We start from the raw sequence: 49,361 nt of genomic DNA, 5'->3' as shown, positions 1-49,361 counted from the left end.
TCCCTGTTCCCTGTTCCCTGTTCCCTGTTCCCTGTTCCCTGTTCCCTGTTCCCTGTTCCCTGTTCCCTGTTCCCTTTTTCGTAACCCTTGTTTTATATGGAATTCAAGACTGTAATTAAGCAAAGAGATTGGCTATTGCTAATTGAGGATCTGGTTGTTTTACCAAGGATTCACCAATCAGTACAGCGGATGCACCTGCTTTTTTAACTATACTTAAATCCTCTGGGTGATGCAATCCTGATTCGCTGACGACAAGAATGTTTTTTGCTTGTAACTGTTCACCTCTAGCTGTGAGTAATTGACAAGTTGTTTGTAAATCAACAGAAAAATCTTCTAAATTGCGATTATTAATGCCAATTAAAGAAACACCATCTAAAGCTAAAACTCGATCTAGTTCTTCTAAATTATGCACTTCTATTAAAGTTGCCATTTTTAGGTTATGAGCAATTTTGATAAAGTATTGCAAATCTTGATCATTAAGGATGGCTGCTATTAATAAAACTGCATCTGCTCCATGAATTCGCGCCCAATACATTTGGTAAGGATAGATAATAAAATCCTTGCACAGCAAAGGTAAATCTACTGCTGAACGGACTAAGGATAGATTTTCAAAACTACCTTGGAAAAATTTAACATCTGTGAGAACAGAAAGACAACTAGCTCCACCTTTTTGATAAGATTGAGCGATCGCTACTGGGTTAAAATCCTCCCTAAATACCCCTTTACTGGGAGAAGCTTTTTTAACTTCAGCAATTAAAGCCGGATGAGTTTTACCTTGACGTAAAGCAGCCACAAAATCACGAGTTGGTGGTGCTGATAGGGCTTGTGTTTGCAATTCTCGCAAAGGTAGCCTTTCTCGCATTTGCTCAACTTCTGTTTCTTTCTGCCAGACAATTTCTTCTAAAATATTATTTGGTGCAGCCCCTTCTATAGCAGATCGATATTGAAGTATAGAAATATTAATAACTGTGCTAGGTGAACGACGACGGATTTGCATATTTTTTAAGGAGTTCAGAAGGTAGGGGCGCAGGGCCTGCGCCCTTTGTCAGGAGTCAGGAGTCAGGAGTCACCGAGTCAGGAGTCAGGAGTTCAGAAAGAAGAATCAAGAAGAAAGAAAATTTTTCTCTTCCCCATTACCTATCACCTGTAACTCCTTAATTCTTCTATTAACTAACCAATGCCCGTTTATAAGCTTCATCTAAAACTTCTGAAAGCGTTGGATGAGCGTGAACTAGGTAAGCAAGAGTTTGGATAGATTGACGACTGGCAATAGCGGCGGCGGCTTCATGAATTAAATCTGAGGCGTGGGGACCAAAGATATGTACACCTAAAACCTCGCCAGTATCTTTACGATAAATTACCTTCGTCATTCCATCAGTATCATTTTCCGCCAAAGCCTTGGAATTACCTTTAAAGTAACTCTTACTGGTGGCGACTTCAAAACCTTCAGTTAAACCCAAAGCATGGGCGGCTGTTTCAGTCAATCCCACATAGCTAACTTCTGGATGGGTAAAAGCGGCGGCAGGAATGCTGCGGTAGTCAACAGTTTTGTGACGACCCATCATATTTTCTACAGCAATAACACCTTGAGCCGATGCCGCATGAGCCAACATCATTTTGCCAGTAGCATCACCAATAGCCCAGAGATGGGGGATAACCTCCCCGTCTGATAATACCGCCATATTATCATTTACAGGAATAAAATTACGGCGATCAAGAGCGACTCCCACAGAATCTAACCCAAGATTTTGCGTAGCTGGAACGCGACCGGTAGCGACCAAACAAGCATCAACTTCAAGAACTTCTAAATCTTCCTTAGTTTCAAAGTCAGCCAACTCAATGATTACTGGTGAACCAGGAATAATTTTTTTAGCGTAGATACCGACTTTGGTTTCAATATCACGGGGGTTAATTAAGACCCGTTCTGCCAGTTTAGCAATGTCTCGATCAAATCCTGGCATTAACTCACTCAGGGCTTCAATTAAGGTGATTTCACAACCTAAAGCCGAGTAAACATCAGAAAATTCTAAGCCAATGTAACCGCTACCAATAATCGCCACCCACTTGGGTAGAGTTTCTAATTTAACGCCTTGGTCACTGGTAAATACGGTTTTGCCGTCTACTTCAATTCCGGGAGGAACGAAGGGAACAGAACCAGGCGAAAGGATAATATCTTGGGCTGTGATGGTTTTCTCACCTTTGTCTGTGGTGATGGTAACTTTTTGTGTACCAGACACCTTACCCCAACCCCGAATAATCTCCACTCCCAAGCGCTTGAGACTGTTGGTTAAGTCCCCTTGAATTTTGGCAACGAGATTGTTAGCATGATCAGCGATCGCTTGTCGTTCAAACTCCACATTACCAATTTGAATTCCCAAAGACTTGAGATGATGGGCATTACGTAATTCCCTCACCTTTCCTGAAGCCGCCAGTAATGCCTTAGAAGGAATACAACCCCTGTTTACACAAGTTCCTCCCATATCTCCAGCTTCAATAATCGCCGTTTTCAGACCGCAACTGATAGCGTGTAAAGCAGCACCATGTCCGCCCACACCAGCGCCGATAATCACTAAATCGTAATCAAATCCAGGACTCACTTTTATTTCCCCGTTATCTTCGCCTATTTATTATCAACTTAACTTTTTTGTGTAACTTTCTCAAATTAACAAAAAATAACGGAGAAGCTCTTGTGTCTCCCCGTTATTTTTTGTGAGTGTTTAATTAGAGTAAGCCACAAAATAAACAATACTATTGCCAATTTTCCAAAATATGTCTGAAACCCAATAAAATCGTGACGATATCAATAGGGTTTCAGGGCTTTGGCAATAGTATTGATAAATGATCCTGTTTTGTCATGCTGAGTGTAGCGTTCGCGGAGCGTGGCGTTAGCCATAGCGAAACATCTCAAGAGATTCTTCACTACACTTCGTTTCGTAATGCCTCTGGCACGCTGCGCGAACAGAATGACATTGGGCATTTCTTTTTGTGGAGTTCTCTTAATTATGTTTGAGACTAGTAGTTCGTCAAATTTATTTTGACGGGTAATGATCGGAAAAAAACTTCTGTTCTTCCCTCCCCTACCCCCGGTGCCTCTCTTCTCCCCCTGCTTGCCTTCACCCGTCATTTTCGGGTTGACAGACTACTAGTTGACCGCTGCTCTCAATTCTTTTAGCACCTTACCAATTTCCACAAAATCTTGGTTTTCTGAAAGCTGTTGCAAAGTCACCGGACTGCTTTCTTGGATAATTTGGTTGTAGGTATTAATAGCATTATGCAAATCGTTGATATCCACCTCTACACTTGCTAAAGTAGCATCACCCGCCTGGGCAATAATTGGGCTAAATTTTAAAGCTTTAGTGCTGGCCACTAAATATTTTTTTGGTAACTGAACTGAACTGGAACTTTGTGTAGTAGGACGGGGAGCAGGGATGATTTTAATCAAGGTGAATACAAATCGTCCTGCCAATGCTGGACTAACACCAGCCTGCTTTAATATCTCCGTAAATCTATTCGATTCACCCCGTCTGATTGCTTCCGGCTGCCTGAAAGCTACAAAAACTTTACTATCTTCCTTGGTGAATATATTGATGGCAACACGATTGAGTTTATCTTGACGCTCTGCTGTAATCCTAAGTGAATTTCCTCGTGGTGTGCGGACAATGGTAACAGGACTGCCACTTTGACCTCCGGCATTCCCCACACTAGGACTTGTATTACCATTGGAGCCAGTAGTGCCACCACCACTCATGCTCCCGCCAGTCCCCACACTAGGACTCGTATTATCATCGGGATTGGAATCAGTATTACCATTGGAGCCGGTAGTGCCACCACCACTCATGCCCCCGCCAGTCCCCACACTAGGACTCGTATTATCATCGGGATTGGAATCAGTATTACCATTGGAGCCAGTAGTGCCACCACCACTTATGCTCCCACCAGTCCCCACACTAGGACTCGTATTAATTGGTCCAATGTTTCCACCACCACTCATACCACCTGCTGTACCCAGACTAGGCGAAGTTTGGGATTGGCTTGGTTGCTGCCAATTGATTGCCAGTAGGGGAGTGAGAGTGAGAGCCAGAATAAAAGTTCTGATTTTTAACATGGTGATTTTATCAGGATTGAAGTGTTTATTTAGGGTTGGCTGAATAAAGGTAGAAACAATAACAGATAAGGTGTTCAGACTTTTTCAACCAGATCTATTTGGGTAAGAAATTGAAACCATAGCCTATGCTGAGAACAAATACCGTACCGCCAAAGCTAGTATCTGTGAGATCCGCACCTACGACATTAATTGTCAAGGGGATAGTAGATATAGGGACAAAAGAAGCTCCAACGTTGAAACCAACTCCACTCCAGCCCATACCCACACCGATTTGGGGATGAACTTGTACCCCAACTCCAGCAAATACACCCGTATTTGCATCACCTGTGCGAAAATCGCCACCACCGGCTCCTATGGAAAAGGAAATGGGCATTTTATTAACAGTATCGTTAGGCTTTAATAGGGAGTAACTTGTAACTACACCATAGGCACTGGAAGGTCTAACTGATTCCCCTTTAACGTGCTGTGCAAAAGACTTCCAGCCAGCAGCCGCAGCTATTTGAGTGTTGCCTTTAGCATAGACAATGCGGTTAGCTTTGAGGTCAAAAGTTCCGTTGTAGCCAAAATTTTTGATACTACCAATGTTGTAGCCAAGTTCTAGACCAACTAGTTTCCGGGCATCTCCTAACCCAAAACCCATACTGATACTCCCGTCTGGTTGAGTTCTAGCTTTACCAGTGGTTGCTGCGGATGCCCCTACGAAAACGTCACCCCAGGTAGCTCCAAAGGCGCTTGGTGTAGCAAAGGTAAGTGAAGGAGAGTAAGTACGTTTGAGTGGAATTACTTTGACCAGAGGGTCAACTAGTAAATATTGGCGTAATTTATCAGTATTAAGTTGACGTTTATCATTTGGTGCTGAAGTGTCTGTTTGAGCAGTGATCCGTGATTGTTTTTGATAAAGTAGAGGTTCAATCTTCCGCCCTGACTCTACGTTTTTCGCTAAGACATCTTGGAGATCCGGCAAGTTAGTCTTTAATTGAGCTTGATTAGTTGTTAATTCTTTACTGCTATGGGGTTGAGAAATTATTTCATCTGTTGCAGAAGCAGGGGTAACTGAAAGAGCGGTAGTAGCCCATATATAGCTTAATAAAATTGTACCTATGGACTTTAGCCTATTTGGGCGTAATAACATACATAAAAATTTTGTTTTTCTCAAAATTCTACTCCTCACGACGGTTATATGCGCCCGAATGTATATTAGAGTAATTCCCGAAAAGCAGTAATGTACAGGATAAATTATGCTATTTTTATGAATTTTCCGTGAATTTATCAGGATAATTATGAACTTATCATGAGAATGTCAAAAACCTTTTCAGGTTAAGTAGGTTGGCGTTGAAAATTGTCGTTGGGGTAAGGGAACAGGGAACTCTTAACTGGGAACAGGAAAAGAGTTTTGAGTGATTTTACTTTTCTTCACATACCTTTAAATTTTTCTGTTCACCTACTTACGCCACGCTATCAGCAAACCCTATTTAATTTTTAATTGGGATATTCAAAAAACACCATTTGAGGGACTAATAAATCATGTGCTAATTTCCCGATTCCTAAAAAATTGGTTTCTGTTTCATAAACTCGTACAAAGTCGTCAATAACCAGATTGAGGGGAATTTTTTGACCTTGACACCATTTTTTAGCTGATTCTGGGGCTAGATTTACGGCTTTGAGATGTTGTAATGGTGTGTCTGCGGATATAGGTTGAAATGTGCTGTTTTCGATTTCGGTGGCTAAGTCTGTAAAGCTGAGACTGGTTGGAAGCTGGAAACTGCTGCTTTGTGTGCGAATTAGGGCAGATAGAGTGCCACCTGTGTTGAGTATTGTACCTAAATCACGAGCGATCGCCCGAATATATGTTCCCGCCCCACAAGATATGGCTATATCTAATTCAGGAAAATCTCCGTCTCGCCAGTCTAACACCTGAATTTGGGAAATTTCGACTGTTCGCACCGGAACTTCGACTATTTCCCCTTTTCGGGCTAAATCATAGAGGCGTTTGCCGTCAACTTGAATGGCGCTGTAACTGGGGGGGATTTGCTCAATTTTACCGATAAACTGGGAAAGGGACGTTTTGATATTTTCTAAATCTAATCCTGGACAGGGCGCAGAGGTAATAATTTCCCCTTCTAAATCATCTGTAGTAGTTTGTATTCCTAGCCGGACAGTGGCTTGATAAGCCTTTTCTCCCGGTAAATATTGTAATAATCTGGTGGCTTTACCCAAGGCTATCGGTAATACTCCGGTAGCTTTGGGATCTAAAGTTCCTGCGTGTCCGACTCGTTTCATCTTCAGTAGTTTTCGGACTTTGGCTACGCAGTCATGAGAAGTCCAGTCAAGTGGTTTGTTTAAATTGAGAAAGCCTTGCACAAGTTTAGATTTTAGGGTTGAGATTTTTTATTTTCACACAAATAGGAGTTCAGAAATATCGCTAACGCCACGCTACGCTACCAAAAGGTAGGGGCGCAGGGCCTGCGCCCATTCGGGAGTATGGCTAACGCCACGCTGCGCTATCAGGAGTTCTTGAAGAAGTCGGGGATCTAAATTAAATGTAATAGAGAAACACCAATACCTAGCAGCCAAAATCCAAAATGGACGATAGTATGAGCAAGTTTCTTTTTAACAGGTTTGCTGTCTTGAAGATTACCTAAAATTGGTGCTAATTTGAGATGATCAAGGGACTGGACAAGGTTTAAACCCAGGGACTGACTAGAAATACTTTGAGCGTAGGCAGCGTTCAGATAAGGCAGATATTCTGGTTTTCCAGCTATGTAAGTTTGAAAAAAGGGTAAACTTAACGCATTCATGTAATCATGGGCTTGGGAAGCATCACCTACCATATCTGTTGGTAATGCCATTTGTGTACTGTCAGGATTGCTATTACCAATGGTAGAAAAATGAGTACCACCAAGTAGCATAACTAAGTATTTTTCGGGATGAATAATCCAGGAAAAAGGGACAATTTGCTCATATAAAGTTGGGGCAACTGTGTCTTCACTACTACCGACAATCATGACTGGGGTATGAATTTGGCTTAACCCGGCTTGTCCGAAAATAGAACTGGTAATCGGATTAACAGCGATCGCCGCCTTGATTCTGGTATCTTGTAAATTGTAATCTTGTCCTGACTGGTTGGGCAATTCTAAAGCCCGACATTGCAACAATAAAGACATATTCCAAGTATTTCGCAATTTGTCAGGATGACAGTCTGCTTGTAGTTGGGAAAAGTTAATTTTTGCCCCCGCTAAAGCTAAGGCAGTATAACCTCCTAAAGACTGACCAAATACTCCCACTTGTTGTAAGTTCAGCCGTTGCTGAAATTGTGAATCTGACTCTAATTGATCTAAAATATATTTGATATCTAAAGGTCTATCTTTAAATTCATTAGGGTGTGTAACTTGATTACTATTACCATTTATTAAAGATTTTAATTGTTTAGCATCACTACCGGGATGATTGGGAATTACTACAGCAAACCCATGTTTAACTAAATGATCTGCTAAATAACGAAAGTTACTACTATCCAAACCTAAACCATGAGAAATCACAATCACAGGCACAGGATTTTGGCTATTAGGAATATATATATCTGTGGTTAAATGCCGATTACGGACTACATCAAAGAACTTAATTATTTGTTTCTTGGTCGATAAAATTACTGGATTTGAAAATCTTGGTAATTGAGAAAAATTAGGATAAGAAATTTGATCAGCTTCTAATTTTGATGCTTGGATTAATGCGGAAATAGTTGTTTCCGTATCGTTGATCATTTTCTCTAACTCACCAGCAACTTTTAGGCTGGAAGCCACATCAATCTTAATATTATCTTGAGGATATTTGCGTAATAAATTTAATAAATTTAATCCTTCCGGTTCAGCAGCAGCAGCAATTAAAGCTGTACGTAATGACCAAGAAGTAAATTTTGAATAATCAGATTTAGGTTTAATTAACCCTGCTAATCTTTGTAAGATAAATTTCCCTTGTTGGGTGTCAAGAAATTGGGAAGTTACAGCCGGACTAATTTTCAGTGGTTGAACTAAAATTTTCCTTAATTCTTGCAGTTTGTTTGTAGGAATATATTGATAATAGCCTGCTAAATCTGCATTAATTATCCCATATTTTGCATAGCTTTCTAAGGCACTAATAGGGATAGAAATTTCTAGTGCTGAATAGGAAGCATGAATTTGTTCTGCTGCCATAACCGGGTTACTTATCCCAAATGTTGGCAGCAATATGGACAAAATCAGTGTTAGAGAATTTTTTCTGAGGGTGCTGCCCCAATTACCAAACATATTCATCGCTTAACTTTTGTGGTGATGTTGTTGAGCGAGGCTCAAATTTTGGTAGTGATTCAAACACCCTGTTAAACTATTCTCAATAGTGCCTATCGCAGACTACACAAACAAAATTTCAGACCGTTTGCGATTAGTTTGCTTTGAATTGCTAAGACTTCTTTTAAGATTATAATAAGTACATGAATTATCTACATCAGTATTTATTATGTATTTTTCCTGATTAATAAAATCTAAATAATGCTAATAAATCCTATTAATTAGGTTCGCATAATGCAATAGATATAGAACCAATGACTACAAAAAATGCCCCAGTAACACCTACTAAAGAAATATTTTCTGGAGAGATAATATTAGGAGTAATTACGGACATCAGCCAACCGGAAATTAAAGTAATAATCGGAGCTAAAGCTAATACAGCACCCACTCTTGAGGCTTGCCAATGTACTAAAGATTCAGCAAAAGCACCATAGGCGACGAGGGTATTTAAAGCGCAAAATATCAAAGTTGAAAAATAGAAAATATCCAGGGTGAAAATTGTGTGAGTTTTTGCCAATGGCGTGAATAATAAAGCACAGCCACCGTAAATAATCAACATAATTTTTGCTGAAGATAACGATTGCAATAACTGTTTTTGTGATAAAGCATAGATAGCCCATGCTATTGCCCCGAAAACAATCAAGCCACTACCTAGTAAATATTCACCTTGGGCTGTGATCAGATTAACTAATTGGGCATGAAAAAATAGTGCAAAACCCAAAGTTAGTACAGCTACACCTAGCCATTGATACAATGTATAACGTTCGTTAAAAATGACTAATCCACCGAAACTTAATAACACACTAGATAATTGAATGATCACCTCAGCATTAGCTGGAGCGGTCAATGCTAAACCTTGCATAAATAGAAAATAGTTAGCAGCTAAAAATATAGTAGCAACTACTAATAATTGCCAAGAGGTAGCACGTAATTGTTCTAAGGTTGGTAATTGTTGCTGAAACAACAAATAAATTGCCAGTAAGAGGAAGGAAGTTAAAAAGCGAAACCAAATAACGGTGTAGACATCTAGCTCTTGTAGTGTTACCGTCAAAGCCAGAGGTAAAACTCCCCATAAAAAGACAGTTACCAGTGATAAACTTAGACCCAAACGCCAACGACCAGAACTTTGATGCATGATTAATAATCACTAAGGGAGACACATCATTTTTGCATAATAATCAAGTACCAGGAATATTTAATTACTTCTGTCCATTGGCTATGAGTCCGGGTAATATTAATTTTAGTACACTTCGTTTCGTAATGCCTCTGGCACGCTGCGCGAACAAAATGACATTGGGCATTTCTTTTTGTGGAGTTCTCTAAAGGTACACTGACTTTTTGTGCAAAAATCAACTATGAAGTATACTAGATCGGAAAATGCCACTTAGTCCCCAAAGGTAAACTGAGTATCAAGGTGCATAAATTTACAATCTGGGTCGAAGGTGAAAAGTAGCTATGTCAGAAACTAGTGACAAACTCATACCCATATCACAAAGGCAACCTGTACAGCGTCGCCGGCGTAAACGTCCAGTCCCCAAGACAGGACAGAAAAAAGTTATCAATCAACAGCCAGTTTCTAGTCCAAGAGAAACTGCAACATTAGCTCGTCCAAACAATCATAGCAGTCCTGTTCCTATCTCGTCTGGGGGGCGAAAACCAGCATCACGGAAGATGATGCCTCCAGGTGTTAAACCAGTACCTACAGTCAAGAAAAATACTCAAATTTCTCCATCAGCAAATGTGAGGTTAAAGACCGTACGCATGGAGAAGCCGAGAATTGAAAGCAGAGGGTCACGCAAGACTAGGTTAAAACCTATGGCTAGAACTGTGTTATATGCCTTGCGGTTGTTGATTGTGGGTGTGGGGATAGGTGCGATTGTGGGTACGTTGTTGTCAATTCTAGACCCTGCTAATCGCCTTGGTTCAGTTGCGTTAGTATCTCAAACTACTACTTCTCAAAAAACATCTCAAACTCCTAATACAAGCTTATATCTGTCCCAAGAAATTACTTCTTTAAAAAATTCTTTACAAACTCTCACCACAGCTAATGCTGATCTGATGCCAGGGGTGTTTTTATTAGACTTAGATAATGGTGGTTATGTAGATATTAATAGTAATGCCAGTTTTGCTGCGGCAAGCACGATTAAAATTCCGATTTTGATTGCTTTTTTCCAGGATGTAGATGCTGGTAAAATCCGCCTGGATGAAATCTTAACTCTCCAAAAAGAGATGATTGTCGGGGGTTCGGGAAATATGCAATATCAAACCCCAGACAGCAAATACACGGCTCTTGATGTGGCTACGAAGATGATTACAATTAGCGACAATACGGCTACGAATATGCTGGTTGCTAAATTAGGCGGACAGGAGGCGTTAAATGGACGTTTTCGCAGTTGGGGATTAACAACGACGATGATTCGTAATCCTCTCCCAGATTTAGAGGGGACTAATACTACTAGTCCGAGGGAATTGGGGAATTTAATCTCGATGGTGAATCAAGGTAATGTCGTGGGTATGCGATCGCGTGATTTAATGCTTAATATTATGAGTCGCACTGAACGAGATAATCTTTTACCTGCTGGCTTAGGAAAAGGCGCAAATGCTTACCACAAAACAGGTGATATTGGCACAATGTTAGCAGATGCGGGTTTAATAGATGTCCCTACGGGTAAACGTTATATCGCCGCTATTATGGTGAAACGTCCCAATAATGATCCTCGTGCGGCAAAATTAATTAGTTCTATTTCTAGTGCTGCTTATGAACACTTTAGCCAAACTACAGTAACACCTAGCAATCCGATAAATAACCAACCGGTTACTCAACCAATCACTCAACCAGCAACTCAACCAGCAACTCAACCAATAACTTCACCAATTTCTAATTATCAACCACCCGTTCAACCCTTTGTTCAGCAACCAGTTCAACAACCGATAATGAATCCTGCTATGCCTAATGGGATGGTTAATAATATGCCTATGGGCAGTTATCCACCTCCTGTAATGACTCCGCAATATTATCCACCACAATAGATAATTCAGAATTCAAACTGGTTGCAGAAAATGTGGCTTTGTTGCTAGACTACAAGCAAAAATTGGCGTTGCATAATTAAAGTATGAATTAGCCTCACGCAAAGGCGCAAAGACGCAAAGGAAGAGGGAACAAAAATCAGAGTTTTAACATTTTTGATATCGCATTCCCGGAAGTTGGGTGACTAAACCCATGAGTTCTAATTGTAATAAGGAACTGGAAACTAAAGCCGCATTCATCCCTGTTTTTTGAATTATAAAATCAAAGGATAAAGTATCAATAGTCAAAGTGTCTATTACCTGTTGTAATTCAGGTGCTAAGTCAGGTAAAGGAGGAGATTTAACTATGGGAATTTCTATATCTATTTGGGGAATTGCCCCCAACATGGTTAATAATTGACTGAGTTCTTGATTAATTAAACCTGCACCTTGACTAATTAATTTTAAACAACCTTGTGATGGTTGATCATCAATTCTTCCGGGTAATGCGTAAACATCTCGACAAAATTCATTAGCATAAGTGGCTGTGATTAAAGCGCCAGATTTTATTGGTGCTTCTATGACTAATACTGCGCGACTTAAACCAGCAATGATGCGATTTCGCCGGGGAAAATGGGTGCGGTTGGGTGTGGTTTTGGCAGGATATTCACTAATTACTATGCCAGAGGTCAATATCTGTTTATATAAACCTTGATTTTTATGGGGATAAATAACATCTACTCCTGTTCCTACAACTGCTATTGTTCTTCCTCCTGCTTTCATTGCTGCTGCGTGACTTTCGGTGTCTATTCCTTCTGCCATACCGGAAACAATGGTAAAACCATTTTTGGCTAATGCGGTACTAATTTGACGAGTCCATTTAATTCCATATTCTGTGGGTTGACGAGTTCCGACAATTCCCACTAAAGGTTTTTGTCCTGAATTCTCCTGTAAATCAACTTCACCCCGATAATACAATAAGGGGGGTGGACTGGGAATTTCTCGCAGTAGTTGGGGATATTCTGGGTCTGCTGGTGTCCAAAAAAGGGGGTTTGCTTGTTGGTGTTGAGTGAGTAGTTGTTCTGGGTTTAAACGGGATTTTTGTTGAACAACTTTTTCTAATGTCTGAAATCCCAAACCTTCAACTTTTCGTAATTCACTAGGAGTAGCTTTCCAAGCATTTTCCAAGTTACCAAAATGCTGTTGTAATCTTTGCAGTAATATGGGTCCAATCCCAGAAATTTGCGACCAAGCTAACCAATATTTACGTTCTTCTGTGTTTGACATAGTATAAATATAATTACATTGGCGGTTAGAGGGTGTTTGAAAAGTCTCAATCCATACTAACCCTGGCGGTTAGAAACCGCGTCTACACAGGCAAAACCTAGATGGTACGTGGGTTCAATATCTTGATTTTTTGGCGTTGCTGAATCGAGGTATGAAATTTCCAAATTGAACCTTTAAAAATCTTACCTTTGCGTCTTTGCGCCTTTGCGTGAGACTAAAATTCATACCCTTAATCAGCAACGCCGATTTTTCAAATAATCAAATACAGATTTATCGCCAATGTCGGGAGGAATAGCTTGAATTACTTTTCTTATAGCAAAGATGAGGAATAAAATTGCCCAAGTTGCTAGTAAAACTTGTTCTGCTGGCGTTGATAAAATTCCGGTTAAATGTCCTAATAATAGTAGGGGAACAAGGGGAGTTAAGATTTTAGTTTCTAAACGATGAAAACAAAAACCTTCTTTGAAAAAGATCCCTGTCAAGGCTGCAAAGGTAAAACCAATTCCTAATATGGTGAGGGGTTGATTATAAATAGTAATTGCAAAAGCTTGACTATCACCATGTCCAAAAATAAAGGCACAAATGCTACCAATTATCCAAAAAAGTTGGAGAATGCGGTGCAAAAATGCCATATAGATATGAATAGTTAATAAACTAACTCCCAGTGCAATACTAAAACAGGTGTAGAGAGGTGTCAGGGAGGCGATAGCGAAGCTCGCCGCAGGCATCGCAGCGGGTTGGGGATAAAATAAGACTAAACCGCTACCAATGGCAAAACACAGGGCGGCGATCATTAATCCTGTGCGATAAATTATCACACTTTGGCGATCGCTCTGAGTAATCGTAAACTCCCCAAATTGACCTTGATATACTGCCGGCGATGATATTGTTTGTGTAGTCATATTCCCAATAATAGTATAGGTTTAGGTTTTAGATCCCCGACTTCTTTAAGAAGTCGGGGATCTGATTTGATTGATTAATGTCCCTTTCCAGCACCTAAATACAATTCTCCGACTTTTGGGTTATTTAATAATTCTCTACCAGGTCCTGAGATAGCATCTCTTCCTGATTCTAACACATAACCACGATCTGCCATTTCTAAGGCTTTTCTGGCATTTTGTTCAACTAAAACTATCGCAGTCCCCGATTTTTTAATTTGTTTAATTTGCTCAAATACTTGAGTTACCAAAATGGGAGATAATGCGGCTGAGGGTTCATCTAATAGGAGTAAACTGGGTTCTAACATTAATGCTTTCCCCATTGCTAACATTTGTCTTTCTCCACCGGAAAGAGTTCCTGCGCGTTGACGACGGCGATCGCTCAATCGAGGAAACATGGTGTATATTTTATCTTTAAGAGGTTTCAAGGGAACATCTCTCACAAAAGCCCCCATTTCTAAGTTTTCATCTATGGTTAAAGAGGGGAAAACGTTGGCAATTTGGGGAACATAGGACATTCCTTTGGCGACAATTTGATTTGATTTTAAACCAATCAAATTCTGATCTTTAAAGGTAATAGTTCCGGTGTGGGGTGTCAAAAGTCCAAAAATGGTTTTTACTAAGGTGGATTTACCTGCACCATTGGGACCAATTACTGTGACTAATTCTCCTGGTGCAATGTGAAAGTTGACACCTTGCAAAATATCTACATCTTTAATATATCCAGCGTGGACATTTTCTACGTTTAATAAATAGTTATTAGTCATTTGTTACATGAGGGAACAGGGAACAGGGAACGGGGAACAGGTAACAGGTAATTTGGTGATTTGGTGATTTTCTTTTCCACTGTCACCTGTCCCCGTGGCGTAGCACCTGTCACCTGTCACCTAATTTACTATTTTCTGCAATTCTGGTCTTTCTTCTGCCAAAATTGCGTTTTCTACGGGGCAAACTTGCAAACAGATACCACAATCAATACAGGTAGCAAAGTCAATCCAGTACCAATCTGTGCCTTTAACGTTTTTTCCTGGACCTGGATGAATACAAGCTACAGGACAAGCACTTACGCAGTCAGCAACACCTTCACAAACGTCTGTAACAATGGTATGTGGCATTTTTCCGATTCCCTCTTTTTTGTCAGTTATTAATTCTTTTGGGCGTAAGTCCGTGACTCATGTTTTGGGCGCAAGTGGGGTATTAATGTTTTGGGCGCAGGCCCTGCGCCCCTACGGGATGATTCCGGGTTCAATGGTGTGTGAACCGTCGGCTTTAATCCAGGCTATTTGGGTAATGGAGCGATCGCTTGCATATTGACGAATCCCTGCTGTGTCCCTACCTCCCAGGTCTATTTCTACTCTCACTAAATTAGTGGAATTACGTAATTTATCGGCATAGGCAAAAGCCGCAGCTTCAGCGCCGGGGGTTTCTGGAACTACTAACCAATTACTAGCGGGAATATCCTGGGGTAATTGCTGATTTGATAGGAGAATTTGGTATAAATCATCAATATTCAATTCAAAGCCGATACCGGGAATATTTTCCTTCTGGGGATGGTATAAACCTAATAATTGGTCATAACGCCCACCACTTCCTAAAATCTGTGCTTGGGAATTTGTCTCGCTCACTACTTCAAAAACCAAACCTGTGTAGTAATCAATGGTTTGAATTAGGCTCAAGTCAAGGATTAAAGGGAATTTACCATCTAGTAATTCCACTAGGGATCTGAGGTTATTTATTGCCTCGTGCTGATCTGGTTCTAGATGTAAACTACTGACCTTTTGTAAAACATCTTTACTATCACCCCGCAAATCCAACATAATTTTAGCGCGTTGGCGGAGTTCTTCCTCTAGAGGCAAAGTATCAATAGTCACGCGATCTAAATTAGCGATCGCCCTGCGGACTTGATTTCTGATTTCCGGGGGAAAAGCATTCAGCAAAGAACGAGTAATTCCCGCTTCCCCCAAAATTAACCGCCAATCTTTTAAATCCAATGCTGTTAAACAGTCTGCTACCAGCAGCAACACTTCCCCATTGGCTAATAATCCCTCAGCACCCAGTAACTCCACCCCAGCTTGATAATACTCCTGCTGACGATTATGGCGGCCTTCCCAATTGCGGCGGAAAACATTAGCATTGTAATATAGTCGCTGGGGATAAGTGGCATCTGCCATGCGAGTTACCACTGTGCGAGCGATAGAGGCAGTCAATTCTGGACGCAACCCCAATTCTTCATTTTGACTATTTTGGAGTTGAATCACCATCTGACGCTGAATAGCTTCACCAGCCATCAGAGTATCCATTCGTTCCAAAGTTGAGGTGATAATCCTGTGATATCCCCACCGTTGAAACACCTGTTCTAATCTATCTTCAATCCAGCGTTTTTGCGCCACATCTAAAGGTAATAGATCCCTTGCTCCCGCTGCTGGTTGATACACCATTATTTTTTCTTCCCACCAAACAAACCGCCAAACAAACCACCTTTTCCAGACTTATCTGGTTGCTTCTCTTCAGTTTTAGAAGCGGAACTCACTTGAGAACCACTGTTTGTAATTCCTAAAGCTTGATCTACTTTGGGTTTCCATTCCAAAGCGATTTTCTCATTGGGATCTAACTTCAGGGCGTTATCAAAGTGAATTTTTGCCATTTTCAGTTGATTTTCCCGTAAATATACCATTGCCATCAAGCTATGGCAATGACTATTTCGCGGTTCTAACTTTAAGGCATCTTGTAATTCTACTTTGGCTGGGGACAATTGGTTTTTTTCTAATAAAACTTGAGCGCGACGCAGGTATTGTTCTACGATTGACTCTTCTTCGGGTGGGGAGGTTGGCGTTGGTGGTAAATTTGGGGCAGAACCTTGAGGTTGACTAGGTGCGGACTTATTCATTGACTGTCCAGCCACCCGCATCAGATAAACTAGATTTAGCTCACTAACCTCAGCAATGATTTTGTGTACTTGTTGCAAATCACTAAATTGAGTTGGGGCAATTTTAGCGATCGCCTGCTTATATGCCATACTCACATTAGGCGCAGCTAACAATTGCCGCCCCGATTCCGTCTTCAGTCTAATTGCTCCTGGTTCTTGGGCAAATCTCTTCCCCATTTGTGTCAGAATAAACAAATACTCAGCCCGATTGCGTTCCACAGAAAACTTCTCATAAGCCGGATTAACCAACTTTGCTAAAAATTGATTAGCCATCTCTTTTTCCGACTCATTCCTCATCAAAGAACTATCTGGGTGCAATATCCGAGCAATTTGTAAATAACGGTTACGGATTTCCTTAAATTCCGCATCAATCGGCACACATAAAACTGCGTGATGATCTATGAAATCATCCGTAAATAATCCAGAATCTATTTTTAATGACATATTTATTATAGGTATCGCACCCCGGCATATTCTTTCCAGTTTACAGGGAAGTATGGGAAGTTTCAAAGCCATCCAGTAGCAACCAGGAAATTTAATACTTATTAGACGTTGTTTGAAAACTCATGATTGCTGTATCAAATGTTTTACCCCACCCTAACCCTCCCCTTGTGAAGGCTACGGTGTACACACAAGTTGTATCTGCAAGGGTTTCAGGCGTTATAGACCCCTGAAATTGTCATTACGAGCGCAAGTAATCACATAATCCCGTGGTTTTTGCGATTCCTAGGTCGCGCTAGTTCCCTCCGGGACGCAATGCGTTCGCTATCGCTTCGTTATTCCTCCTCTGTGGGAAACGCTATGGGAAGGCAATGAAAGACTTCTAGAGCGATTCCTAGGTCGCGCTAGTTCCCTCCGGGACGCAATGCGTTCGCTATCACCTGAGTTCGATATAAATAATCATCCTGAAAACTAATTATATCGGGCTTTTCTCAATTAGCAATGATTATTGACAATAAATAAACAAGAGAAAACAATCCAAAATTGAATATTTTGGACTCACAATTTAATTGCATGAAAATAATTAAATTAATAAAGCTGGTAGAGAAGTTACTTCATGTTTATCTAATTTTAAAGAAGGTTTTTTATCTTGCCAAGTATAAGCAATTAAACCAGCAATAATATTAACCATAAAATTATAAATACTGCGATGACGAGAATGAACAACTTGGGAAATATTTTGATAGCCTGCGTGGCGTAGCCATAGTTGGTCATTGACAGTTTCAATTAAAGCTCTTTTTCTTAACATAAGTTTTTCCCACAATTCAACTAATTTATTCTTCATATTCTCCTTAAAAGGAGTAATTAATTTCACATCATTTTCCAATAGTTCCTGAAATAAACTTTTAGAAATATATCCTTTATCTCCAAAAAGTCTTCCCCATAAATTTTGTGCCAAAGTAGGAACTGGTTTCCGGTCATCAACATTTCCGGGAGTAACTTGAAAAGCTAATAATTCGCCTTGTTCATTAATAATTAAATGAAGTTTAAATCCAAAGTACCAATCCACAGAACTCCTGCCCCAGCCCGATAAGCCACGGAAAACTTTATTTCTTTTTGCTCTTTTATTATGACAAATAGGAATACCCATGCTGTCAATAAAAGAGATGCCACTACTACCAAAGATACTTTACCACCAATAAATACAAAGTTGATTTTTTCGCTTTCTTCCCCCACAGGAAACCCGGCAATAAATACCTCATCTCCTACTGTGGGAACAGTACCCAAATTTGCGACAGAATAGATTTTTTTAATAGTTGAAAATTGCAATATTGCTAAATCATAATTCTGAAAGTTCACATTTTTTGGAACATCTGCTTTGTATATTTCTCCATCTGGTGTTTGAATGCGATAAGGTGGATTATCTGCTCGTAAAACATGGGCATTTGTTAATACTGTATAAACTGAATTTTGTTTATTTAGTAATATTCCCGAACCCAAAAAATCTGTTGATAATATCTTCACAGTAATAGCCGCCACTTTTTTCTGTAACTGTGCTGCTGATAATGGAATTGGCGGTTTTGTCGTGCCAGTTTCTTCAGCAGAAATACTAATATTTCCTGCCGAACTTGAAAGTAACATTGACAAACCGCCAATACAGGCGACAAATTTTAATATCCGCCAAGTCATGTTAATTTAATCCGGTTCAACAGTGGCATTATCGAGGTAAAGCTGGAAATCAATATTAATTGTGTCACCTGCACTTTCATTGAGTGTATTACCAGCAGCCAAACCCCGAGGGTCTAAGAGTCTGCGGAGAGTAGCACTGGGATTAACTCCACGTTTGAGGGTAAATAATAAATTATTACTCCCCTACTCCCCTACCTCCCCTACCTCCCCTACCTCCCCTACCTCCCCTACCTCCCCTACCTCCCCTGCCCCTGCTTGCCTTCACCCGTCATTTTCGGGTTGACAGACTAGTAGGTTACATCTCTTGTGGGGTCGGCTGCCCGCCCATTAAAAAATCCCCCACCTCACGGCAGGGGATTTTTAATTACCTAAAAGCAGTAGTCAGGATCAACCAAACTTACCAGCCGTAGAGGCAATGAGGAACGCTGCATAGGTGACGATGTAGCCAACAGTGAAGTGAGCTAAACCAACCACACGAGCTTGAACAATGGAGAGAGCAACGGGCTTGTCCTTCCAGCGAACCAAGTTAGCTAAAGGAGTACGTTCGTGCGCCCAAACCAAGGTTTCAATTAACTCTTGCCAGTAACCTCTCCAAGAGATGAGGAACATGAAACCAGTAGCCCAGATGAGGTGTCCGAAGAGGAACATCCAAGCCCAAACAGACAAGTTATTCATGCCGTAGGGGTTGTAACCGTTAATCAACTGAGCAGAGTTAGCCCAGAGGTAGTCACGGAACCAGCCCATGAGGTAGGTAGAGTTTTCGTTGAACTGAGCAACGTTACCTTGCCAAATACCGAGGTGTTTCCAGTGCCAGTAGAATGTTACCCAACCGATGGTGTTTAACATCCAGAACATAGACAGGTAGAAAGAGTCCCATGCGGAGATATCGCAAGTACCGCCACGGCCTGGACCGTCGCAGGGGAACGCATAACCGAAGTCCTTTTTATCGGGCATCAGTTTAGAACCACGAGCATCCAAAGCACCCTTAACGAGTACCAAGGTGGTGGTGTGGATAGCCAAAGCGAAAGCGTGGTGAACCAAGAAATCGCCAGGTCCAATGGTCAAGAACAAGGAATTTGTTCCAGAGTTGATGGCATCTAACCAGCCAGACAACCAAACGTTACCAGCATTGGGGTAAGCGGTGTAAGCAATACTGTCGGGGTTAGACAACAGTACATTCAAGCCATACAAAGCTTTACCTTGAGCAGCTTGGATGAATTGAGCAAATACTGGCTCAATCAAGATTTGTTTTTCAGGAGTACCGAACGCAACAACTACGTCGTTGTGAACATATAAACCCAGGGTGTGGAAACCCAAGAAGAGAGATACCCAGCTAAGGTGGGAGATGATCGCTTCTTTGTGTTGTAACATCCGGTCAAGGACGTTACCTTTGTTTTGTTCGGGGTCGTAATCACGTACCCAGAAAATTGCTGCGTGAGCAAAAGCACCAACCATCAAGAAACCAGCGATGTACTGGTGGTGGGTGTACAGTGCTGCCTGTGTGGTGTAATCCTTAGCGATGAAAGCATAAGGAGGCAGAGCGTACATATGCTGCGCTACCAAGGAACAGATAGTTCCCAAAGATGCCAAAGCTAATGACAACTGGAAGTGCAGGGAGTTGTTGATGGTGTCGTAAAGACCTTGGTGGGGCAGGTTGAACTGACCTTCGCTCTTGCTACCAGGTACTAAACCGGATTTGGAGTTCAGCATTTCTTTGATGCTGTGACCAATTCCGAAGTTAGTCCGGTACATATGACCAGCGATGATGAACAAAACTGCGATCGCCAAGTGGTGGTGAGCCATGTCAGTCAACCACAAGGATTCTGTTTGGGGGTGGAAACCGCCCAAGAAGGTAAGAATCGCAGTCCCTGCACCTGTGGAAGTACCAAATAACTGACCAGCGGTGTCAGGGTTTTGAGCGTAAACGCCCCAGTTACCTGTAAAGAAAGGAGTTAAACCTTCTGGATGGGGAGCTACAGTCAAGAAGTTATCCCAACCCACGTGAATACCACGGGATTCAGGAATAGCAACGTGAACTAAGTGACCAGCCCAAGCCAGAGAACTAACACCAAACAAACCAGCCAAGTGGTGGTTTAGGCGGGGTTCAGCACTCTTGAACCAAGAAAGGCTAGGACGGAACTTGGGTTGTAAATGTAACCAACCAGCAAATAGGAACAATGCGGACAACAAGAGCAAACCAACGGAACCAGTATATAGTTCGCTGTTTGTCCGCATCCCGATGGTGTACCACCAGTGATAAACACCAGAGTAAGCAATGTTTACAGGGTTGCTTGCACCAGCTTGGGTGAAAGCGTCAATTGCAGCTTCACCGAAGTGAGGGTCCCAAATTGCATGGGCAATTGGACGGACGTGAAGGGGATCTTTAATCCACTGTTCAAAGTTACCTTGCCAGGCCACGTGGAACAGGAGGCTGGATGCCCACAGGAAGATGATTGCCAAGTGACCGAAGTGCGTAGCGAAAATCTTTTGGTAAAGATTCTCTTCCGTCATGCCATCGTGGCTTTCAAAGTCGTTGCCTGTAGCGATCGCATACCAAATCCGACGAGTAGTCGGGTCCTGTGCGAGATCCTGGCTAAATTTTGGAAATTTTGTTGCCATAGGTGTGATCTGTCCTCTGACCTTTAGCCATTATTTGTCAGCAAAATTTTAGATTTTAGATTCTGGATTTTGGATTAAATCTCAAATCCAAAATCCCTACGGGTTCGGCAGTCGCTCATGGGGGAAACCCCCAAGACCGCGCTGCCTCACCAAAATTCCACTGATTCTTATCCTACTGAAAGGATGTGTGCGTGGAAGAATGCCCAAGTGGTAGCAATTCCTCCTAATAGGTAGTGAGCCACACCTACAGCCCGACCTTGAGTGATGCTCAGTGCGCGAGGCTGAATTGTTGGGGCTACTTTCAGTTTATTGTGCGCCCAAACAATGGACTCAATTAGTTCTTGCCAGTAGCCACGACCACTGAACAGGAACATTAAGCTGAACGCCCAAACAAAGTGAGCGCCTAAGAACATGAGTCCGTAAGCGGACAATTCAGTTCCGTAGGAGTTGATTACTTGTGTAGCTTGCGCCCACAAGAAGTCACGTAACCAACCGTTGATGGTGATAGCACTTTCAGCGAAGTTACCGCCAGTAATGTGATTTACTGTACCATCTGCATCTACTGTTCCCCAGACATCAGACTGCATCTTCCAACTAAAGTGGAAAATTACAATTGATAAGGAGTTATACATCCAGAAGAGTCCGAGGAAGATATGATCCCAACCGGAAACTTGGCAAGTACCGCCACGACCTGGACCATCGCAAGGGAATCGGAAGCCTAAGTTAGCCTTGTCTGGAATCAGACGAGAACTACGGGCGTACAATACACCTTTGAGCAAGATGAGAACAGTAACGTGAATGGTGAATGCGTGAATGTGGTGAACCATGAAGTCCGCTGTACCCAATGTAATGGGCATCATAGCGATCTTATCGCCGATAGCAACAATTCCACCACCAAAAGCATGACTAACTACTTGAAGAGCGTTAGGTGCTGTATTACCAGGCGCTAATGTGTGCAGGTTTTGTACCCATTGAGCAAATACTGGTTGCAATTGAATTGCACTGTCGGAGAACATATCCTGGGGACGACCCAAGGCACGCATGGTGTCATTATGGATGTACAAACCAAAGCTGTGGAAGCCTAAGAAAATACAAACCCAGTTGAGGTGAGAAATGATAGCGTCACGGTGACGAATCACGCGATCTAAAACGTTGTTTTGGTTCACAACAGGATCGTAATCGCGCACCATGAAAATGGCTGCGTGGGCAGCACCACCAACAATCAAGAAACCACCTATCCAAATATGGTGAGTGAAGATACACAATTGTGTTGCGTAATCAGTTGCCAAGTAAGGATAGGGAGGCATCGCGTACATATGGTGAGCGATGATGATTGTTAAGGAACCCAAGAAAGCTAGGTTAGTAGCTAATTGAGCGTGCCAAGAAGTGGTGAGGTTTTCGTAAAGACCTTTGTGACCTTCGCCAGTGAAAGGACCTTTATGAGCTTCTAGAATATCTTTAATGCTATGACCGATACCCCAGTTAGTACGGTACATATGACCAGCAATGATGAACAGTACAGCGATCGCTAGGTGGTGATGAGAAATATCAGTCATCCACAAGCCGCCTGTAACTGGGTTTAAACCACCCTTAAATGTGAGGATATCAGCGTAAGCTCCCCAATTTAAGGTGAAGAAAGGTGTTAAACCACTGGCGAAACCAGGGTAAAGTGCTGCCATTTTTGCTGTATCAAACAGCAACTCATGAGGCAGAGGGATGTCCTTAGCTGCTACACCTGCATCTAACAGTTTGTTGATGGGTGCAGACACATGGATTAAGTGACCAGCCCATCCCAAAGAACCACAGCCTAGCAACACTGATAAGTGATGATTCAGCATTGACTCCACATTCTGGAACCATTCCAGTTTAGGAGCGCGTTTGTGGTAGTGAAACCAGCCAGCAAATAAGAACAAGCCTGCTAATACCAAGCCGCCAATTGCAGTTACATATAGCTGGAAGGAGCTAGTGATACCCCAGCCACGCCATACTTGGAACAAGCCAGAGGTGATTTGAATGCCGCGGAAACCGCCGCCCATATCACCGTTTAAAATGTCTTGACCAACAATAGACCAAACTGTTTGGGCGCTGGGCTTAATGCCTAATGGGTCAGCCAGCCAAGCTTCGTAGTTCGAGAACTTAGCACCGTGGAACAACATTCCGCTCAACCAGATTGCTACTACAGCCAAATGGCCGAAGTGAGCGGCGAATATCTTGCGGGAAATGTCTTCTAAATCGCTTGTATGTGTATCAAAATCATGGGCGAGGGCATGGAGGTTCCAAATCCAGGTTGTGGTTTTTGGACCTCTGGTTAAGGATCTGTCGAAATGTCCTGGCTTTGCCCATTTTTCAAATGAGGTAGGAACCGGGTCATTGTCAACGATCACTCTTGCTTTTTTTTCCTCTCGCTCCGGAGGACTAATCGTCATTCGACCTCCTCTCTATAAGGAATGGGGAATCATGAATACCACCTAGAATAACACAGTCGCCGTTTTCAGATTGGTCTGGACTAGCGATGGGGTTGCCGTGTGGAAAAGAAAAGTTGTTTCTGTTGAATTATAGAGTCTGAACTTGCACATTGTTATAGACCTGTTAACAATAATTAAAAATAGCCAAATTTATTGTCCAATCGGCTTTATAAGTTCCTATACATTGTCCAAAAGTCAATAGACTCTTCATTTAATTTACAAAGAACAACAATTTGGAAAACTTATGATTCATACGCAAAGCCGCTCAAACTCCTGCCATTTGGCTACTTTTATCTAAAATCAGCGGTCTGAAACCAAATTTATTTTCTGAGAATAAGTCAAAAAAATCACTTATTCGACATTTTAATCAGATAAAAGTAGGTAAATTTATAACTTTGGTAGTAGATTTATGCTCTTATCCATAGTCCATGAGCCATAATTTGCGTCACAATAATGGCGTTAATTGTTAAAAACTATTACGGAATAAAAACATGAACACTGGGTGCAGAAAATTTTTTGATCAACTTTTTTCCAAGAGATTCCCAATTATTAAGTGGCTTGCTGCATTAGTGCTAGTTTTAAACTTAAGTGGTTGTGTTGAAGCAGCAAATAGCCAGGAAGTATCCACCAATCCTTTCATGAAAACGCTCCCAGCCTCAGAAATTTCTGGGACTTTTTCAGAAACTGCACCACCTGATGTTATTCAAGCATTGCGTCCCAGTCTAGAAGGTTATCAACCTCAAGTCAGCATCATTAGTCCCCAAGTAGATGAAATTCTTCCAGACAATATAGTTAAAGTCCAGTTGCGGGTTAAGGACTTACCGATATTTAAAGACCCTCAATGGCAACTTGGACCCCATTTGCACCTAATTTTAGACAATCAACCTTATATAGCTGTTTACGATTTAAATCAGTCGGTGGTATTGTCAGACTTATCCCCCGGTACGCATACTCTTCGCGTTTTTGCTTCTCGTCCGTGGCATGAAAGTTTTAAAAATGAAGGCGCTTATGCTCAAACTACATTTCACGTTTTGACGAAAACTGAGGAAAACAACCCAGATTCTAAATTACCCCTACTTACTTACAGTCGTCCCAATGGTGGTTATGGGGCAGAACCAATTATGCTGGACTTCTACCTAACTAATGCACCGTTGCACAGTATTGCTGAAACTAATCCTGACGATACTATGAGCAATTGGCGCATTCGTAGTACAGTTAATGGTGAAAGCTTTATTCTTGATCGTTGGCAACCTATTTATCTTAAAGGCTTTAAACCTGGTAAAACTTGGGTAAAACTGGAATTCCTTGATAATGAAGGACAACCTGTGAAAAATGCCTTTAATACCACTATCAGACTAATTAATTACCAACCCAATGGTCAAGATACTCTTTCTAAAATTGTCAGAGGGGAATTGACAGCAGATGAAGTTCGGGGTATTGTAGACCCAACTTATACAGCTAAGATTCCAGGTACTGAATCTACCGCTACACCAACTCCAGAAACTAAAGTCGAAAAACAACCAATTCCCGAAGTTAAAGTTCCTAAAGTTACACCAATTCCTGAAACTAAAGTCGAAAAACAACCAATTTCTGAAGTTAAACTTCCTGAAGTTACACCAACTCCAGAAACTAAAGTCGAAAAACAACCAATTCCTGAAGTTAAAGTTCCTGAAGTTACACCAACTCCAGAAACTAAAGTCGAAAAACAACCAATTCCCGAAGTTAAAGTTCCTGAAGTTACACCAACTCCAGAAACTAAAGTCACAGAAACAAAAGAATTGAATCTGGATAAACCAGATACAGGTTCATCTAAGCAATCTCAAATTCAAGAGTAATTAGAGTAACAATACCTTGTCGAAATTGAAAAAAGTCTTGATTTGTAGCGACTGTCTTGATTGTCAAGCGATCGTTAAGGAAAAATTTAAAGTCTAGGAAAAAAGTCAGAAAATAGAGGAGAAAAACAGAACAGAACAAAACAGGTAAATTATAGATTGCCATAAATTACCAAACTAGATTGGAGGTATAAAAACGACAGTAGAACTTTATGCAGAAATTGGTTGTGAGTCTTGAGAAATAGACCAAGGAAGATGATCTCGAATCATCGCATTTAAAATAACTAACATTTTATGAACGCAAGCAGTAATGGCCAATTTTTTGGGTTTACCACGTTCAACCAAGCGCTCATAAAAAGTTTTGATAACAGGATTATGACGCATGGCAACAACAGCACCCATATAAAGAATGGCACGAACATGGGCGCGACCACCATTAATCATGCGCTTACCTTTGTGCTGACCACTATCATGATTAATTGGTGCAACACCAACTAAGCGAGAGATTTGTTTGGCAGTTAATTGACCTAATTCTGGTAAGTCAGAAACTAAAGTGGTAGAAATTACTTGACCAATGCCAGGAGTAGTTTTGAGTAGATTGACTTTATCAATCCATTGTTGATTATTTTGGGTCAACGTCTCAATTTCTTGATTGAGTTGTTGAAGATGTTGCTCAAGATAATCAATATGGGATTCAATATCTGTCAAAGCTTTACCACGAGCGCGGTCACGGCGATTCTTTTCCGCTGTAGACATTTCTACTAATTGTCTTCGGCGACTAATTAATTCGCCTAATTGACGTGACATTTCACAATCAAAATGCTAACACCTCCGGTTTCATTGCTTCACCGAAATGCGCCAAAATCTGTGCATCAATGGCATCGGTTTTGGCTAACTTACCTGTAGCTTTAGCAAAGTCTCTTCCCTGACGAGGATTGATTAATGCTACTGGTAAAAGAGCCGCTTGCAATTGAATGATTAATTCTGTTTCTAGTCCTCCTGTTGCTTCCAGTACGATTAGGTTTAAATCGTTAGATTGAAGTTGCTTAACTAGATTAGCTATTTCTGTTTCAGTATTAGCAAATTGAAATGCTTTACCCATTGGACGGATATAAACATCAAGTGTTGCTTTACTTACGTCAATGCCTACCCATTGGGAGATATAATCCATTTTTAACTCTCCAATTTCAATTACTTCTTTTTAATTTGTTTTGTTTTTATTCATCCCCTTGATTTCACTCATCCTTGCACGATACGGGCTATATTATCTATGTCTTTGTTCATAGTTTTTACCCCAGGCGACTGTTCGAGTTCTGTCATGGAGATTGTTGTGGTGATCCTTGCTACAAAGCGGTCTTTTCTGACCCAGGTTGGGACGGTCTACCACTTCTTCTAACATACCTCTAAGATACAAGGTTGGGTTGAGGCACGAAACCCAACAAATGCGTCGGGTTGCGCTGTCGCTTAACCCGACCTACAAAAAATGGACAAGGTATTGGAGTAAGCCACAAAATAAATGATCCTGTTTTGTCATGCTGAGTGTAGCGTTCGCGGAGCGTGGCGTTAGCCATAGCGAAACGAAGCATCTCAAGAGATTCTTCACTACACTTCCTTTCGTTCATAATGACATTGGGCATTTCTTTTTGTGGAGTTCTCTTAAGGGACTTCCAAGAAATAAATTATCCTGATTAACGAACCACAGAGGCGCAGAGGACACAGAGGAATAAGGGTTTGAGAGATTTTTGCGTTAGGTGGTTGAGTATTTTTTTATTTGGAAGTCCCTAACAAAAAATACTCAGTTGCAAATTTTGAGATAAAGTTTCCATGAGTGCTAAACCAGCTACAGGATTACCTACAATATCTAAAGCAGGACTGTAGCTGGCAATAGCAGCGATCGCCGAAGGCATTGCTCCCTGATTTGGTATGATGGCGACAAGTCCACCACCAATACCCGATTTTATCGGTAAGCCAATTTTCACAGCATATTCTGCGGAAGCTTCATATAAACCACAAGTTAACATCACCGTATTTACGGTTTGACGGTGTTTGTCATTTATGAATTCGCTTTTACAGGCTAATATTTTTCCCAGTTTAGCTAAATCTTCTACCCGTCCAGATATACAGCATATTTGTTCATAAACGTCTAGAGATAATTCAATATTATTTAAATTTCCCGATTCGTAGAGATAGTTGGCAATATCTATATTTATTTGGGAGCGACTAGCACGAACTGAAGCTAGAATATCTGTGTCTATATATATTTGAGTACCTGCTAATTTATTTAACCAATTACAAAACAATTGTGTACATTCATGTCCATCCTTTCCTGGTAGCTTATCAGCAAGAGTAATAGCACCACTATTAATCATAGGGTTGCGAGGATATCCATGATCTTCTTTTAATTGCAATAAAGAATTAAAGGGTGCATCCGAGGGTTTAACCCCAACCCATTGTAAAACCTGTTTTTCTCCGTAATATTCCAGCAGGTATAGTAGAGAAAATGGCTTAATGACACTCATAAATGGAAATACACAATCGGTATCTCCTAAACTATAATTTTCTCCTGATTCACAACTTATATAAACAGCAAATGAGTTAGGATTAGCCGTAGCTAATTTGGGAATGCGTTCAATAACTTTTCCTTTTGCTGCTTGGGTTTTAGCTTGTTCTACCCAGATAGATAAATTATGTATATTAATGCTTTTTATTCCTAGCACAAGCCTAAACCTCAAATCATGAAGATAATCTGGATTATATCTTAATGAGTAATTACTCTAACTTTTTATGTAACTAATTTTAAATACAAAACCGAAAATTTACGTAATATTAGTAATTACGGGTAATTGGTAAAAAGCAATAAAAAGATAAATATTCCCTTTCTTGTGTTCCCTGTTCCCTGTTCCCTGTTCCCTCTTCTTAGATAAGATAGACTGATTAACAACCAAGTTGTCGGAAAAGATAAATTGGTTTATTTCCCTAATAACAAGGTTTTTAAGAGTACATGAACAAAAGATTTATTTTAACTTTGATTTCTAGCCCCGTGTTGTTTACATCCATGTTATCTATGGTGATGATGGGTAGACCTGCTCATGCTAGTCAAACAGTTGACACTGCTGGTACTCATGAATCTTGTGTCATGTCTCCCCATTCAGCAACTCCGAACAAGGTATGTATACAGGTGAGTAATACTCCTTTGGGCGTTGCTAAAGAAACCATGCAAGTGGCACAAGCGGACACAAATAATCCCAAAGAACTAGAATTTTCTGATGCTGAAAGTGATTTAGCTATCAAGCTATTTGGCTGTGATTGCCCTGTTTGTATCAATGCTGCTCGGCAATTGAATGGTTCAGCGCCTTTACCAGTATAGAAGGAAAGGGCAAACAGCAGGAAGCGGGGGAAGAATTTTCTTCTTCTTCTTCTTTCTTCTTTTTTGTGAACTACCTACACTTCCCTTGCGGGTAAGTATAGGCTTCCTACCCAGTTAACAGCTTTTTGCTCTTCGAGAACAACAAGACTGATGTTAAGGCGATAGGCTGACCCCTCGTTCCAAAGGCAAAATCAAGGTTAATCAACAAAAATGATCATGTATCTAGCTTGGTTATCGCTATTCTCTCGCCTTGCCGAGATATTCAATTCATAACACAAATTTTGTGAATTGTCTCCATGTTTTCCTTCCTTGCTGTCGCGTTGGTCGGAAAACCGTCGTCAATTCACGCGCCATTCATCCCCCCCCCGCTACCCTATCGGGTCAGACGTGGGGCTTCTGTCGGTTAAGCTAAACTCCTGACTCCTGACTCCTGACTCCTGACTCCTATTCCCTAATAATACTTCTCGAATTATTTCCGTTGGTACTTCGTCGGTAACTTTGACTGCGCCAATTTGGGTTGGTAGGACAAAGCGGACTTTGCCAGATTTAACTTTTTTGTCTAATTGCAAAGCATCAATAAGAGCTTCAATATCTAAATCTGCGGGTATTTGGGTGGGTAAACCTGCTTTTTTGATTAAGGCGTTTTGACGTTCTGTGTCTGCTTGTGTCCAAAGTCCTAATTTTACAGCAATGTCTCCGGCTGCTACCATACCAATACCGACAGCTTCACCATGTTTGAATAAACGGTATTCGGTGAGGCTTTCTACTGCATGACCGATAGTATGACCATAATTTAAAATTGCTCTTAATCCAGATTCTTTTTCATCTTTGCTGACAACATCTGCCTTTGCTTGACAGGAATGAGTTAATATGCTGTTTATCAGGTCGGATTTTACATAGCGGAGTTGATCAAGGTGTTTGCTTGCTGTTAGTTGAGTAAACAGTTCGGTGTCCCAAATGATCCCGTATTTGATCACCTCTGCCATTCCTGCTCGAAATTCCCGTGCTGGAAGGGTTTTTAAGACTTCTGGGTCAATTAAAACTAGACTGGGTTGATGAAATGCACCAATCAAGTTTTTACCGTGGGGATGATTTACGCCGGTTTTGCCACCAATAGCCGAATCTACCATTGCTAAGAGACTGGTAGGAACTTGCACTACATTGATGCCTCTGAGCCATGTGGCGGCAGCAAAGCCTGTCATATCACCAATTACACCTCCCCCCAAGGCGACCATTGTTGAGGAGCGTTCTAGGCGATTTTCCAGGGCAATGTCGTAGAGTTTTTGAATGGAGTTGAGGGTTTTGTAGCGTTCTCCTGGGGGTAGGTTGTAGCTAACGACTTGAAAACCGGCATTTTCTAAAGAGGCGATCGCTCTTTCGCCATAATATTTAAATATCATCGGGTTGGAAACTAGCAATACTTTCTTACCTAGTTTCAAAGTCGCCATTTGTTCACCTAGTTGATCTAAACTCCCAGGTGCAATGGTAATATCATAAGATTTTTCTGGTATATCTACTTTAATTACAGAACTCATTCCCTAACCCTAATATAATCACTCGTCTGGGTATTTTACCCCAAGTTGACAACCTCTTTTCTATTCCCTGTTCCCTTTCATAATTATTGATGATTGAATAGAAATAAGTAACTAATCTGGAGCAAAACAAATGGCTGTAGTTGAATATATTGTCTTTCTAGGCGTGTTTATGGGTGTAGCTGTAGGCTTGTTATTTGGTCTACGCGGAGCTAAGATCCTCTAATCCTACAATTAGACGCTAATTAAACCCACTTTATGTGGGTTTAGGTATCGGTTTCAATCAGATTATCAAATGTCTATTTATTACTTTGCTGTTTGATTGCAAGTTTTCACCACTTCGATCTCTAACTCAAGTATCCGAGCAATTTGTTCTACAGTTAGTCCCTCATTTAATAAACCAATTCTCAATTATCAGATCCTCAAAATCCTGAAAATCTGCCACATTATTTGTTACTAAAATCAAGTCATTGCAGAAGGCAATACTGGCAATTTGTCCATCAATAAAAGCAGGTGTTTTACCAATTTTCGATAATCTAGCTCTTTCCTGTGCGTGCCATTTTGCAGCTTTGAGATCATAATCAAACACAGGCAAATCTAACACAGAATCTTGAATGTATTTCCATAAAGAATCCTTGCGTTTAGATGCTGGTAAACGCCAACAGCCATAAAGGATTTCATGAACAACAAGACTTGCTACTGCTACTTCTGAACGATAGCGATTTAATTGATCTAAAACCTGAGTATTGGGAATTGGCCGACTCGGTTCTGAGATAATATTAGAGTCTAGTAAAAAGCGAACTGTCATAAATCAATCTCGCGTCCTGGACTACGATCTCTAATATCTGCAAAATCTTCATCTGTAAATTCAATTCCTTCTCTTTCAATTGTTTCTCGAAACCTTAAAACCCCTTCCCAAAAGCTATCTCCTTTATTCTGTAATGGTTTTTCCTGTACTTGTTCTTTTATTTGTGACAGTTTATGTTTGAGAAATTGAATAAAATCTAAAACTTCCTGTTGTTTATCGGTTGGTAACTCTCGCAGGTTTTCTAAAACTGCTTGTTCAATGGTCATTGTTTCACCTCTACTACTAGGCTATAATTCTATTGTAAATGACATCAGCATTAATTTTTAATTTCTCCTCCATTGTTGAGATCAATTCCTAATATTGCCCATTGTTGATTTATCCAATCTGTAGCTGTTGCTTCATCGGTTTCAATGGTTTTTTCTACTCCTATTTTAGCAATTTCTAGAAGTTGTTTGGATTTTAGTTTTAAATCAAAACTTTCCAGAAATAAGAGAAATCTTTTTAATTAATCATTTGCCATTCACGAGCATCTACAAATAAGGATAAATGTTTAACATTGGTAGTAGCAACAATTACTTGATTTCCATTTAATTCTTCTATTTTTGCTTGTGCTGCTAAAATAACATCACCATCAAGAGATTTAGGATCAGCAGTTGGTTTTCCTGTGTTTCTAATTTCTGCCCAAAATTGTGCTGCTAAAAGCATGGTAGCAGTAGTAATAGGCAAGTAAGTAATCGCTTGCTTGAGTTGATCTAAACGTTTAATTCCTTTTGTTTTTCCCGCTCTTAACAGTTCTCGTCTTACTTCATAATCAGCAATTTCTGGTAAAATTATTTGATAACTTTTTAAGGGTAATTCATCTAACCATTCTTTACACTCCTGACAATTAGAATTAGAACTTTTAGGATTTGTTACCATTCCTAAAATATTTGTGTCGAGGAAAATCAATTTATTCATATAAATTCAGCTTAATCTTAAAAAGGATTATCATCAATTTCTTGTTTTTGCCGCAAATATTCCCAAGTTTCCGTTTGTTCTTCTTGTTCTCCTTCTTCTAACCACTCTTTGGTTAATTCTTTGAGTGCTTGATGTTGTTGATTTAAAATTTGTTGTTGTGCGTCTATTTCTAGCTGAGAATGGTTAAAAATCTCAGGTTTAAAAGTAACACTTTCTCGAAATACTCGCATCATTTTTAGTAAATTCGGCCAGTACTCTTTAGGTGTTGCTTGAATTTCTCGTAAAATTTTTATGAGATGATTTTCTTCGGTAGTGTTACTTAATTCTGGTTTATTGATTAAATCAGATTGAGACATAATTATTTATTCCTCATAATGTTGATAAAGCGTAATTAGTCATGGGAATCCTATCTTTATATTATGACAAAATCTGCCGTGATAGTAAGCTGTTAAATTGATCAGGGAAAATATATATAAATATTATACAACAGGAAATTAACTAATGATGCTTTTGATATCAATTCCTAATATTGCCAATTGCTGATTTATCCAATCTGTAGCTGTTGCTTCATCGGTTTCTATCGCTTTTTCTACTCCTATTTTAGCAATTTCTAGAAGTTGTTTGGATTTTTGCTTTAAATCAAAACTTTCGAGCAATTTTGAATTAATATGGGTAACTAAATATTAGGCAGTGAGTTAATAATCTCTACAGCCTTAATTGCTGAAGTGTCTGGCTGAAAACCAAGATGTGAGTTGAGAAGCTTTAAAGGGCCTTTATTAAATTGAGGACAAGCTTCAATACGAGCGAAGATATCTATAATAATTTCCTGATAATCTTCAATTAACACAGGAAGATGACCCTTATGTGCTGAAATATCAAAAGTAAATTCTTCCTCGGAGTCATAAAAAAAGTTGCAGCCATTTGCATCTTTTCCTACCCATCCAACAAGATCGCTGAACTTTCTCCAGATACTTTGATTGAATATACCATCAGGCTTGCCACCAACGCTTAAATAAATTTCTTTTTGGATGCTGAATCCAAATTTACCATTGCTATGTTCTACCCACAATTTGTCAATTTTGTAGAGGTCTGTGCATGGAAAATCTTTTACGTCTTCCTTGGTCAATTGATCCCCCTGAGTTTTACCTACAGCATTGAGCATAAGTTTATAAGTCAGATAATTAGCATTTTCCCAAGCATCTTCCCATTTACTTTCTGATAATAGTTCAGTGAGTTCTCTATAGTCTATGCCTTCTGAGCTAATACTATCTGCATGAGGTGGTTGTTGAGGAGTTTTGGTGAGTGATTTAGGCTGAGTTATTATAGACTGTGACTCTGGGTCTCTTCCAGTAATAGCAGAAATCAGTTTGTTCATTGGGTTAGATTCTTCTTTACGAAAATCACAATACTGATATTTTTGCAATTTTGGAAAAGCATTTTTTACGGTATCTATCATTCCCTCTTGTGTATTCATGAGGATAACTAGGCCTGTTTGAATTTCAGGCTTTTTTCGCAAAACTTTTTTCAAAAAGAAATTGATTTCTTTGTGTTGTATTTTTCCTGTACCATTATTACTAATAAATACAAGGAAAGCTTTAACTTCACTAATACTATCTAGAATTTGTTTTTCCCATTCTTTAAATGGTATTAAGTTATCCTCATCATAAAACGTGTTGATTCCTTGACTTTGCAACCTGCTTTTAATTTTTCCTACCTCTGGCTTGTCTTTGCTATTGTGGCAAATAAAAACATCATATTTTTCCATTTTATTCCTCCACACCTGCAATAATCGCCAACGCCTTCGCATACTGTTCCAAACCACCTCGCAAAGCAGCCAACTCACTTCGCAATTTTGATTCTTCTGACCAACTTACCTCATGTTCCTTGGGACTCACCCCTATAGGTCGTCTTGCTTCCCAAGCCTGTAACACAGGATGCCATTTAGCTAAAAATGGTCTTAACCCATTATTCAGCACCGCAATAGCAATACCCCCGACTGAGTTTTTAGAAGCACCTACATCAGGTCCAGCAGCTTTGAGAACTTCACGGGTAGTTCCGAATAAACTATACAGAGAGTTCAACGCTTCTCGCGCTAACCCCTGGTCAACTTCTAAAGACTGGACAGCAATACGCGTTACCAGTTCCACATACAACGACCAAGCGGCTTTTCGTTCCGTTGTGTCAGCTTCCCATTCCGCAGAACCTATACCAAAGGGAAGACTAATAGATACTTTTTTTAATTTTGCGGGATCATGCTTGGGCATAAAAAGCAACGTTAATAAAATCAGTAATTTGTTAAGGGACTTCCAAATAAAAAAATACTCAACCACCTAACACAAAAATCTCTCAAACCCTTATTCCTCTGTGTCCTCTGCGCCTCTGTGGTTCGTTAATCAGGATAATTTATTTCTTGGAAGTCCCTAAATCTAATTATATTGTCTTTTTAGGCATCCTAGCCCTAAAATTTGGAATAAAGACCAAATATTCTGGCAATTACCACCCAGGGCTATTTCGTTCTAGATACAACCTGCAACCCACTTTATTTTTAATAAAAAAAATAATTAAATTAACTCTAAACTTACCCTATCCTCACCATAATTAGCGACTAAAACAAATAACTTCAACCATCGAGAACCCAGTAAAATTTCCTGTATTTCATCTCCAGCAAATACAGGAACTTCAAACTCTTGACCATCTATAATTACCCTACCATGATAAACATCAAATTCAGTTTCTCCTTGAGCAGTTCTTAATTTATTCTGACGTAAAAAAGGCCAATCAAGACTTTGTACATCTTGTTTATTCATGGCTAAATATTCAGTAAATCCTGTGTCTAACATTGTTTCTACAGGAAAACTGAAATTATCTCCATTAATTAAATCAATGTCCAAATAAATTTGACCTTTATCTCCAAATCTTCCCTCAATCATATTCTGCCACTAACTCCCGTTTCATTAATGCCATAAATATGATGAATCACATGAGGATACTTTTCTCTAGCCATTTTACTAGCTACCTCTTGATCCTGATCAATAAAATAATCCCCGCTATCAGGTTCAATAGCAATATACCAACCATAATATTTATCTAATATTTCTGGTTTTAAACGCTCAAAAATTACCCAACAACGATCAGAAAATGCCTGTCTTCTAGCTCTATCTTCAGCTTTTTGTTCTTGGGTCCACTGAATTTCGGGAAATACTCGACCACGACGGACAACTCTTTGGGGTGTGGATTGTGTCATCTTCATCATCTGCTTAAAGTTCACCCTAAATTCTAGCATATTCGAGTCCTCTCCCAGTCAGGGAGAGGTAATTTTCAACTGTTATATCATCGCTGGAGTTGGTGTTTTTTCCTGCTTTTGGAATGGTGGACGCATTTCCAAACCTAGCAAGTTCAACATTTCTTTATCTGCGTCATAATCAGGACAGGGAGTAGTCACTGTCAACATTTTATTATCATCGCTGGAGAAGATGGAATTTGCACCAGCCATGAAGCATAAAGCCTGTTCTACTTGGGAAAGTCTCGCCCTACCTGCACTCAAACGCACGTCAGATTTAGGCATAATAATTCTAGCAGTCGCAATCATCCGCACCACATCCCAAATGGGGACATCAGGTTGATTTTCTAAAGGTGTACCGGGAACTTGGGAAAGAATATTGATGGGTACAGATTCGGGGTGAGGTTGTAAATTTGAGAGAGTATGTAACATTCCGACTCTATCGCTAATATTTTCCCCTAAACCGAGAATACCGCCCGAACATACGGTAACATTAGTTTGGCGAACATTAGCAATTGTATTCAAGCGATCGCTATAAGTTCGAGTCGTAATCACTGTGCTGTAGTATTCCTCAGAAGTGTCGAGATTATGGTTATAAGCATATAATCCCGCATCCTCTAACCGCTTGGCTTGGTTTTCTGTCAACATTCCCAAGGTACAGCATACCTCTAAACCCATGCCAGTTACGTCCTTAACCATATCCAGAACTTCCTCAAATTGGGAATTATCCCGAACTTCTCGCCAAGCAGCACCCATACAAACGCGACTTACACCGCTTTCTTTAGCTGTTTTGGCAATATTTATGACTGTTTCTTTTTCTAACAGTGCTTCGGGTTTTACCTCGGTTTTGTAGCGGGAAGATTGAGCGCAATAACCGCAATCTTCTGGACAAGCACCAGTTTTAATAGAGATAAGCTTACAAACTTGTATTTGTTGCGGTTGATGATATTGACGATGCACTGTAGCAGCTTGATAAATTAGCTCTAGAAATGGTGTATTATATATTGTCAATATCTCTGTTGGTTGCCAATTGTAGCGTATTCCCACCGTAATTATCCTTTTTGCAGTCTTTTGGTTTAATGTTCAAATTAGTATAGCTGATACAAAATATTTAAATTTGAGTATATGACATCAGAGCCACCAATTCTGACAAGCGATCGCCTAATATTAAGAATGGCAGTGATGGAGGATATTCCCTACATACTCAAATATTTTACGGAAAATAAAGAATATCTTACGCCATTTTATCCTCAATGGGATGAAAATTTTTTTACTGACGATTATTGGGAGTATCAAGTAGAAACGAGTTTCTGGGAATTTGTGAACAACTATTCATTAAAACTATTTATTTATCGGAAACACCAGCCTAGAAAAGTTATGGGAACAGCTAATTTTAGCAGCTTTGTCTATAGTGCTGCTCAATTTTGTCAATTAGGATACAGTTTAGCAGAATCAGCACAAGGTTATGGTTACATGACAGAAGCCTTGTCTATTTCCACTAAGTATGTTTTTCAAGAATTAAATCTGCACCGCATTATGGCTAATTATATGCCCCATAATCGCCGCAGTGGTAATGTTCTTAAAAGGGCTGGTTTTGTAGTTGAAGGATATGCTAGAGATTATTTAATGATTAATGGTAAATGGGAAGATCATATTTTTACAAGTTTAACAAATCCCCACTGGCGATCGCATTTATAATACACCAGATCCCCGACTTCTTGGAGAAGTCGGGGATCTGAAGATAATTATGGAGAAATAAATTATGTCAATATAAATAATCGCGGGGCTATTTTAACCATACATATTTTATCAAATATTTTAAGTTTTAATACGTAGTCATTTAACCTTTATTAAGGGTATTCTTGAAAAGGCTTATACTACATTATGAAGTGCGGAATATCGGATATACAGAACTTCCCGGTGTTATGAGGTACATATCTAGCGGGCAAGATGCCCGCACCACAAGATTTTCATGATTCAACTTTGTACCTCATCAGAGCGGAAAATGCTGTCAGTTACCCCTGACCTCATAACCTTGTAAGAGAACGAAAAAACTTTTTCAGGACTTAGTTAAAAACGCTTGAATCTTGTTTATAAAATCAACTAATTCTAATAACAATTCATAAGCACCAACAAAACTCTGTTTGCGACTGAGTTGTTCTAGTTCTTCTGCAATTTTCTGTATGGCTGTAGTGCCAATATTACCACTAGAACCTTTAAGATGATGAGCTTCTCTGGCCAGTTGAGGAAAGTCATTAACGGCAATTGCGGCTTTAATTCCCTTTACATGAAACAGGCTATCTTCCACAAAAACTTTTAATATTTCTAACTCAAATTCTGGATCATTTTCTGAGATTTGATGTAGATGTTCCCAATCAATTGGTAAATCTGTTAACGGATTATTTGTAATTAAAACTACTGGCTCAGATTCAGGAATAGTCACTACTCGTCCCGCTATAATTCTCGAACTCCAAAGCTCTAATAATGTTGCTAATTTATCCTTAGTAATTGGTTTGCTAAAATAGTCATCCATACCAGCATCTAAACAATTCTGTTGATCCTCCTTCATGGCATTAGCAGTAATAGCAATAACTATAGGTTGTCGATGATTAACAAATGAACTTATTGGCCGAGAACGAATTACTTTTGTAGTTTTTAAACCATCGAGAATTGGCATTTGACAGTCCATCAAAATCAAATCATAGGCAATGTTATCCAACATTTCCAAAACTTCTTGGCCATTGGCTACAATATCAGCTTTATAGCCTAAACTGTCGAGTTGCTTGAGGATAACTTTTTGATTAACTGGATTATCTTCTGCTACCAGCAATTTTAACTTTGATGTTGTAGAATCAGATATCTTTTCATCCAACACAGTTATAGAAGATTGCTCAATTTTAGAAGATTGGAAATTATCTAATTTTGGTTGATTTGCTAAAATATCCATGATAGTATCTAGCAAACGAGAAGGCTTTATTGGTTTAACTAAATAACTAATAAATCCTATGTTGATTGCTTTTTTCCATTCATCCTTTTGATTACTAGAAGTCAATAGAACTAAAGGAATATTGCTAATAGCAGAATTAGCCTTAATTTGTGATCCCAGCGTTAGACCATCTATCGCAGGCATTTGCATATCAATTATAACAATATCATAGGGGTGATTTTCGGCAGCCTTTTGTAAAGCTGCAAGACCAGTATTTGCACAAGCAGCTTCATCTACCCACATTCCCCAATGAGTAGCTTGATGATAAATAATTCTCCGGTTAGTCCCATTATCATCTATTACTAACAACCGCTTATTAGTCAATATATTAAGGTCTAAAATCTGAGAAGAAGGCTGGATTTGTTTCATAAAAGGTAGCTCAAACCAAAATTGAGATCCTTTACCCATCTGACTTTTTACGCCAATTTTTCCTCCCATTAAACTTACTAATTGTTGACAAATTGCTAATCCCAAACCTGTGCCACCATATTGACGGGTAATAGAAGCATCAACTTGGCTAAATGCTTGAAAAAGTTTGTTTTGATCTTGAAGACTAATACCAATTCCTGTATCTATAACAGTAAAATTGAGAATAACTAGATCCTGAGTTTCTGACTTCAATTCTACTTCTAATAATACCTCTCCTTCCCTGGTAAATTTAATAGCATTACCAATTAGATTCATGATAATTTGTCGTAATCGGCCAACATCTCCCCTCAGATATTTATAAATATTCTGTTGTACCAGTGTGGCAATTTCTAGTCCTTTTTGATGTGCTTGAGGAGCTAATAAATCTAGCACTTCTTCCAGACAATTGCAAAGATCGAAATCTATGCTTTCGATGATCATTTCTCCAGCTTCAAGTTTGGATAAGTCTAAAATCTCGTTAATCAGAGATAAAAGAGCATCACCACTCACGCGAACTATTTCTAAAAAATCTCTTTGTTCTGGGTTGAGAGGAGTTTCTAATAATAAACCAGTCATGCCCAAAATGCCATTCATGGGAGTGCGAATTTCATGACTCATATTCGCTAAAAAACTACTTTTGGATAGAGATGCTAACTCAGCTTGACGACGAGCAATTTCCAGTTCTCGTCTTTGTAGAATTTCCGCTTGCAGTAATTTAGCTTGAGCTAAAGCAATACCTATTTGATCAGATAAAGATTTGAGAAATTCTATTTCCCAGTTAGTCCATTGACGGGGTTGGGTACAATGATGAGCAATTAGTAAACCCCAAAATTCATCTTTGAGAAAAATAGGAACAACCAGGTTAGCTTTGACATTAAACTTTTGTAATAGTTCGATATGACAAGGCCGAATGTTAGCTTTCTCAATATCATTAATCACACCAATCCATCCTTGGGTATATTTCTCGATGTAATTTTTTGTCAAACAAGGCTCAACAATATTTGCCCCCATAACAACTGGAATACCGGGAATTAATGCTTCTTTCCGCGCTGTTAAAGAGCCATCGGCCAACAACTCTAGAATCACTACACGGTCAGTTTTCAACAGTTTTTGTACTTCAGTAACACTCGTTTGCAGAATATCATCTATCTGTAAAGAACCGCGGATTTTTAAAGTAATATCAGCTAATAATTGCGATCGCAAGTTGAAGTATTTTAGTTCTTCCTCGGCTTCTTTGCGTTTACTGATATCACGGCCTACACAAATGAATCCGCCATCTTTCAACTTTGTCAGAGACATTTCTGCGGCAAAGTTACTGCTATCTTTTCTCTGAGCAATTGTTTCTCCATGCCAGTAACCTTGTTTCATTAGTTCAGGGAATATCTTTTTTTCAAACAATTTAACCTGCTCTTGTTCATAAACTTCTTGCCATTTTTTTCCTAGCAATTCCGTGGCATCACTATAGCCAAATATATTCACATAAGAGCTATTTAGATAAAGATAATTACCCTGTTTATCAACAATACTAATGCCATCACTCGCCGCTTCTACTGCTGCTAATTGCTGTTTTAGAGACTCTTCAGCTTGTTTGCGTTCAGTGATATCTATGCCGGTACAAACAATAAATTCAATTTCACCATTTTCATTTAAAACCGTTCTATTTGACCAATTAATTAGCCGCAGATTTCCGTCTTTTATTCGCCAATAGTTTTCATATTCTTTTAACCCTTTACTTGATTTAATTTTTTCAAAAATAGATCGCACCGTTCGACGGCGTTTCGGTTCTGTAAATACGCTCCAAAAGCATTGATTTCTAACTTCATTGTAAGAATAACCCGTGGTTTCTTCACAAGCTCGATTAAATCCAATAATTTCCCCTTCTGGGTTAAGAACTATCACTAAAGCATTAACTGTATCTAATACCGTTGAGAGGAGCAAACTATCTAAATTACGTCGCCATTCTAATTGTTTCATGACTTGGCGACCTAAAATATTTAATGCCTCTATCTGTTGTGATGCGAGTTGTCTTGGTATGTCATCAAGAACACAAAGCGCTCCCAAGCCATAACCTTCATCATTAATTAGGGGTATGCCCGCATAAAAACGGATATTGGGATCTGATGTCACCAAAGGGTTATTCACAAATCTTGGATCTAAAGTAGCATCGGGAATGATCATGGGATCTGGTTGCTGGATAGCATGATTGCAAAAACCAATACTACGGGGTGTTTCTGATGCTTCTAGCCCAATTTTAGATTTAAACCATTGGCGGTCCGTATCAACTAAGGTCATTACGGCCATGGGAGTTGCACAAATAAAAGAAGCTAAACGGGTAATATCATCAAACTCCCGTTCGGACTGAGTATCAAGAATTCTGTATTGTAAAAGTGCTTCAATTCTTCCGGCTTCGTCATTGCGTAATAAGGCTTTCATATTTAAAATTTACCCCTAGTTAAAAGTGTTGTGATTTTGGCTATCTTGAGTATGTAGACGTAAAAACACCAAAATATGTAATCATACATAAGTAAATTAAATGATATGGTATTTTACTTATCCATCACTCACCTACTGGTAGCGAAGCGCTGCTGCAAGCAGATCAGAAAATTCAGGATTTTTAGACTTTATTTCTGGCTTTAGGGTATTATCTTATCAGTAATTCTCATTCGATGCGTACTCCATTACAGAGAAGAGTTGAAAACCTACGAAAAAATATTTAGTTAGTTCCTGTTCTAGAACCAAGTAGTTAAATAACCGAAAGTAACCATATCTTGTGCATAACAATACAATTACAACAAATAATCCTCCTGTATCCTGGCGCTATGATCCCACGCTCTACGGAAACCGAGATCTAAGGATTGATTTTCTCCGGGGCATTGCCATTGTTTCCATGGTATTCAATCATTTAGAAAGTTCTTCTTATTTCAGTGCTATCAACAGGGGACATATTTACGCTAGTGCAGCCGAAGGCTTCGTATTTCTCTCTGGACTAGTATTAGGAATGGTGACATTAGGACGTATCAATAAAGTTGGCTTTTCCGAAGCCATGAAAAAACTGTTAGAGCGTTCTGGAAAACTTTATCTCACCAGTTTCATTTTAATGTCTGTCCTGGGTTTATTAAGTATAATTGCCCCCGGTTGGACCCGTCCGGCTTTTGATTTTGCGCCTGGGACTTGGTGGCAAATATTACTAGCGGCAGCTACATTCCATTTAGCACCACCTGTCATTGACATTTTGCAACTGTATGTATTGCTGTTGCTGTTTTCCCCAGCCATTTTCTGGATGTTAAGGAAAGGCTTTTGGTTGCCTGTTTTGGCTATTTCCTGGACATTTTGGAGTATCCAACAATTACATCCTTATGCCTTGAGTTTCCATCCTTTAGACAGAGAACATCCTTACTTTGCCTTAGCTGGTTGGCAAATTTTATATGTGCATGGCGTATTAGCAGGTTATTATCGTCAAAAACTACAAGAATTATGGGGAAAAATCCCGAAAATCCCCCTAGTTATAGGCTTGGTATTAATCGTCATTGGCTCAATTACAACCGCACATTATGATATTCAGCTTGGTGTTTGGCCAGCCAAATTCTCAGATAGAGTTGCTTGGTTAGCATGGACAGACCGCAGTCGGGTGGGTTTTTTGCGTTTAATTAATCACATCGGTTTTTTCCCTTTGCTGTATATCATTGTGGATACATTTTGGCAACCGTTAAATAAAATTCTGGGGAAACTGTTGATTAGTTTGGGTCAAAACTCCTTGTACGTCTATATTGTTCACGTTCCAGTCACAGTAATTTGGTTTTTAATTCCGGCTTTAGTTGATGGTAATCCCATAGTCACTACTATCGCTCAGGCTGTAGCTGTGGGCTGCTTCTGGTGGCTGGTGAAAAAAGAAGTGTTGTTTAATATTATCCCCCGCTAACCATGACACAAGATACAACTATCAATCCTACTCCAATCCAACCTAGTTTATTAAAACAAACTATTATCGCTGCGGCGATCGCTTTAGTTGGTTTTGGATTGCATAAAGGAATACAATGGCGTGAGACTAACATTCTCCCAATTCCAGTGACTTCCGTTAGTCAAAATCGGCTGAATGCAGAAGATATACAATTAGCCCGTACAGCTTGGCGCTATTTCCAGAAAAATCGTTTATCCACGGGTTTAGTTTCTTCCGCTGCGGACTTTCCCAGTACAACCATGTGGGACGTGGGTAGTCAGTTAGCTGGTATGGTAGCAGCACGGGAATTAGGCTTGCTCAAGCCGGCAGAATTTGATCAATGGATAGAGGAAATATTGGCCACCCTAGCCAAAATACCTTTGTACCGGAATGAGTTACCAAACAAAGCCTATAACGCGAAAACTTTAATCCCGGTTAACTACGGCAAGTTGGCAGAACCTGAAGAAATTGGGTTTTCGGCCATTGATTTAGCGCGACTGGTGCAATGGCTAGATATAATCGAAACTCGATACCCCAAACACGCTGCGGCCAGTAAAGCCGTCACGGCTCGTTGGCAGTTAAAGCGGTTACTGAAGAATGGACAGCTAATGGGGACAGGGATTAAAAATGGTAAGGAAACCTGGAACCAAGAAGGACGGCTAGGTTATGAACAATATGCAGCCTATAGATTACAAAAAATTGGGATTGTAGCCCCCAAAGCACTCGATACCAAAGCCGAAACTCAGTTTGTCAATGTTATGGGTGTGGAAGTACCAGCGGATAAACGCACCACCTATCATAATTATGTCACTAGTGAACCCTATATTTTGGATGGGTTGGAAAGTGGTTTTCAGGCTTTACCTGCGGAATATGCAGCTAAGTTACTCCAAGTCCAACAACGTCGCTATCAAGCTACCAATCAACTCACAGCCTGGTCTGAGGATAATTTAGATCGGGAGCCTTGGTTTGTCTACAATTGTATTTTTGTCAATGGTCAACCCTGGAAAAGTATAGACTCATCTGGTAAAGATGCCTTTGTTTATCGGGGTAGTAGTGTTAAAGCCGCAATAGGCTGGAATATGCTTTTTCAAACTCCCTATACAGAAAGACTTCATAAGGGTATGCGCTGGCTGGCTGATCCAAGTCGTGGCGTTTTTGCAGGTTTTTATGAAGAAACTCAAGAACCAAATCGAGCCTTAACCGTGAATACCAACGGCATAGTGTTAGAAGCAATACTATATCGTCGTGTGGGCAAACCGTTGACAGTTTGGGCTAAAGAACCCTAATCATCTCCTATCTATCCTGGATAGGGCTTACGCACGAGTCACGGAATATACAAACAACTCCAGGCACAGAGAAAGGGACTTAGTGCGAACGACCGTTCGCCCCTACTGAGAGATATTTTGCGTAAGTCCTGACTTAAAAAAACTAGATAAGAAAAAACTTTCAATTATATTACCAATTACCAATTCCATGATGAATTCTGATTTTGAGCCACCATCAAAAAAACTATCTTTTCTTGCTACCTTTGGCGGAGTTATAACCGCTGTAATTGCAATTATAGGTTTCAATTCTTTGTCAAAGAATTTAACTATAAATACTGATAATATTAGCAAGCTGAATACTAAATTAACAATTGTCGCAGGTAAACCCATTGCCGCTACCGAATTGACAACCGCCAAAAGACCCTATATTGCGCCCGGAAGTGGGACATTAACTACAGAGGAAACTGCAATGGCGCGTCAAGCTTGGTTATACTTCCAACGTAATTGGAACGATAAAACTGGCTTGGTTAACTCTGTAAATAATTTTGCCTCTGTTACTATGTGGGACCAAGCCGCTGCTATGGCTGCTTTGGTCAGTGCTAAAGAACTTAATATCATTACGGTAGAAGAGTTTGAGAGCAAAATGAGTCAGATGTTAAAAACTCTAGCGTCTATGCCTTTGTATAAGGGAGAATTACCGAATAAAGTCTATAATTCAAAAACATTGATACCTGTAAATTATGGTCAATTAGATAAACGAGAAGAAATTGGTTGGTCTGCTTTGGATTTAGGACGTTTAGCTATATGGCTGAATATTGTGGGTACAAAATATCCCAAAATGCGATCGCAAACAGAAGCCGTTTGGAAACATTGGCAAATCAAGCGCTTGGTCAAAAACGGGCAAATGTACGGTACTTCTGTTATTGCTGGTGAAGAACAGTATAACCAAGAAGGGCGTTTAGGTTATGAAAATTACGGAGCTTATGGGTTAAAACTCTGGGGTTTAAATGTTAAAAAAGCTTTAGATTACACATCTAATACAGACTTTGTAGACCTCTATGGACAGGGTGTTCCTTATGATAGACGGGATTATCAGAATTCAGGTGCAAATAATTATGTTCTCAGCGAGCCTTATATTTTAGATGGCATTGAAACCGGATTTCAAGCTTTACCTAAAGCATTCTCAGACCGAATTTTAGCTGCACAAGAAGCTCGTTATCAAAGAACTAAATTTTTAACTGCTGTCACGGAAGATAATTTAGATCGCGCTCCTTACTTTGTTTATAGTAGTTTATTTGTGAATGGACAACCTTGGGCAACCATCACAGGAACAGGAAAAAAATATGATGATCTACGTTTTCTCAGTGCTAAAGCCGCAGTAGGTTGGCACGTCTTGTATAATACTGATTACACAGGCAAATTATTTAATTTTGTGCAAACTCAACTCAAATCTGATCAAGGTTGGTACAACGGGTTTTATGAGTCTTTAAATCAGCCAAATAAAGCTCTTACTGCCAATAATAATGGTGTAATTTTAGAAAGTTTGCTGTATAAAAAAGTTGGTAAACCTCTCACTGTTTGGGCTGGAATAAAAGAGTAAAGGAAAAGGTTATTTTGATGCTGTGAAATTCGATAATTTATGATTTCAATTTCCCTGCTTTTACAAAAAAAGGGAACAGGGAACAGGGAACAGATAAGAAACACTCATTTGCACCAGTTTAAAGCTCAGTCAAAAAAAAGATGTTTTTAAAAGATGCGTAGCACGAAAAAAACAGTGTCATTATTTCAATCTCATGTTTAAAAACATGAGTTTTACTGTTTACTCTACTTTTGAAATATTGAATGATCAGTCAAAAAACAGGTCAAAATTTTATCTGTAATTGGCCTGTTAATATCTGATTATTGTACAGACTTTCCCCAGTCATGAGATTGTGAGACTTACCTAAACTATAACCTAAGTCTAAGCCTATATTTGCTGACATTTTGACTGTACAGCGAGTTTGATAGCCAGTACCTCCACTTTTATCACCGTTAACTCTTTGTCTTCCCAAGGTGGTATTTAAGCGACAATTTAAAAAAGGAAAAATGTTTTTTCCCCATCCGATTTCACCGTTATAAACTAGAGAAGATACTGGAGAAAAATAGCCACTACTCTCTTGATTATCGCTTGCATACTTCCAAGCGAAAACATTACCAGCAAACCAAAATTCACCCCACTTATGTTCCAAGCGATTAAAAATCTGTTGTTCAAAATTACCATCATTATATAAACCCACACGATAAGAGCCAAAAAAGCTAGTATTAGGGTCAATTTGCCAAAAAGTATTGAAACCAGAGCGTGTAGCTGTAATTTGATTTTCCAGTGTTTTCACACTAGTTTTATAAGGACCTTGTTCTACGACTGCTGATAAAAATAAACCTGACTTGATGCTATAATCTGGATTGAGTTTAACAGCAATTGGTCTATCTATCTGAGCATTGAAATTGAGAGCCATTGGTAAGCGATTAAATAGATCAATTCCTGCTCCTAATTTTATAGTATATTTACCTGTTTTGCCTTCCCATCCCAACTGAAGGGGAATATTAGTAAGAGATGCAAATTTCGGTTGACTCAACTTATTAAAGGCAGTTTTTAATTTAATTTTCTCTCCATTGAATAACCGAAATTGAAACACTGGTTCAATAGTTTGGCTTTCCTGCTGGGAACTATTCATGTCCCTACGAAACCCTGTTTGGATACTTTCCAAAATAAATGCTGGCCGCACAGGTGTAGTAGAAGTTGGTTGTGAAGTTGGTTGTACTGTAGAAGTTGGTTGTGAAGTTGGTTGTGCTGTAGAAGTTGGTTGTGAAGTTGGTTGTACTGTAGAAGTTGGTTGTACTGTAGAAGTTGGTTGTGCTTGCAGAGGAGATACTCGTTGGGAAGTTAACCTTAGCTGAGGATTGAAGTTTTCAGGTGCAGCAATTAATATTGGTATTGAATGCAAGTTCTGAGGAAGAAAGCCGCTGTCAAAAACTGTGTTTAAGTTTTCTGAAATACCAAAATTTGTAATTTGTGCGGTTAATTCTGGAAATGAGTTCGAGTTTTCATCTAGTGGGAAAAAAACAGAGGAATCTGTTTCTCTAATATCTCCGTTATTTTGGCGTGAATTTGGTAAATTATCAACCACAGGGACGGGTTTTATTAAAAGTGAGACTGAATCCCAATTTTCATCTAGTTCGATAGGAGCAGCAGATACAGACTTAATACCGAAACTAGTGATGATACTTATTGGAAAAAATAAATATAGTATTCGTTGTAGCAAGTTCAGTGAGAGTAACATCTTACAAAATAGTTACGTATGGAAATAGAATGAATATTTTCACATTAGTACCTTTACCAATTTACCAGGGTGAGTTAATGTATCCAAGACTTACAGAAGATATGGCTGATAGCTTGTGTGTCCTAACCATAAACCTTATTTTTAGGCAGCAGTAATTAATATAGCAATATCTCGGAAGAGATTACCGCTATTTTCCTGCTGTTTTGCGTAAATCCTATATAATATATTTTATATCAGTATTTATGAATCTGGACTGGTAAGTTAGGTTCATCTGGTGGACTCATGATCATTTATCTCTTCTTTGATAGCGACATCAAGTATCTAACCATGCAAAAGTTAATTCATACCATCTTTAACAGTAATCCAGTAATGTTCAGTGCCATTACTCACAAATTGTGTTTTTTGAGTAGAAGTATTCGGTAGACCCCGACCAGAATTACCATCAGCTACTGCTCGCCACCAGGGTGATTTCATATCCGTATTAGGACGGAGGAGGGGTTGTTGCTTTGTTGCTGTATACAGTAAAGATTGTAGAATCATACTGTTAGTGCTACTAGTAGAACCAAGAGCAGTTTTACCTGTTTTTTCATAAAAACCTTCATAAAAGCCCAGCAAAGGGTTATATAAGTCCGTTGTTGCCTTGATTAATTCCTGAGTATAGCTATCCTTAGGCAGTAAGGCATAATAGGCAAATGCCACAGCCGAACTGACTAATCTTCCCTCTGGTAGTAGTTTACCATCATCATCTAAGGCTGCCCAAGGCTGATTTTGACCAATAATCGAACTGTGGACGGTGTAAGGTTGACGCTCAATGAGAGTAGTAGCTGAGGCTGTAAGAGTCTCAGTCTTAAGGTAGCGTTGGGCTTGAGCTTGATATACTGCTGTAAAGAGCGATCGCATTTTTGGATCTAAACCAAACTCTAGAGCATACAGCAGAAAAGGATTACTAACGGTATATTGATTAACCTTTGATTTTGTATCTTTACGAAGCCGTTCAATGGGGACTTCTACCCCCTCCACTGATGTTGTTTTATATTCACCACCCACAGCAGATTTATCAACATTAAATCCCCACAATTGAAAACCTCTAGCAGCATATTCTTCATAACCCAAACGGGTTTCAGGATTAATTCTGGGGACTAACCGCCCACTTTTATCTTTGGTGACATTGGCACTAGAAAGAATACCTTCCCGCACAACCCGCAAGTATGACCAATCGAGAGCAATTTGATCAACAACTTCCGTATATTCGGGGTGATCTGTTTTTAAATTATAAAGGGCTGCTAATAGTCTTCCCACATCTAAAGACGACCAGCCAGTACCTTCTGGAACTGGATTACCACCATAATCTACTGGTTGCAATGTTCGCGGATCATAACCCCGACTCGGTAATTCCCCTGCATACAGCGGTATCTGCGCTAAAGCACTCAACAACTGTCGAATGCGTTGATCAAATTCCTTGGGAGAAATTATATCCATTGCCCATGCTGCATTGAGCGCTGTTAGATAATCTCCTAATCCCCACAATGTTGAACCCTTAACATCAGAGCGATCGCTCACCAATCCTGTGCTAGGCTGAGAATTAGCGGAGAAATAGTTCCAGGCCGCTTGAGCATAGCGTCTTTGGACAACTGTTAACGGTTTAGGTAATGGTTTAGCTGGCTGCGGGACACCCAAGGATGGAATAGGTTTAACTATCAGCGGAGGTGGGTTAGTCGCTGTATTAGTCTTAGCAGGTGTAACATTTATGGGAATAGGACTTTGGGCTGGAGTCGGCGAATTTGCAGCAGGTGATTTAGAATCTGAGGGTTTAGAATCTGAGGGTTTAGAATCTGAGGGTTTAGAATCTGAGGGTTTAGAATCTGAGGGTT

At 39.7% G+C, this 49,361-nt stretch carries 41 protein-coding genes and 2 pseudogenes; 8 read left to right on the top strand and 35 right to left on the bottom strand.

Annotated elements, in window-relative coordinates; all coding sequences use genetic code 11:
- Positions 1-115: 115 nt before the first annotated feature.
- The 7 genes from trpC to HEQ36_RS22825 all read right to left on the bottom strand — a co-directional run bounded on the left by trpC (position 116) and on the right by HEQ36_RS22825 (position 9,562).
- Positions 116-997 carry an indole-3-glycerol phosphate synthase TrpC gene (gene trpC, locus HEQ36_RS22855; RefSeq protein ID WP_039202207.1) on the bottom strand — a complete coding sequence of 294 codons (882 nt, stop codon included), beginning with the start codon at positions 995-997 and terminating at the stop codon, positions 116-118.
- A 169-nt stretch (positions 998-1,166) separates the two neighbouring features.
- Positions 1,167-2,597, bottom strand: a complete 1,431-nt coding sequence (lpdA, locus tag HEQ36_RS22850; protein ID WP_053538934.1) for a dihydrolipoyl dehydrogenase — start codon at positions 2,595-2,597, stop codon at positions 1,167-1,169.
- A gap of 545 nt (positions 2,598-3,142) precedes the next feature.
- Positions 3,143-4,105 carry a hypothetical protein gene (locus tag HEQ36_RS22845; RefSeq protein ID WP_168636090.1) on the bottom strand — a complete coding sequence of 321 codons (963 nt, stop codon included), beginning with the start codon at positions 4,103-4,105 and terminating at the stop codon, positions 3,143-3,145.
- A gap of 94 nt (positions 4,106-4,199) precedes the next feature.
- On the bottom strand, positions 4,200-5,261 hold the full coding sequence (locus tag HEQ36_RS22840) for a hypothetical protein (RefSeq protein ID WP_168636091.1): 1,062 nt from the start codon (positions 5,259-5,261) through the stop codon (positions 4,200-4,202).
- Between the two features lie 323 nt (positions 5,262-5,584).
- Positions 5,585-6,466: a tRNA pseudouridine(55) synthase TruB gene (gene truB, locus HEQ36_RS22835; protein ID WP_039202203.1), complete on the bottom strand. Its 882-nt coding sequence runs from the start codon at positions 6,464-6,466 to the stop codon at positions 5,585-5,587.
- Positions 6,467-6,636: 170 nt separating this feature from the next.
- Positions 6,637-8,394 (bottom strand): alpha/beta hydrolase, encoded by a 1,758-nt coding sequence (locus tag HEQ36_RS22830; protein ID WP_168636092.1) that lies wholly within the window; start codon positions 8,392-8,394, stop codon positions 6,637-6,639.
- Between the two features lie 250 nt (positions 8,395-8,644).
- A complete protein-coding gene (locus HEQ36_RS22825; RefSeq protein WP_168636093.1) occupies positions 8,645-9,562 on the bottom strand; it encodes a DMT family transporter in 918 nt (305 codons plus the stop codon).
- Between the two features lie 320 nt (positions 9,563-9,882).
- Between HEQ36_RS22825 and HEQ36_RS22820 the strand changes: the two genes are divergently transcribed.
- A complete protein-coding gene (locus HEQ36_RS22820; RefSeq protein ID WP_053538928.1) occupies positions 9,883-11,457 on the top strand; it encodes a class A beta-lactamase in 1,575 nt (524 codons plus the stop codon).
- Between the two features lie 144 nt (positions 11,458-11,601).
- On the opposite strand, the gene dprA is transcribed toward HEQ36_RS22820, so the two are convergent.
- From dprA to psaA, 11 genes and pseudogenes are all read right to left on the bottom strand, one after another.
- Positions 11,602-12,720, bottom strand: a complete 1,119-nt coding sequence (dprA, locus tag HEQ36_RS22815; protein ID WP_053538927.1) for a DNA-processing protein DprA — start codon at positions 12,718-12,720, stop codon at positions 11,602-11,604.
- A gap of 233 nt (positions 12,721-12,953) precedes the next feature.
- Positions 12,954-13,622, bottom strand: coding sequence for a DUF2301 domain-containing membrane protein (locus HEQ36_RS22810; RefSeq protein ID WP_053538926.1), 669 nt, complete (start codon positions 13,620-13,622; stop codon positions 12,954-12,956).
- Positions 13,623-13,696: 74 nt separating this feature from the next.
- Positions 13,697-14,425, bottom strand: coding sequence for an ABC transporter ATP-binding protein (locus tag HEQ36_RS22805; RefSeq protein ID WP_053538925.1), 729 nt, complete (start codon positions 14,423-14,425; stop codon positions 13,697-13,699).
- Between the two features lie 120 nt (positions 14,426-14,545).
- Positions 14,546-14,773: a ferredoxin family protein gene (locus HEQ36_RS22800; protein WP_027400959.1), complete on the bottom strand. Its 228-nt coding sequence runs from the start codon at positions 14,771-14,773 to the stop codon at positions 14,546-14,548.
- Between the two features lie 111 nt (positions 14,774-14,884).
- The gene (locus tag HEQ36_RS22795; RefSeq protein ID WP_053538924.1) at positions 14,885-16,096 is read right to left on the bottom strand and encodes an ATP phosphoribosyltransferase regulatory subunit; all 1,212 of its coding nucleotides are present in this window, start codon (positions 16,094-16,096) and stop codon (positions 14,885-14,887) included.
- The gene (locus HEQ36_RS22790) at positions 16,096-17,028 is read right to left on the bottom strand and encodes a J domain-containing protein (RefSeq protein ID WP_168636095.1); all 933 of its coding nucleotides are present in this window, start codon (positions 17,026-17,028) and stop codon (positions 16,096-16,098) included. Before HEQ36_RS22790 ends, HEQ36_RS22795 begins: the two co-directional genes overlap by 1 nt.
- A 580-nt stretch (positions 17,029-17,608) precedes the next feature.
- Positions 17,609-18,175 carry an IS982 family transposase gene (locus tag HEQ36_RS22785; RefSeq protein ID WP_233455478.1) on the bottom strand — a complete coding sequence of 189 codons (567 nt, stop codon included), beginning with the start codon at positions 18,173-18,175 and terminating at the stop codon, positions 17,609-17,611.
- Complete coding sequence (locus tag HEQ36_RS22780; RefSeq protein ID WP_233455479.1) at positions 18,061-18,714, bottom strand: serine protease; 654 nt, start codon at positions 18,712-18,714, stop codon at positions 18,061-18,063. The genes HEQ36_RS22785 and HEQ36_RS22780 overlap by 115 nt, the downstream gene beginning before the upstream one ends.
- Before the next feature lie 6 nt (positions 18,715-18,720).
- Positions 18,721-18,882: pseudogene (locus HEQ36_RS22775) on the bottom strand (COP23 domain-containing protein); the annotation flags it as partial.
- Between the two features lie 219 nt (positions 18,883-19,101).
- Positions 19,102-21,333 carry a photosystem I core protein PsaB gene (gene psaB / locus HEQ36_RS22770; RefSeq protein WP_053538922.1) on the bottom strand — a complete coding sequence of 744 codons (2,232 nt, stop codon included), beginning with the start codon at positions 21,331-21,333 and terminating at the stop codon, positions 19,102-19,104.
- 167 nt (positions 21,334-21,500) lie between these two features.
- Positions 21,501-23,759: a photosystem I core protein PsaA gene (gene psaA / locus HEQ36_RS22765; RefSeq protein ID WP_053538921.1), complete on the bottom strand. Its 2,259-nt coding sequence runs from the start codon at positions 23,757-23,759 to the stop codon at positions 21,501-21,503.
- A gap of 530 nt (positions 23,760-24,289) precedes the next feature.
- Between psaA and HEQ36_RS22760 the strand changes: the two genes are divergently transcribed.
- Entirely contained in the window at positions 24,290-25,633 is a 1,344-nt protein-coding gene (locus tag HEQ36_RS22760; protein ID WP_168636096.1) for a hypothetical protein, read from the top strand.
- Here the strand turns inward: HEQ36_RS22760 and HEQ36_RS22755 are convergent.
- The 3 genes and pseudogenes from HEQ36_RS22755 to HEQ36_RS22745 all read right to left on the bottom strand — a co-directional run bounded on the left by HEQ36_RS22755 (position 25,608) and on the right by HEQ36_RS22745 (position 28,347).
- On the bottom strand, positions 25,608-25,796 hold the full coding sequence (locus HEQ36_RS22755) for a hypothetical protein (protein ID WP_205748518.1): 189 nt from the start codon (positions 25,794-25,796) through the stop codon (positions 25,608-25,610). The two genes, HEQ36_RS22760 and HEQ36_RS22755, sit on opposite strands and share 26 nt — an antisense overlap.
- 44 nt (positions 25,797-25,840) lie before the next feature.
- Positions 25,841-26,801 (bottom strand): annotated as a pseudogene (locus HEQ36_RS22750) (IS110 family transposase).
- Between the two features lie 610 nt (positions 26,802-27,411).
- Positions 27,412-28,347, bottom strand: coding sequence for a glutaminase (locus HEQ36_RS22745; protein ID WP_168636097.1), 936 nt, complete (start codon positions 28,345-28,347; stop codon positions 27,412-27,414).
- A gap of 284 nt (positions 28,348-28,631) precedes the next feature.
- Here HEQ36_RS22745 and HEQ36_RS22740 point away from each other — a divergent pair, with 284 nt between their 5' ends.
- Positions 28,632-28,997 (top strand): hypothetical protein, encoded by a 366-nt coding sequence (locus HEQ36_RS22740; RefSeq protein WP_081424198.1) that lies wholly within the window; start codon positions 28,632-28,634, stop codon positions 28,995-28,997.
- A 368-nt stretch (positions 28,998-29,365) separates the two neighbouring features.
- On the opposite strand, the gene aroB is transcribed toward HEQ36_RS22740, so the two are convergent.
- On the bottom strand, positions 29,366-30,532 hold the full coding sequence (gene aroB / locus HEQ36_RS22735; RefSeq protein ID WP_168636098.1) for a 3-dehydroquinate synthase: 1,167 nt from the start codon (positions 30,530-30,532) through the stop codon (positions 29,366-29,368).
- A 130-nt stretch (positions 30,533-30,662) separates the two neighbouring features.
- Between aroB and petL the strand changes: the two genes are divergently transcribed.
- Positions 30,663-30,755 carry a cytochrome b6-f complex subunit PetL gene (petL, locus tag HEQ36_RS22730; protein WP_035081422.1) on the top strand — a complete coding sequence of 31 codons (93 nt, stop codon included), beginning with the start codon at positions 30,663-30,665 and terminating at the stop codon, positions 30,753-30,755.
- Between the two features lie 162 nt (positions 30,756-30,917).
- Here the strand turns inward: petL and HEQ36_RS22725 are convergent, their stop codons facing one another.
- The 10 genes from HEQ36_RS22725 to bioB form a co-directional block, all read right to left on the bottom strand.
- Positions 30,918-31,337, bottom strand: a complete 420-nt coding sequence (locus HEQ36_RS22725; protein ID WP_015081509.1) for a type II toxin-antitoxin system VapC family toxin — start codon at positions 31,335-31,337, stop codon at positions 30,918-30,920.
- Positions 31,334-31,603, bottom strand: coding sequence for a DUF2281 domain-containing protein (locus tag HEQ36_RS22720; RefSeq protein WP_039203704.1), 270 nt, complete (start codon positions 31,601-31,603; stop codon positions 31,334-31,336). Before HEQ36_RS22720 ends, HEQ36_RS22725 begins: the two co-directional genes overlap by 4 nt.
- A 235-nt stretch (positions 31,604-31,838) precedes the next feature.
- Positions 31,839-32,294 carry a PIN domain-containing protein gene (locus HEQ36_RS22715; protein WP_168636099.1) on the bottom strand — a complete coding sequence of 152 codons (456 nt, stop codon included), beginning with the start codon at positions 32,292-32,294 and terminating at the stop codon, positions 31,839-31,841.
- A 17-nt stretch (positions 32,295-32,311) separates the two neighbouring features.
- On the bottom strand, positions 32,312-32,650 hold the full coding sequence (locus HEQ36_RS22710) for a hypothetical protein (RefSeq protein ID WP_168636100.1): 339 nt from the start codon (positions 32,648-32,650) through the stop codon (positions 32,312-32,314).
- Between the two features lie 138 nt (positions 32,651-32,788).
- Positions 32,789-32,950 carry a hypothetical protein gene (locus tag HEQ36_RS22705; RefSeq protein ID WP_168636101.1) on the bottom strand — a complete coding sequence of 54 codons (162 nt, stop codon included), beginning with the start codon at positions 32,948-32,950 and terminating at the stop codon, positions 32,789-32,791.
- Positions 32,951-32,970: 20 nt separating this feature from the next.
- The gene (locus HEQ36_RS22700) at positions 32,971-34,059 is read right to left on the bottom strand and encodes a GUN4 domain-containing protein (RefSeq protein ID WP_168636102.1); all 1,089 of its coding nucleotides are present in this window, start codon (positions 34,057-34,059) and stop codon (positions 32,971-32,973) included.
- A gap of 1 nt (position 34,060) precedes the next feature.
- Positions 34,061-34,558, bottom strand: coding sequence for a hypothetical protein (locus tag HEQ36_RS22695; RefSeq protein WP_168636103.1), 498 nt, complete (start codon positions 34,556-34,558; stop codon positions 34,061-34,063).
- Positions 34,559-34,855: 297 nt separating this feature from the next.
- A complete protein-coding gene (locus tag HEQ36_RS22690) occupies positions 34,856-35,224 on the bottom strand; it encodes an aspartyl protease (RefSeq protein ID WP_168636104.1) in 369 nt (122 codons plus the stop codon).
- Positions 35,221-35,538 carry a hypothetical protein gene (locus HEQ36_RS22685; protein ID WP_168636105.1) on the bottom strand — a complete coding sequence of 106 codons (318 nt, stop codon included), beginning with the start codon at positions 35,536-35,538 and terminating at the stop codon, positions 35,221-35,223. Before HEQ36_RS22685 ends, HEQ36_RS22690 begins: the two co-directional genes overlap by 4 nt.
- 81 nt (positions 35,539-35,619) lie before the next feature.
- Complete coding sequence (gene bioB, locus HEQ36_RS22680) at positions 35,620-36,621, bottom strand: biotin synthase BioB (protein ID WP_290708497.1); 1,002 nt, start codon at positions 36,619-36,621, stop codon at positions 35,620-35,622.
- 78 nt (positions 36,622-36,699) lie between these two features.
- On the opposite strand from bioB, the gene HEQ36_RS22675 reads away from it, so the two are divergent.
- A complete protein-coding gene (locus HEQ36_RS22675) occupies positions 36,700-37,272 on the top strand; it encodes a GNAT family N-acetyltransferase (RefSeq protein WP_053538909.1) in 573 nt (190 codons plus the stop codon).
- A gap of 361 nt (positions 37,273-37,633) precedes the next feature.
- On the opposite strand, the gene HEQ36_RS22670 is transcribed toward HEQ36_RS22675, so the two are convergent.
- A complete protein-coding gene (locus HEQ36_RS22670; protein WP_168636106.1) occupies positions 37,634-41,401 on the bottom strand; it encodes a response regulator in 3,768 nt (1,255 codons plus the stop codon).
- 337 nt (positions 41,402-41,738) lie between these two features.
- Between HEQ36_RS22670 and opgC the strand changes: the two genes are divergently transcribed.
- From opgC to HEQ36_RS22655, 3 genes are all read left to right on the top strand, one after another.
- Positions 41,739-42,887, top strand: coding sequence for an OpgC domain-containing protein (gene opgC / locus HEQ36_RS22665; RefSeq protein WP_168636107.1), 1,149 nt, complete (start codon positions 41,739-41,741; stop codon positions 42,885-42,887).
- 2 nt (positions 42,888-42,889) lie between these two features.
- On the top strand, positions 42,890-44,191 hold the full coding sequence (locus tag HEQ36_RS22660) for a DUF3131 domain-containing protein (protein WP_168636108.1): 1,302 nt from the start codon (positions 42,890-42,892) through the stop codon (positions 44,189-44,191).
- Positions 44,192-44,381: 190 nt separating this feature from the next.
- Positions 44,382-45,770: a DUF3131 domain-containing protein gene (locus HEQ36_RS22655; RefSeq protein ID WP_168636202.1), complete on the top strand. Its 1,389-nt coding sequence runs from the start codon at positions 44,382-44,384 to the stop codon at positions 45,768-45,770.
- A 262-nt stretch (positions 45,771-46,032) separates the two neighbouring features.
- Here HEQ36_RS22655 and HEQ36_RS22650 read toward each other — a convergent pair whose 3' ends face one another.
- Positions 46,033-47,490, bottom strand: coding sequence for a hypothetical protein (locus tag HEQ36_RS22650; protein WP_168636109.1), 1,458 nt, complete (start codon positions 47,488-47,490; stop codon positions 46,033-46,035).
- A 336-nt stretch (positions 47,491-47,826) separates the two neighbouring features.
- Positions 47,827-49,167, bottom strand: a complete 1,341-nt coding sequence (locus tag HEQ36_RS22645; protein ID WP_290708493.1) for a DUF3131 domain-containing protein — start codon at positions 49,165-49,167, stop codon at positions 47,827-47,829.
- Between the last annotated feature and the right edge of the window lie 194 nt (positions 49,168-49,361).

The sequence above is a fragment of the Anabaena sp. 54 genome, from assembly GCF_017355725.1.
Classification (GTDB): Bacteria; Cyanobacteriota; Cyanobacteriia; order Cyanobacteriales; family Nostocaceae; genus Dolichospermum; species Dolichospermum heterosporum.
Note: the sequence above shows the minus strand (reverse complement) of the source record. Positions and strands in the feature narration are given on the sequence as shown.

Bases quoted from the DNA above. Each gene is read 5' to 3' on its own strand.
- trpC (WP_039202207.1), bottom strand. From the start codon at position 997: ATGCAAATCCGTCGTCGTTCACCTAGCACAGTTATTAATATTTCTATA.
- HEQ36_RS22650 (WP_168636109.1), bottom strand. From the start codon at position 47,490: ATGTTACTCTCACTGAACTTGCTACAACGAATACTATATTTATTTTTT.
- HEQ36_RS22800 (WP_027400959.1), bottom strand. From the start codon at position 14,773: ATGCCACATACCATTGTTACAGACGTTTGTGAAGGTGTTGCTGACTGC.
- HEQ36_RS22780 (WP_233455479.1), bottom strand. From the start codon at position 18,714: ATGACTTGGCGGATATTAAAATTTGTCGCCTGTATTGGCGGTTTGTCA.
- HEQ36_RS22660 (WP_168636108.1), top strand. From the start codon at position 42,890: ATGACACAAGATACAACTATCAATCCTACTCCAATCCAACCTAGTTTA.
- psaB (WP_053538922.1), bottom strand. From the start codon at position 21,333: ATGGCAACAAAATTTCCAAAATTTAGCCAGGATCTCGCACAGGACCCG.
- HEQ36_RS22785 (WP_233455478.1), bottom strand. From the start codon at position 18,175: ATGGGTATTCCTATTTGTCATAATAAAAGAGCAAAAAGAAATAAAGTT.
- HEQ36_RS22810 (WP_053538926.1), bottom strand. From the start codon at position 13,622: ATGACTACACAAACAATATCATCGCCGGCAGTATATCAAGGTCAATTT.
- HEQ36_RS22755 (WP_205748518.1), bottom strand. From the start codon at position 25,796: ATGGCAATCTATAATTTACCTGTTTTGTTCTGTTCTGTTTTTCTCCTC.
- HEQ36_RS22790 (WP_168636095.1), bottom strand. From the start codon at position 17,028: ATGTCATTAAAAATAGATTCTGGATTATTTACGGATGATTTCATAGAT.
- HEQ36_RS22685 (WP_168636105.1), bottom strand. From the start codon at position 35,538: ATGACACAATCCACACCCCAAAGAGTTGTCCGTCGTGGTCGAGTATTT.
- HEQ36_RS22690 (WP_168636104.1), bottom strand. From the start codon at position 35,224: ATGATTGAGGGAAGATTTGGAGATAAAGGTCAAATTTATTTGGACATT.
- HEQ36_RS22710 (WP_168636100.1), bottom strand. From the start codon at position 32,650: ATGTCTCAATCTGATTTAATCAATAAACCAGAATTAAGTAACACTACC.
- HEQ36_RS22830 (WP_168636092.1), bottom strand. From the start codon at position 8,394: ATGAATATGTTTGGTAATTGGGGCAGCACCCTCAGAAAAAATTCTCTA.
- HEQ36_RS22820 (WP_053538928.1), top strand. From the start codon at position 9,883: ATGTCAGAAACTAGTGACAAACTCATACCCATATCACAAAGGCAACCT.
- HEQ36_RS22760 (WP_168636096.1), top strand. From the start codon at position 24,290: ATGAACACTGGGTGCAGAAAATTTTTTGATCAACTTTTTTCCAAGAGA.
- HEQ36_RS22720 (WP_039203704.1), bottom strand. From the start codon at position 31,603: ATGACCATTGAACAAGCAGTTTTAGAAAACCTGCGAGAGTTACCAACC.
- HEQ36_RS22655 (WP_168636202.1), top strand. From the start codon at position 44,382: ATGAATTCTGATTTTGAGCCACCATCAAAAAAACTATCTTTTCTTGCT.
- psaA (WP_053538921.1), bottom strand. From the start codon at position 23,759: ATGACGATTAGTCCTCCGGAGCGAGAGGAAAAAAAAGCAAGAGTGATC.
- HEQ36_RS22695 (WP_168636103.1), bottom strand. From the start codon at position 34,558: ATGCCCAAGCATGATCCCGCAAAATTAAAAAAAGTATCTATTAGTCTT.
- HEQ36_RS22725 (WP_015081509.1), bottom strand. From the start codon at position 31,337: ATGACAGTTCGCTTTTTACTAGACTCTAATATTATCTCAGAACCGAGT.
- HEQ36_RS22845 (WP_168636090.1), bottom strand. From the start codon at position 4,105: ATGTTAAAAATCAGAACTTTTATTCTGGCTCTCACTCTCACTCCCCTA.
- HEQ36_RS22675 (WP_053538909.1), top strand. From the start codon at position 36,700: ATGACATCAGAGCCACCAATTCTGACAAGCGATCGCCTAATATTAAGA.
- HEQ36_RS22670 (WP_168636106.1), bottom strand. From the start codon at position 41,401: ATGAAAGCCTTATTACGCAATGACGAAGCCGGAAGAATTGAAGCACTT.
- HEQ36_RS22795 (WP_053538924.1), bottom strand. From the start codon at position 16,096: ATGGTGTATCAACCAGCAGCGGGAGCAAGGGATCTATTACCTTTAGAT.
- HEQ36_RS22805 (WP_053538925.1), bottom strand. From the start codon at position 14,425: ATGACTAATAACTATTTATTAAACGTAGAAAATGTCCACGCTGGATAT.
- dprA (WP_053538927.1), bottom strand. From the start codon at position 12,720: ATGTCAAACACAGAAGAACGTAAATATTGGTTAGCTTGGTCGCAAATT.
- HEQ36_RS22740 (WP_081424198.1), top strand. From the start codon at position 28,632: ATGAACAAAAGATTTATTTTAACTTTGATTTCTAGCCCCGTGTTGTTT.
- HEQ36_RS22715 (WP_168636099.1), bottom strand. From the start codon at position 32,294: ATGAATAAATTGATTTTCCTCGACACAAATATTTTAGGAATGGTAACA.
- HEQ36_RS22825 (WP_168636093.1), bottom strand. From the start codon at position 9,562: ATGCATCAAAGTTCTGGTCGTTGGCGTTTGGGTCTAAGTTTATCACTG.
- HEQ36_RS22700 (WP_168636102.1), bottom strand. From the start codon at position 34,059: ATGGAAAAATATGATGTTTTTATTTGCCACAATAGCAAAGACAAGCCA.
- aroB (WP_168636098.1), bottom strand. From the start codon at position 30,532: ATGAGTTCTGTAATTAAAGTAGATATACCAGAAAAATCTTATGATATT.
- petL (WP_035081422.1), top strand. From the start codon at position 30,663: ATGGCTGTAGTTGAATATATTGTCTTTCTAGGCGTGTTTATGGGTGTA.